This window comes from Streptomyces sp. NPDC103540, from assembly GCF_055584445.1.
Genome location: NZ_JBVJMA010000007.1, coordinates 54939 through 112177 on the forward strand (window position 1 = coordinate 54939; position 57239 = coordinate 112177).

Below are 57239 nucleotides of genomic sequence, written 5' to 3' on the forward strand. Positions count from 1 at the left end.
CGGGGGTCAGCGCGTGAGGACCTCCTCGGGGCTCCTCACGGGCCGTCTGGCCGGTACCCGGTGGGCGGGGTCGCGGACCTCGCCGACCAGCATCTCCAGGACGTCCTCCAGGGCGACCAGCCCCAGCACCCGCCCGGCCGGGTCGGCGACCTGGGCCAGGTGGGTGGCGTCGCGCCGCATGACGCTCAGCGCGTCGTCCAGCGGGAGCGTGGAGCACAGGGTGGTCATGCGGCGCCAGACCCGCTGCGGGACGGCCCGTTCGCGGTCGTCCAGGTCGAGGACGTCCTTGACGTGGAGGTAGCCCATGAAGGCGCCTCCGTCGGAGCGGACGGGGAAGCGCGAGTAGCCGGTGCGCACCGTCAGCTGCTCGATCTGGCGGGGGGTGACGGCGGGGCCGACGGTGACCAGTCGCCCCGGGGACAGCAGGACGTCGGTGACGGGGCGGCTGCCCAGTTCGAGGGCGTCCTCCAGGCGTTCCTGCTCCACCGGTTCGAGGAGTCCGGCCTGCCGGGAGTCCTCGACGAGCCGGCCGAGCTGGGCGCTGGTGTAGACGGCCTCGACCTCGTCCTTGGGCTCCACCTTGAACAGGCGCAGCACCAGGGCGGCGCAGGCGCCGAGCGCGGTCGTCACCGGCCCGCACACGCGGGCGAAGGCGACCAGTCCGGGGCTGAACCACAGGGCGGTCCGCTCGGGAGCGGCCATGGCGAGGTTCTTCGGGACCATCTCGCCGATGACCAGGTGCAGGAAGATCACCGCGGCGAGCGCGAGCGCGTAGCCGAGGGGGTGGATCAGGCCCTGCGGGACGTGGACGGCGTGGAAGACGGGCTCCAACAGCCGGGCCACGGTGGGCTCGGCGACCGCGCCCAGGGTGAGCGAGCAGACGGTGATGCCGAACTGGGCGGCGGCCATCATGCGGGGCAGGTTCTCCAGGCCGTACAGCACCTGGCGGGCCCGCTTGGACTCGGCGGCCAGCGGCTCGATCTGGCTGCGGCGTACGGAGACGAGGGCGAACTCGGCGCCGACGAAGAATCCGTTGGCCAGGACCAGGAGCAGGGCGAAGAGCAGTTGGAGGGCGTTCATCGGCCGGCGCCTTCCAGTTGGGCCGCGGCCGTCCGGTCCGTGGCCGCCGCCCGGTCCCTCGGGGCGCTCGGGTCGGCCTGCCGGCCGGGTCCGGTCGGTACGGGGAGGCCGGCGTCGACGCGGACGCCGGCGCGCGCGGCCCCGGCCGTCGCGGTCCCGGTCGCGGGGGTCCCCGCGGCGGGTACGGTCGTCAGCCGGACGAGCCGGACGCGTTCGGCGCGGTTGCGGCCGACGCGGCGGACGGAGACCCTCCAGCCGGGCAGTTCGGCCCGGTCGCCGGGGGCCGGGATGCGGCCCAGCAGGTCGGCGACGAGGCCCGCGACGGTCTCGTAGGGGCCCTCGGGCACCTCCAGGCCTATGCGCCGCAGGGTGTGCACGCGGCAGCTGCCGTCGGCCTCCCAGGAGGGGCGGCCGTCCTCGGCGGGCACGGCGGTCAGTTCGGGGCTGTCGTCCTCGGCGAGGTCGTGCTCGTCGCGGACCTCGCCAACGAGTTCCTCCACGATGTCCTCCAGGGTGACCACGCCGGCGGTGCCGCCGTACTCGTCGACCACCACCGCCATGGGCTGCTCGCTGCGCAACCGTTCCAGCAGCGGCTGCACCGGCAGGGAGCCGGGCACCAGCAGGGGGGCGACGCAGATCCGGCCGACGGTGGTGCGGGAGCGCTCGGGCTCGGGCACGGCGAGGGCGTCCTTGAGGTGGACGACGCCGGTGACCTCGTCGATGCGCTCGCGGTAGACCGGGAAGCGGGACAGGCCCGTGGCGCGGGTCAGGTTCAGCACGTCGGCCGCGGTGGCGGTGTGCTGGAGGGCGCTGACCTTCACCCGGGGGGTCATCACGTGCTGGGCGGTGAGTTCGCCGAGCGACAGGGTCCGTACGAAGAGGTCGGCGGTGTCCTGTTCGAGGGCTCCGGCCTGGGCCGAATGGCGGACCAGGGAGACCAGTTCGCCGGGGGTGCGGGCGGAGGCCATCTCCTCGGTGGGCTCGACGCCGAGCGCCCGTACGAGCCGGTTCGCGACGGAGTTGAGGCCGGCGATCACGGGCCGCAGGGCCCGCGAGAAGAGGGTCTGCGGGCCGGCGACGAAGCGGGCCACCTGGAGCGGCCGGGAGATCGCCCAGTTCTTCGGGACGAGCTCGCCGACGACCATCTGGACGGCGGAGGCGAGCAGCATGCCGATGACGACGGCCACGCCGGGGACGGCGCCCCGGGGCAGGCCGGTCGCGGTGAGCGGCCCGGACAGCAGGGCGGCGAGGGCCGGTTCGGCCAGCATGCCGACGACGAGTGAGGTGATGGTGATGCCGAGCTGGGTTCCGGACAGCTGGAACGACAGCTCGCGCAGGGCCTTGACGACCGTACGGGCGCGGCGGTCGCCTTCGGCGGCCGCGCGTTCGGCCTCGGGTCTCTCCACCGTGACGAGGCCGAACTCGGCCGCCACGAAGAAACCGTTGGCGAGGATCAGGGCGAAGGCCGCCAGGAGCAGGAGTAGCGGGATGGTCATGCCGCCGCCTCCGCGGGGAGGGCGGCGCGGGTACTACCGGACGATCCGTCCATTGCTGGAGGGAGTCACTCCTCTGGTCGCAGGTGCCCACGGGCCACGGGAACCCGGGGCGGGTGGGAGGGCGCGCTGTTGCGCCCCGCCACCAGGGTAGTCATTGAGGTCGCGGCCGCAATGGGACGCAGCCACGAGGTCGACGGCGCTCAGTCGTCGGCGCCGGTCCCCCGGGTCTCGGCCAGGGCGCGCAGGGCGCGGGCGTCGCCGATGGCCTGGGCCCGGGCCACGCCCGGCTGGATGCCGAGGACGGGCAGGCTGGTGCCGTCGCTGAGGTCGAGGAAGACCCAGGGGTCGCCGGGGCGGAGGTTGACGCGCAGGATCTGAGCCCACGCCAGACGACGGGTGGTGGTGAGGTTGACCACGGTGACCCCGGCCTCGTCCGCGACCACCTTGGGGCGGCTGAGCAGGACGAGGACGGAGCTCATCAGGGCGGCGGTGAAGACGAAGCTGATCCGCTCGCCGGTGCTGAGCCGCTCCAGCATCAGGGCGACGGCCGTGATGGTGGCGAACATGGCGAACCCGACGCTCAGCAGCACCGCCCGCGTGCGGGTCGGCCGGAAGGTGACCGGCAGGGCGGGGGGCGCGGGCTGTGCGACGGGCTGGCTCATGGTGCTGGTGATGCCTTCTGCGGGTGGGCTGGGCGTACGGGGCGGGGGCCGCGTACCGGTCAGAGGCGGCAGGCGTGGATCGAGGTGGTGAGGATCGCGCGCGCGCCGAGCTCGTACAGGTCGTCCATGATCCGCTGGGCGTCCTTGGCGGGGACCATGGCACGGACGGCGACCCAACCCTCGTTGTGGAGCGGGGAGACCGTCGGCGACTCCAGGCCCGGGGTGAGGGCGACCGCGCGCTCCAGGTGCTCGGCGCGGCAGTCGTAGTCCATCATCACGTAGCTCCGGGCGACCAGGACGCCCTGGAGGCGGCGCAGGAACTGCCCGACCTTGGGGTCGTCGGTGTCGGCGCCGACGCGGCGGATGACGGTGGCCTCGGACTTGAGGATGGGCTCGCCGATGACCTCCAGGCCGGCGTTGCGCAGGCTGGTGCCGGTCTCGACGACGTCGGCGATGATCTGCGCGACGCCGAGTTCGATGGCGGTCTCGACGGCGCCGTCCAGGTGGACGACGGAGGCGTCGACGCCGAGGTCGGCGAGGTGCTTGGCGACGATTCCCTCGTACGAGGTCGCGATCGTCATCCCGCCGAAGTCCTCGGGGCCCTTCGCGGTGCCGGGCTTGGTGGCGTAGCGGAAGGTGGACCGGCCGAAGTTCAGCGGCAGGATCTCCTCGGCGTTGGCCCCGGAGTCCAGCAGCAGGTCGCGGCCGGTGATGCCGATGTCGAGCTTGCCCGAGGCGACGTAGATCGCGATGTCCTTCGGGCGGAGGTAGAAGAACTCGACCTCGTTGTCCGGGTCGACGGTGACGAGTTCCTTGGATTCCTTGCGCTGGCGGTACCCGGCCTCATGGAGCATCGCCGACGCCGGTCCGGAGAGTGAACCCTTGTTGGGGACGGCGATGCGCAGCATGGATCTTCCTCGGGTGCGTAGGGAAAAGACGGGTGGACGGGCGGGGGGCCCGCGGTGGGTGCTCCGGCCTAGAGGTGCGCGTAGACGTCGTCGAGGGAGATCCCGCGCGCCACCATCATCACCTGGACGTGGTAGAGCAGCTGGGAGATCTCCTCGGCGGCGGCTTCCTTGCCCTCGTACTCGGCGGCCATCCAGACCTCGGCGGCCTCCTCGACGACCTTCTTGCCGATGGCATGGACGCCCTTGGAGACGAGCTCGGCGGTGCGGGACGTGCTGGGGTCGCCGTTGGCGGCCTTGAGCTGGAGCTCGGTGAAGAGTTCTTCGAAGCTCTTGGAGGGTTTGTTCGCCATGATGGTCCTCAGAATAAGGGGTCCCCCGTCGCCACTCAGCGCCAGGGTTCGCTGACGGTACGCAGGGTCATGGCGGTGGAGACGGCGGCGGTGACCGCTTCGTGCCCCTTGTCCTCGTTCGACCCCTCGAGGCCGGCGCGGTCCAGCGCCTGCTCGTCGTTGTCGCAGGTCAGTACTCCGAAGCCGACGGGGACTCCGGTGTCGATCGACACCTGTACCAGGCCCTGGGTGACGCCCTGGCAGACGTAGTCGAAGTGCGGGGTGCCGCCGCGGATGACCACTCCGAGGGCGACGATGGCATCGTAACCGCGACCGGCGAGTACCTTCGCCACCACCGGCAGCTCGAAGCTGCCCGGGACGCGCAGGACGGTGGGTTCGTCGATGCCCAGTTCGTGCAGGGCCCGCAGGGCGCCGTCGACCAGACCGTCCATGACCTTCTCGTGCCACTGGGCCGCGATGACGGCGACCCGGAGGTCGCCACAGTTCTTCACGCTCAGTTCGGGTGCGCCCTTGCCGCTCACAGCTCTGCTCCTCGGTGCGTTGCGTACTTCTCGTGGTTCGTTCGGGTGGTGCGGGTGTTACTGGTTGCCGCAGGCGGACGTGGGCACGGCCGCGTCCAGCCAGGGCAGCTCGTGGCCCATGCGGTCGCGCTTGGTGCGCAGGTACCGCAGGTTGTGCTCGCCGGCCTCGACGGGCATGGCCTCGCGTCCGGTGACGGCGATGCCGTGGCGGACGAGGGCCGCGGTCTTGTCGGGGTTGTTGGTCAGCAGGCGGACGCTGTGGACCCCGAGGTCGGTGAGGATCCGCGCGCCGGCGCCGTAGTCGCGGGCGTCGGCGGGCAGGCCCAGCTCCAGGTTGGCGTCGAGGGTGTCGCGACCGCGCTCCTGGAGTTCGTAGGCGCGCAGCTTGGACAGCAGGCCGATGCCGCGGCCCTCGTGGCCGCGCAGGTAGACGACCACGCCGCGGCCCTCGTCCTGGATGCGGGCCATGGAGGCCTGGAGCTGGGGGCCGCAGTCGCAGCGCTGGGACTGGAAGATGTCCCCGGTCAGGCACTCGGAGTGCATCCGGACCAGGACGTCCTCCCCGTCGCCGATCTCGCCGTGGACGAGGGCGACGTGTTCGACGCCGTCGACGGTGGAGCGGAAGCCGTACGCCGTGAACTCGCCGGCGGCGGTGGGCAGGGTGACCTCGGCCTCGCGGCGCACGGTCGGCTCGGCGGAGCGGCGGTAGGCGATCAGGTCCTCGATGGAGATGATCGTCAGGCCGTGCTTGCGGGCGAAGGGGATCAGCTCGGGCAGGCGCAGCATGACGCCGTCCTCGCCCGCGATCTCCACGATGGCGCCGGCGGGGCGCAGGCCCGCGAGGCGGGCGAGGTCGACGGCGGCCTCGGTGTGACCGTTGCGGACCAGGACGCCGCCGGGCTTGGCGCGCAGCGGGAAGACGTGGCCGGGGCGCACGAAGTCGGAGGGCTCGCTGGCGGCCTGGGCCAGCAGGCGCAGGGTGGTGGCCCGGTCGGCGGCGGAGATGCCGGTGGTGACGCCGTGGGCGGCGCTCGCGTCCACGGAGACGGTGAAGGCGGTCTGCATCGACTCGGTGTTGTCGCCGACCATCTGGGGCAGTTCGAGCCGGTCCAGCTCGGGGCCCTCCATGGGGGCGCAGATCAGGCCGCGGCACTCGCTCATCATGAACGCGATGATCTCGGGCGTGGCCTTCTCGGCGGCGATCACGAGGTCTCCCTCGTTCTCGCGGTCCTCGTCGTCGACGACGACCACGGGGCGGCCGGCGGCGATGTCGCGGATGGCCTGCTCGACCGGGTCGAGGAGGAAGGCCTCGTGGAAATCGGTGTCGAGGACGTCGGGCACGGGCTTGAGGGTGGTCATGCCGTTGCTCCTTCGAGGGCCGGGGCGGGGGTGGTGCGCGAGCGCTGGTACCAGTCGTAGGCGCCCCACAGGACGAGGGCGAAGTAGACGACGTAGACGAGGCCGGAGAAGGCCAGGCCGCTCTGGAAGGCGAGGGGGACGCCGACGAGGTCGACGAGGAGCCAGGCGAACCAGAACTCGACGAGGCCGCGGGCCTGGGCCACCATCGCGACGATCGTGCCGACGAAGATGTAGGCGTCGGCCCAGGGGCTCCAGGAGAGCTGCGGGAAGAGGGTGAACAGCCCGCCGACGGCGAGGGTGCCGACCGCCGCTCCGGCGAGGAGCAGGCCGCGCTCCTTGTTGCTCGCGGTGCGGACGGCGATCGTGCCGTCCTGCGCCTTCTGCCGGCCGAGCTGCCAGGAGCGCCAGCCCCAGACGGCGACGGAGATGACGAGGAGCTGCTTGCCGACGCCGCCCGCGAGGTGGGCGGAGGCGTAGGCGGCGACGAGGATCACCCCGGACAGGAGCTGGGCGGGCCAGGTCCAGATGGAGCGGCGCCAGCCGAGGGCGAGGGCGGCGAGGCCCATCAGGTTCCCGATCATGTCGGACCAGATGACCTTCTGGCCGAGGACCGTGAAGGCCTCGGTGTTCAGCCAGGTCAGGGCGCTCACTGCGCTGCTCCTTCGGCGTGCGGCGGGGTGACGCCGGCGGCCAGGAGGCGTTCGACGTACTTGGCGAGGACGTCCACCTCCAGGTTGACCGGGTCACCGCTCGTCTTGAGGCCGAGGGTGGTCAGCGCCAGGGTGGTGGGGATCAGGCTCACGGAGAACCAGTCGGCGGCGGCCTCGACCACGGTGAGGCTGACGCCGTCCACAGTGATAGAGCCCTTCTCTACGACGTACCTTGCGAGGTTCTCCGGGAGGGCGATCCGGACGATCTCCCAGTGCTCGGAGGGGGTCCGGGAGAGGATCTCGCCGGTGCCGTCCACGTGTCCCTGGACGAGGTGGCCGCCGAGGCGCCCGCCGAGGGCCATGGGGCGTTCGAGGTTGACGCGGGAGCCCTGGACGAGGGCGCCGAGGCTGGAGCGGTTGAGGGTCTCCTGCATGACGTCGGCGGTGAACTCGCCGTCCGCGGTCTCCACCACGGTCAGGCAGACGCCGTTGACGGCGATCGAGTCGCCGTGCTTGGCGCCCTCGGTGACGACGGGGCCGCGCAGGCGGAAGCGGGAGGCTTCGGCGAGCTGCTCGACGGCGGTGACCTCGCCCAGCTCTTCGACGATTCCGGTGAACACTCAGTGCTCCTTGAGGACGGTGGGGCGGGCGGGGTCCGCGGCCGCGGTGGGCTCGGCGGGTGCTGCGGCTGCTTCGGGTACTGCGGTGATGCGGATGTCGGTGCCGACGGGCGCGCTGTCGGTGATCGTCAGGCGCAGCGCGTCGGTGATCGTGGTGATCCCGGCGTCGGCGAGGGCGGTGGGGCCCGCGCCGAGGAGGACGGGGGCGAGGTAGCCGACGACGCGGTCGACGGCGCCCGCGGCGACGAAGGCCCCGGCGAGGGTGGGGCCGCCTTCGAGGAGGACGGAGCGGATCCCGCGCCGGTGCAGTGCGGCCAGGAGGGCCTCGACGCTCAGCCCGCGGCCGGCGCGGGGCAGGCGCAGGAGGTCGACCCCGGGCAGGTGTCGGGTGTCGGCGTCCTCGGCGACGGCGATCAGGGTGGGCGCGGCGTCGTCGAGGACGCGGGCGCCCGGCTCGATCGTGGCGTGGGTGTCGAGGACCACGCGCAGCGGCTGGTCGACGCCGTCGACGCCGCGTACGGCGAGGTGCGGGTCGTCGGCGCGCAGGGTGCCGGAGCCGACGACGACGGCGTCGGCCTCGGCGCGCAGCCGGTGGACGTCGGCGCGGGAGGCGGCGGAGCTGATCCACCGGCTGGTGCCGTCGGCCGCGGCGATGCGGCCGTCGAGGGTCGCGGCGTACTTCCACAGGACGTACGGGCGGCCCTCGCGCACGGAGGTCAGCCAGGCGACGTTGCCCTCTTCGGCCTCCTCGCGCAGGAGGCCGGCCACGGCCTCGACCCCGGCGGCGCGCAGGGTGGCGCCACCCCCACTGGCCTGCGGGTTCGGGTCGGGGACGGCGTAGACGACCCGGCTGACGCCCGCCTCGATGAGAGCCTGGGCGCAGGGGCCGGTGCGGCCGGTGTGGTTGCAGGGTTCGAGGGTGACCCAGGCGGTGGCGCCGCGGGCGGCCCCGCCCGCCTCGCGCAGGGCGTGGACCTCGGCGTGGGGCCCGCCGGCCCGGTGGTGCCAGCCCTCGCCGACGACGTTGCCCGCGGGGTCGGTGATGACGCAGCCGACGACGGGGTTGGGGCTGGTGGATCCGAGGCCGCGTGCGGCGAGCTCGACGGCGCGGCGCATGGGGGCGCTCGGGTCGTGTGCTGTCTGCGCGGCGTGTGTCGCCACCGGGTCCTCCTGCCTCATCGGGCACGGACTCCGGGGCCTGTCGGGATACGACAGATGAAGCGGGTGAGCACACGCGGGGACGCCGAGGCCGGCGATACGGCCCGTTCGAGACGTCTCCCCGGGAGGAAAACGCCGACGGACCGCCGACGGCGGCGTACCGGTGACTTGCCCGCCGCGCACTGCCTCCCATCCGGACTTTAACCGTCGGTCCAGGAATTTCACCTGGTCAACCGGCCGCTGGCTGCGGACGGGTCGCGGACTATACCGCCGGTTCGGAATTACACCGACCCCGGAGTGCGCTGCTACTGGTACTAGAGCCAGTGTGCCACGGGCGATCGTCGGCCATGCGAGTGAATCGCTGTGGCCTGGGTCACAAGCGGCCGATTCTCGAGCGTCGCTGTCGCGCCGGCCGCGCGGGGGACGTTTCCCGCCGGCACTCACGAGCGAGCGTTGGTCCAGACCTATTGACGGGTTGGTCTAGTCCTCTTAACGTTCCCTTCATCTTCCCCGGGAGCCGACCCCGCCGACGTGCGCACGTCAGGGGTCAACCAGCGCCACGTTCAAGCCCGTTGCCGCAAGACGCCCGACCTCATCCCACGTCGTTCCGCCGCACCTCCGCAGTGGTTCCTGCTTCCGCGCTGCCGCTTCGCCCGCCGCCCGGCCGGCCTCGCCGCACGCCGTGTCCTGCCATCCTCCCCTCCCCAGGAGGCACCATGCTGTCCCCCACACGTACGAGAGCGATGCTCCTGGCATCCGGCGCCACGATCGCCGGCCTGCTGGTCGGCGGGCTCTCCGCGGGCGTCTCGCACGCCGCAGACAACGAGAGCTGTCGCCCCGACGGCCTGTACAAGACGGCCGGAGTGGACGTCCCGTACTGCTCCGTCTACGACTCCGAGGGTCGCGAGAAGATGGGCGCCGACCACCAGCGCCGCGTCATCGGCTACTTCACGGGCTGGCGCACCGGCAAGGACGGCACCCCCGCCTACCTCGCCAACAACATCCCGTGGTCCAAGGTCACCCACCTGAACTACGCCTTCGCGCACATCGGTTCCGACAACAAGATCTCCGTCGGCGCGGACAACGTGAACAACGCGGCCACCGGGATGACCTGGCCGGGCGTCGCGGGCGCCGAGATGGACCCGGCCCTTCCCTACAAGGGCCACTTCAACCTGCTGAACAAATTCAAGAAGCAGTACCCGAACGTCAAGACGCTCGTCTCGGTGGGCGGTTGGGCCGAGACCGGCGGCTACTTCGGCGACGACGGCAACCGCGTCGCGTCCGGCGGCTTCTACTCGATGGCCACCAACGCCGACGGCTCCGTCAACCAGGCCGGCATCGACACCTTCGCCGACTCCTCCGTCGAGTTCATCCGCAAGTACGGGTTCAACGGCGTCGACATCGACTACGAGTACGCGACCTCGATGAAGGACGCGGGCAACCCGCTGGACTGGCAGCTGTCCAACGCCCGCCGCGCGGGCCTGGTCAAGGGCTACGACGCCCTCATGAAGTCCCTGCGCGAGAAGCTCGACCGGGCCGGCGCCGCCGACGGCAAGCACTACCTGCTCACCGTCGCCGCGCCCTCCTCCGGCTACCTGCTGCGCGGCATGGAGACGTACCAGATGCAGAAGTACCTGGACTACGTCAACATCATGTCCTACGACCTGCACGGCGCCTGGAACGAGTACGTCGGCCCCAACGCCTCGCTCTTCGACGACGGCAAGGACGCCGAGCTGGCCGCCGCGAACGTCTACGGCAGCTCCCAGTACGGCAACATCGGTTACCTCAACACCGACTGGGCCTACCACTACTTCCGCGGCTCCATGCCGGCCGGCCGCATCAACATCGGCCTGCCGTACTACACCCGCGGCTTCAAGAACGTCCAGGGCGGCACCGACGGCCTGTGGGGCAAGGCGGCCGCGACCACCTGCCCGGCCGGCGCGGGTCTGACCAAGTGCGGCGACGGCGCCGTCGGCATCGACAACCTGTGGCACGACAAGGACACCAACGGTGTCGAGTCGCCCGCCGGCTCGAACCCGATGTGGCACGCCAAGAACCTGGAGAAGGGGATCGTCGGCGACTACGTCACCAAGTACGGCTTCCCCGCGAACACCACGCTCACCGGCACCTACGTCCGCAAGTACGACGCGAACCTGGTCGCCCCGTGGCTGTGGAACGCCCAGAAGAAGGTCTTCCTCTCCACCGAGGACGAGCAGTCCGTGGCGGCCAAGGCCGACTACGTGGTCGACCGCGGCATCGGCGGCACCATGGTCTGGGAGATGGCCGGCGACTACGCCTGGAACGCGACCAAGGGCCAGTACGAGGTCGGCGACACCCTGACCTCGGTGATGTACGAGAAGTTCAAGGCCGCCGCCCCGTACGGCGCGAAGAAGTCCAACACCGCGCTCCCGAACCAGGCCGTGGACATCAAGACGGAGTTCACCGAGTTCAAGCTCGGCGACTCCAACTACCCGATCACCCCGAAGATCAAGATCACCAACAACACGAAGACCGCGCTGCCCGGCGGCACCGAGTTCCAGTTCGACTACTCGACCTCCGCCCCGTCCAACGCCTCGGACCAGTCCGGCTTCGGCACCAAGGTCATCAAGAGCGACCACACGGGCGGCAATGTGGGCGGCCTGAAGGGCGACTTCCACCGGGTCTCCCTGAAGCTCCCGGCCTGGCAGTCGCTGGCCCCGGGCGCCTCGGTCGACCTGGCGTTCAACTACTACCTGCCGGTGTCCACGCCCTCCAACTGGACGGTGAACATCTCCGGCACCACCTACGCCCTCGCCGGCGACCTGGCGCGCGGCACGACGCTGGTGGAGCCGGGCGGCGGCAGCCAGCCCCCGACCACCCCGCCGACCACTCCTCCGACGACGCCTCCGGGCGGCACGTGCACCAACCCGGCGTACGTGGCGGGGAGCGTCTACAACAGCGGGAACGTGGTCTCGCACAAGGGCCACAACTGGAAGGCCCAGTGGTGGACGCAGAACCAGGAACCCGGCACCACCGGTGAGTGGGGCGTCTGGAAGGACCAGGGCGCCTGCTGACCCCCTCCCCTCCGGGTGGGGTGAGATGAGATGACGTGAGGACCCGGTGGCCCGGCGGCCACCGGGTCCTCGCACGTCCGGGGCCGGTTCCGCACACGTGCGGGGCCGGTTTGCCGCACGTCCGGGGCCGGTTTCCCGCACGTCCGGGGTGGATTTCCCGCACGTCCGGGGTGGATTTCCCGCACGTCCGGCCGCGTCCCGCGCACGCTGTCACGTTCCGGGGCCCCGTCCTGTCCCCTGGTCGACAGCACTCCCCCGCGGAAGGACACCCACCATGAGCACCATCCTCGTCACCGGCGGCACGGGCACCCTCGGGGTCCCGCTCGTCGAGCGGCTGCGCGCGCTCGGCCACGAGGTCCGGGTCCTGAGCCGGCGCTCCCCCACCCACCCCGTCGACCTGCGGGAGGGCACGGGGCTGGACGCGGCGATGGCGGGGGCGGAGGTGGTGGTGCACTGCGCCAGTGCCCCGCGCGGCGGCGACGACGCGGCCGCCGGACACCTGATCCGCGCGGCCCGCCGCAGCGGGACCGTCACCAACGTCGTCTACGTCTCGATCGTCGGCGTGGACGTCGTCCCCCTCGGGTACTACCGCACGAAGCTGGCCGTGGAGCGGGCGCTGGAGGCCTCCGGGCTCGGGTTCACGATCCTGCGCACCACCCAGTTCCACGACCTGCTCGCCCGGGTGGTGGGCGCGGCGGCGAAGCTGCCGGTGGTGCCGCTGCCGTCGGGCGTGCGGGTGCAGCCGATCGCCGTGGAGGAGGTCGCCGACCGGCTCGCGGAGCTGGCGGTGCCGACCCCGGCGGGCCGGGTCCCGGACCTGGGCGGCCCCGAGGTCCGCACCCTGGCGCAGTGGGGCCGGACGTACCTCGCGGCGACCGGCGGCCGGCGCCGCGTCGTCCCGCTGCCGCTCGCCGGGAAGGCCTACGCGGGCTTCCGGCGCGGCGGGAACCTGGCGCCCGGGAGGGCGGTGGGCCGGATCACGTTCGAGGAGTTCCTGGCCCGCCGGGACCGTACGGAAGCCTGAGCCGCGCCCCGCGCGGGGTCAGCCGCCGAACAGGACCGACTGGGCGGCCTCGCGGGCGGCCAGTCGGGCGCCCTCCAGCACCGCCGGGCCGCCCAGCGCGGTGGCCCGGACCGCGGTCGGGACGGGGGTCAGCGCCGCCAGGCGGCGGGCCACCCGGTCCGCGAGCCCGGGGCCGCCCGCCCGGCCGAGTTCCCCGCCGAGGACCACGCAGCCCGGGTCCAGGACCGCGGCGACGGCGGCGGCCCCGAGGGCGAGGCGCTCGGCCAGCGCCTCCAGGAAGGCCTCCCCGGCGGCGCCGGCGACGGCCTCCTCGGCCGGTCCGCGGAATCCGTGCTCCGCCGCGAGGGCCGTCACGGCCTCGCGGCCCGCCAGGGCGTGGAAGCCGCCGCCGCAGTCGGTGGCCGAGGGCAGGCCGGGGGTGCCGGGCACCGGGAGGAAGCCGATCTCCCCCGCTCCGCCGGAGGCGCCCCGGCGCAGTCGGCCGTCCAGCACGACGGCGGCGCCCACCCCCGCTCCGAGCCACAGCAGGACGAAGGAGTCCAGGTCGCGCGCCGCGCCGGCGCGCTGTTCGGCGAGGGCCGCGAGGTTGGTCTCGTTCTCCACCAGCACCGCGGCGGGCAGCCGGCGCTGGAGGGCGGCGACGAGGTCCCGGTGCCAGGCCGGCAGCCCGCTGGTGTCGCGCAGTTCGCCGGTGGCCGGGGCGACGAGGCCGGGCGCGCCGATCACCACGGTGTGCAGGTCCCGCGCGCCCGCCTCGCGGGTGAGTTCCGCGAGGCGGTCGACGGCCTCGTCGACGGCGTCCACGGGCAGCGCGGCCCGCGCCAGGGGGGTGCCGAGCAGGTCCGTGACCACGGCCGTGGCGCTGTCGGTGCGCACGTCGAGGGCGGCGAGGTGCGCCCGGCGGGCGACGATCCCGTGGAGGCGGGCGTTGGGGCCGCGCCGCCGGTCCCCGGACTCGCCGACGACCTCGATCAGCCCGGCGGCGGTCAGCCGCTCGACGAGGTCCGCGACGGAGGGTCGGGAGAGCCCGGTGAGCTGCTTGAGCTGGGTCGCCGTCAGGGGTCCCCGGTCCTGGAGGAGTTCCAGGGCGAGCCGGTCGTTGATGGCCCGTGCCGTACTGGGCGAGGCCGGTGAGGGCGGGGCCGGGTACGGGGCGCCGCGGTGGGGGGCGGCGGGCGGGGCGGCGGGGGTCGGTGCCTGGGCGGGGGTCACGCCGCTCATCCTAGGCGGGCCGACCCCCTAACCATCAGGCAGGGTCCCTGATAGTTTGCCGCCATGACCGGGGAAACCGACTTCAGCCCGGCGCGCCTGCGCCATGCCCGCTTCGCGATCGCCGCCGTGTTCTGCACCCACGGCGCCGTCACCGGCTCGTTCGCCACCCGCATCCCCTGGATCCAGGACCACGCGCAGCTCGGCGCGGGCACCCTGGGCGTCGCCCTCGCCTTCCCCGCCCTCGGCGCCGCGCTCGCGATGCCGCTCGCCGGGCGGATCAACCACCGCTTCGGGGCCCGCAACGCCCTGCGCGGCCTGCTGGCGCTGTGGACCCTGTCCCTGATCCTGCCGAGCCTGGCCCCGAACCTGGTGACCCTGTGCGGCACGCTCTTCGTCTACGGGGCCACGGCCGGCATGTCGGACGTGGCGATGAACGCCCTCGGGGTGGAGACCGAGAACCGGCTGGGCCGCTCCATCATGTCCTCGCTGCACGGCATGTGGAGCGTCGGCGCGCTGCTCGGCTCGGCCGCGGGCACGCTCGCCGCCCACACCGGGACGGACGCCCGGCTGCACCACCTGATCGCCGCCCTGGCCCTCACGGTGGCCGGACTGATCGCCGCCCAGGGGGTGCTCGACCTGCGCGGGGACCCGGACGGCGAGGCTCCGCCGCGTTTCGCGCTGCCGCCCCGCTCGGCCGTGCTGATCGGCGGCATCGGCTTCTGCGCGGTCTTCGCGGAGGGGGCGAGCCTGGACTGGTCGGCCGTGTACCTGCGCGACGTACTGGACGCGGGCGCGGGCCCGGCCGCCGCCTCCACCACCGCGTTCGCCCTGACCATGGCCGTGGCGCGACTGGTCGGGGACCGGGTCGTGGACCGGTTCGGGCCGGTGCGCACCGTCCGGGCGGGCGGCGTACTGGCCACCGCGGGCGGGGTGCTGGTGGTGACGGCCTCGCACCCGGCGGCGGCGATGGCCGGCTTCGGTCTGATCGGGCTGGGCATCGCGGTGGTGGTGCCGCTGGCCTTCGCGGCGGCGGGGCGCAGCGGGCCGGCTCCGGCGCAGGCGATCGCGGGGGTCGCGACGATCACCTACACCTCGGGGCTGATCGCCCCGTCGGCGATCGGCGCGGTCGCGGACGCCACGTCGCTGGTGGTGTCGTTCGGTTTGGTGACGGCGCTGTCCTGTGCGCTGGTCGTGGGCGCGGCCGTGCTGCGGCCGAGGACGGGTGCGGGGCCGACCGGTGCCGCCAACCAGGACGAACCTGCCCCTATACGGCCGTAATATGACCGCTGGCTCCGTGCGGCACCTCCGTGCGTGGCCAGGATGCTTGACGGGTCGTTCGAACGGAAGTGGTGGAACATGGGCTTCGGCGTTGGCTGGACCCTGCACGGAGACGGGCGGACCCCCGCTCCCGGCGCGGTGGTGCGGCCCGAGGAGCGGCTCTCGTGGCCGCGCACCGCCGGGCTCGGCGCACAGCACGTGGTCGCGATGTTCGGCGCGAGCTTCGTGGCTCCGGTCCTCATGGGCCTGGATCCGAACCTGGCGATCATGATGTCGGGCGTCGCGACCGCGATCTTCCTGCTGGCCACGCGCGGCCGGGTCCCCTCCTACCTGGGGTGCTCGCTGTCCTTCGTGGGCGTGGCCGCGGCGATCCGGGCCGGCGGCGGCGACAGCGCCGTGGTCACGGGCGCGGTGTTCGTCGTCGGCGCGGCGCTGTTCCTGGCGGGCCTGGCCGTCCGGCGGTTCGGCGCGCGGATCATCCACGCGGCGATGCCGCCGGTGGTCACCGGCGCCGTGGTGATGCTGATCGGCTTCAACCTGGCCCCGGTGACGGCGTCCACGTACTGGCCCCAGGACCAGTGGACCGCGCTGCTGACGATGGCGTTCACCGGGCTCGCGGTGGTGTGCCTGCGGGGCTTCTGGTCACGGATCGCGATCTTCCTGGGGCTGGTCTTCGGCTACGCGATCTCCTGGATCCTCGACCTGGTCTTCGGGAAGATCCACTCCCCCGTCGGCGGTCCCGAGGCGGTCGACCACTGGCGGTTGGACCTGTCGGGCGTCGGCAAGGCCGAATGGATCGGGCTGCCGTCCTTCCACGCCCCCGCCTTCGAGTGGTCGGCGATCCTGATCGCGCTCCCCGTGGTGATCGCGCTGATCGCCGAGAACGCGGGACACATCAAGGCCGTGGGCGAGATGACCGGGGACCCGCTCGACGACAAGCTCGGCACGGCCATCGCCGCCGACGGCGCCGCGTCGATGCTGTCCACGGCCGTGGGCGGCCCGCCGAACACCACGTACTCGGAGAACATCGGCGTCATGGCCGCCACCCGGGTCTACTCCACCGCCGCCTACTGGGCCGCCGCCGGCTTCGCCCTCCTCTTCGGGCTGTGCCCGAAGTTCGGCGCGGTCGTCGCCGCCATCCCGGGCGGGGTGCTCGGCGGCATCACCGTGATCCTCTACGGCATGATCGGCCTGCTCGGCGCCCAGATCTGGCTGAACGCCCGGGTGGACCTGCGCAACCCGCTCAACCTGGTACCGGCCGCGGCGGGCATCATCATCGGCGTCGGCGGCGTGAAGCTGCGGTTCACCGACAGCTTCGAGCTGGGCGGCATCGCGCTCGGCACCATCGTGGTGATCACCGGCTACCACGCGCTGCGCCACTTCGCCCCGGCCCACCTCAAGCAGCAGGAACCGCTGCTCGACTCGGGCACGTCCGCCTACGACGACTCCGGGGACAAGCGGGGTTGACGGGCCTTCACCCGAACCGGGGAAGCGTACGGCCAAGTTCCCCGGTATCGGGGGGCGGACTGCGACGCTGCCTCCCATGGAAGCGGTGCTCGCGCGGATGCGCGCCCTCGATGAGCGGCTCCCCGCGCAGGACGGCGTCGCCGTCTTCAACCGGGTCTACCTGACCGTGACGGAGACCCTGCACCGCCGGATCGCGTACGGGGAGTTCCCGGCGCCCCGGCGGGCGGAGACCCTCAGCGTGCGCTTCGCCCAGCGGTACCTGACGGCCGTCGAGGCGGACCGGGCCCCGGCCTGCTGGCGGCCGCTGCTCCAGTACCGCCGCCACCCGGGGGTCCGGCCGCTCCAGCACGCGCTGGCCGGGATCAACGCGCACATCGGCCACGACCTGGCGGTCGCGGTGGTGTCCACCTGCCGGGCGCTGGAATGCGAACCCGCGGCCCTCGAAGCCGACTTCGACCGGGTCGGCGACACCCTCGTGGCCCTGGAGGAGCACATCCGGGAGGACCTGATGCCGGGTCCCGACCTCCTGGAGATCGCCGACCCGCTGACCCACCTGATCGGTTCGTGGAGCCTGGAGCGCGCCCGCGCGGGCGCGTGGGCGGCGGCCCGGCTGATGTGGACCCTGCGCCGTTCCCCCGAACTGGCGGAGGAGTTCCGCGCGTCCCTCGACTCCGGTGTCGGCCTGGTGGGCCGCTGCCTGCTGACGCCGGTCCGCGTGGTGCGGCAGCGGGCGTGAGGACGAGGACACGGGGGCGCCGGTACGAGGGCGCGGACATGAGTACGGGCCGCCGCCGCGCTCGTGCGCGGGGGCGGCCCGTGTCAGGGGGACCCTGGGGACCCTGAGGATTCCGGGATCCGAGATCCGTAGATCCGGGGATCCGGGGGGATCCGGGGGGATCCGGGGATCCGGGGGGATCCGGGGATCCGGGGGGATCCGGGGATCCGGGGGGATCCGTAGATCCGGCGATCAGTCCTCGGGGAGCTCGACCGGGGCGATCTCGTCGTAGACGTCACCCGGGCCGGGGTTGGCGGCGTCCGTGGAACCGCCGAGGTGGTGCATGACGCCCCAGACGGCGTTCAGGGCGGTCTGGACCGCGCCCTCGGCCCAGCCGGCCGTCCAGGAGATGTCGTCGCCGGCGAGGAAGATGCCCCGCTTGTCCTCGGGGAGGCGGTCCTGCATGAAGTGGGTGAACAGGCGGCGCTGGTAGCGGTAGTGACCCGGCAGGTTGGCCTTGAACGCGCCCATGAAGTAGGGCTCGTCCTCCCAGGACACGGTGACCGGGTTGCCGATGATGTGACGGCGGATGTCGACCTTGGGGTAGATCTCGCCGAGGGACTTCAGCATGACCTCCATCCGCTCGTTCGCGGACAGCGGCAGCCACTTGAGGCTGTCGTCGCACCAGGTGTACGAGAGGCAGATGACGGCCGGCTTGTCGGGGCCGTTGTCCAGCAGGTAGGTGCCGCGGGTCATGCGGTCGGTCAGCGTCATCGACATGACGTCGCGGCCGGTCTCCTCGTCCTTGTCCAGCCAGAACGGCCGGTCGACGGGGACGAACAGCTTGGACGACTCCATGTAGTGGGTGCGCTCGATCGCCGTCCAGTGGTCGATCGGGAACAGCGTGTCGTCGCACTCGATCTTCGACAGGAGCATCCAGGACTGGGCCGTGAAGATCGCGGCGCGGTACGTGCGGATGTCGCCGGAGGCGTCGGTGACCGTGATGCGGTTGCCGGCGGTGCGGTGCAGGCGGGTGACCGCCGGGCGCGGGGCGCCCTCGTGCAGGGAGGACAGGGAGGTGCCCTGGGCCCAGTGCAGGATCTTCTCGGGCTCGCGCTCCCACAGGCGCAGCGGCAGCTGCTGGGAGCCGCCGACGATGCCGCGGTGGTGGTCGTCCGCCTCGGTGTAGACGACGCGCAGGATCTCCAGGATGGAGTTCGGGAAGTCGGTGTCCCAGCCGCCGGTGCCGAAGCCGACCTGGCCGAAGATCTCGCGCTTGCGGAAGGACTTGAAGGCCTCGGACTTGCACAGGAAGCCGTAGAAGGTCTCGTCGTCGAGCTTCTCGACGAGCTTGGCCCAGATCTCGCGGATGCGCGGGACGTCCCGCTCGCGCATCGCGGTGTTCATGTCGGAGAAGTCGGCGCCCTCGTCGAGGCAGGCGTTCCACGCGGCCGACACGTCGCGGTAGATCTGCGGCAGGTCGGCGATGGTCTCGGCGTAGTGCGACTCGCCCTTGAGGTCGACGACCGTCGAGGGGGTGGACTCGGCGAGCGGGTTCGGGAAGGGCTCCGTGACCAGGCCGACGAGGTCGATGTAGTGCTGGAGGGCGGTGGAGGACGGCGGGAAGCGCATGGCGCCCATCTCCGCGGTCAGGCCCTCGGTCTCGGCGCCCTCGAAGCCGACGGTGCGCAGCCGGCCGCCGATCTGGTCGGCCTCGTAGACGACGGGCTTGAGGCCCATCTTCATCAGCTCGTACGCGGAGATGATGCCGGACAGGCCACCGCCGATGACGGCGACCTCCGTGCCGTGCTCGGTCGCCGGTATCTGACCCAGACCCGCCGGGTGGGCGAGGAAGTCGTCGTAGGCGTACGGGAAGTCCGGCCCGAACATGGTGATCGGGGGCTGACCGTCGCTGTGCGGGACGGCGGTGGTGGGCACCGTGGACGTCATGGGGGTACGTCTCCTTGCGGCAGAGCAGGCAGGGCGGGGGGGGAAGGGGCGGCGTCGGACTCAGACGAGCGAGGCGTAGAGCCCCGGGCGGCGGTCGCGCAGGTAGGGGTTGTTCTCGCGCGAGGCCGCGAGGAGCTCGGGGTCGACCTCGCCGAAGACCGTCTCCTCGCCGCGACCGGCGCGGGTGCGGGTGACGCCGTCGGGGCTCGCGAGGCAGCTGAGGCCGACGAACTCGAACTCGCCCTCGGGGCCGGTCCGGTTGACGTACGCGATGTACATCTGGTTCTCGAAGGCCCGGACGGGGACCAGCTGCTCGGCGACGAACTGGAACGGGTGCATCTGCGCGGTCGGGACCAGGAGGAGGTCGGTCCCGGCGAGCGCGTGCGCCCGTACGTTCTCGGGGAACTCCACGTCGTAGCAGATCATGATGCCGACGCGGAGGCCGTGCAGGTCCGCCTGGACGACGGGGGTGTCGCCGGGGGTGAAGGCGTCCTGCTCGAAGCAGCCGAAGAGGTGGGTCTTGCGGTAGTTGGCGAGCGCGGTCCCGTCGGGGCCGATGAGCTGCGCCGAGTTGTAGACCGCCTCGCCCGACCGCTCGGGGTAGCCGTACAGGACGGCGATGTCGTGGCGGCGCGCGATCTCCCCGATGGCGACGGCGGACGGGCCGTCGGCCGGTTCGGCGATGCCGGGGACGTCCTGGAGGTCCAGCGCGTAGCCGGTCAGGAACATCTCCGAGGTCACGAGGAGCCCGGCCCCGCCCTGTGCGGCGCGCGCCGCGGCCTCGTCGAGCCGCTTCAGGTTCTCGGCGGTGTCGCCGAGCCGTCCGGAGCTCTGGAGGAGGGCGGTGCGCAGCGGGGGCATGGGCGAACCTCTGTGACTGGTGGGGTGGGGGTCGTAAAACGGTACGTTCGCGCGTTCGACCGCGACAAGCCGTCACCGTTGCGCTGGACGCATCGATTCGTTGCGCGTTCGGGGGGCTCGGCGGCGATTCGTTGCGTGGGGCCGTTCCGGCCGGTGGGGCGGGTTCCCGGGCGTGTCGTACGGCCCTGCGGAGGACCCTGCGCGCGGCCCTTCCCGCCGCCTCCCCGCGCCCCGTCCCGGCGCCCTCCCGGGGCGGCCCCGGCGGCACGGAAAAGGGCCTGCTCCGGGGTGGTCCCGGAGCATAACCTGCGGGTGGCGGGCCCCCTCGGCCGCGGCCACGGCCGCCGCCGCCCGGGAGCCGGCTCCCCCACCCTACGGAAGGATCCGCGCAGCCATGTCACCCGAGTCACGCCAGGACGGCGCCGTGCTGGACAACCCGGTGTGGGCGGCCCTCAGCGGCCCGCACCGCGCCTTCGCCCAGTCCGTCGGGCGCGCCGCCCGCTACCTGCCGGACGCCAACCCGTTCGCCGCCGTCGCCGATCCGCGGGACCCCCGCGCCTGGGCGGACCTGGCCGAGCTGACGGGTCCCGGTCGGGAGGTGTGGCTGACGGGCCTGCCGACGCCGCCGCCCGGCTGGCGGACGCTGCGCACCATCCCCGGCGTACAGCTGGACGGACGGGCGGTCCGGGCCGAGGCGGACCCCGAGGCGGTCCGGCTCGGGGCGGCCGACGTGCCGGAGATGCTGGAGCTGGTGGCGCTGACCGAGCCGGGCCCGTTCCTGCCCCGGACCGTCGAGCTGGGCACGTACCTGGGGATACGCCACGAGGGGCGGCTCGTGGCCATGGCCGGGGAGCGGATGCGGCCCACCGGCTGGACGGAGATCAGCGCGGTGTGCACGCATCCGGACCACCGGGGGCGGGGTCTGGCGCAGCGGCTGGTCCGCGCGGTGGCGGCCGGGGTGCGCGAGCGCGGGGACCTCCCCTTCCTGCACGCGGCGGCCGACAACACGAACGCCGTCCGGCTCTACGGGGCGATGGGCTTCGTCCTGCGCCGCGAACCGGTCTTCATCGGCCTGCTCACCCCGGGGGAACCGGAGGACGGGGAGGCCGTGCGGAGGAACCCCGCGGGGGCCCGCACGAGGCCGTAACACGGTTTAACACGCGGTTCATTGAGTGCGGCCGGGGATGGCCGTAGCGTCGTCGGCACGGGAGCGCGGGCGAGGCGCTCGGGTGTCCGTAGCGGTGAACACGTGGCAGATCAGCGGCCACCTCCGGCCCGCCCCGCTCCCGTACTCTCCCGGCTTCCCGGGCTCTCCCGGTTTCCCGGGTTTCGTCGCCGGCCTCGCGGTCACACGCGGGGTGAGGGACGCAATCCACGGAAGGGAACCGCCATGACCGACGTCTCGCGCCTGCCCGGCGCCGCCCTCCACCACTGGCAGTGGCAGTCCTCGGCGGCCTGCCGGGGCCTGGGGCCCGGCCGCTTCTTCCACCCCGCCGGCGAGCGGGGCGACGACCGCGAGGACCGGGACCGGGCCGCGAAGCGGGTCTGCGGGGGTTGCCCGGTCCGGGAGGCCTGCCTGCGGCACGCCCTGCGCACCCGCGAGCCCTTCGGCGTGTGGGGCGGGCTGACCGAGGAGGAACGCCGCCCCCTGCTGCACGGCGCCGCCGCCCGGCCCGTGTCGGCGTAGGGCCGCGCGCACCGGGCGCGGCCACACGCACCGCGCGGCCGGGATCCGGGGTACGGGAACGCCCCCGGTGCGGCCTCGCGGGGCCGCGCCGGGGGCGTTCTCGTGGTGCGGGCCGGACGGCCTACGCAGGGGCGCCCGAGGTGAAGCGGCGCAGGAGCGGGGAGAGGACCAGGACCGACTTGGTGCGCTCCACGAAGGGCTCGCCCGCGATCCGTTCCAGGACCCGCTCGAAGTGGCGCATGTCGGAGGCGAAGACCTGGACGAGGGCGTCCGCGTCGCCGGTGACGGTCGACGCGGACACCACCTCGGGGTAGCGCTCCAGTCCTCGGCGGATGTCGTCCGGCGAGGTGTTGTGGCGACAGTAGATCTCGATGAAGCCCTCGGTCTCCCAGCCCATCGCGGCGGGGTCGACGCGGACCGTGAAGCCGGTGATGGCTCCTTCGGCCCGCAGCCGGTCGACGCGCCGTTTGACGGCGGGGGCGGAGAGTCCGACCTCGGAGCCGATGTCCGCGTAGGAGCGGCGGGCGTCCTCGGCGAGGGCGTGCACGATGCGTTCGTCGAGATCGTTCAGTCGCACTGCGGGTGGATCACTTCTCTGCTGTGGCCAATGCTGAGCGGCGGATGCCGTACAGGAAGTAGACCACGAGGCCGACGGCCATCCAGACACCGAACGCGACCCAGGTGGCCACGGGCAGGCTGTACATCATGTAGCCGCAGGCGATGAAGCCGAGGATCGGGGTGACGGGGAAGAGCGCCACCTTGAAGGTGCGGGGCATGTCGGGCTTGGTGCGGCGCAGGATGACGACGGCGATGTTGACCAGGGCGAAGGCGAAGAGCGTGCCGATGCTGGTGGCGTTGGCCAGCTCACCCAGGGGGATGAAGGCCGCGAGGGCGCCGCAGAAGATCGAGACGATCAGCACGTTGGCGCGGGGGGCGCCGGTCTTCTCGTCGACCTTGGCGAAGACCTTGGGAACGAGGCCGTCGCGCGACATCGCGAAGAGGATGCGGGTCTGGCCGTAGAGGACGGCGAAGACGACGGAGGCGATGGCGACGACGGCGCCGGCGGCGAGGACGACGCCCCAGACGCTGGTGCCGGTGACGTCGGTCATGATCTGGGCGAGCGCGGCCTCGGTGCCCTCGAAGTCCTGCCACGGCATGGCGCCGACGGCGACGAAGGCGACGAGAACGTACAGGACGGTGACGATGCCCAGCGAGAGCATGATCGCGCGGGGCAGGTCCTTCTTCGGGTTCTTGGCTTCCTCACCGGCGGTGGAGGCGGCGTCGAAGCCGATGTAGGAGAAGAAGAGCGTGGAGGCGGCGGCGCTGATGCCGGTGATGCCGAGCGGGGCCAGCGGGGCGTAGTTGCCGGCCTTGATGCCGAGGACGCCGATGCCGATGAAGAGCACCAGGGTGACGATCTTGACGACGACCATGATCGTGTTGATGCGGGCGCTCTCCTTGGCGCCGCGCATCAGGAAGACCATGGCGAGCAGGACGACGACCAGGGAGGGGAGGTTGATCCAACCGCCGTCGCCCAGCGGGGCGGCGGAGAGCTTCTCGGGGAGCGTGATGCCTATGGTGCCTTCGAGCAGCTCGTTGAGGTACTGGCCCCAACCGACGGCCACGGCCGAGACGGAGACGGCGTACTCCAGGACCAGGCACCAGCCGCAGATCCAGGCGATGAACTCGCCCATGGTCGCGTACGAGTACGAGTACGAGGAGCCGGAGACCGGCACGGAGCCGGCCAGCTCGGCGTAGGACAGGGCCGAGAACAGGGCGGTGAGGCCCGCGATGACGAACGAGATCGTCACGGCCGGACCGGCCTTGGGAGCCGCCTCGCCGAGGACGACGAAGATGCCGGTGCCCAGGGTGGCGCCGATGCTGATCATCGTCAGCTGCCACATGGTGAGCGAGCGGCGCAGCGAGCCGCCCTCGCCCTGGCCGCCCTCGGAGACCAGTCGCTCGACCGACTTGCGGCGCAGCAGCGGGTTGACGGGCTTGCGGGGCTCGGACGTGAGCGGTGGCGCCTGGCCGTGATCGAGCACGAGGGACTCCTTTGACACTGCGGATGGGGACGTTCAGGCGTCGACCGCAGCGGTCCGGAGCAGTTGACAGACAGGGCCGGGCCCTGTCTGGGCATGGGGGGACCGCCGAGCAGGCGGTCCGCGCCACTCCACGTACAGCGAGTGAGCCTACGAGCTGAGTGATACCGCCCGTAATGCACCATCCTTGCACATTGTCGAACAATCATTGCGCGGATCCGCCCGCGATGGTCGTTTGTTGCGCACAGACGATCGATCACTGCGCAACCCCTCCGCGAACCCCTCCCGGAGGTTCCACTTGACGCGTCGTCAGATCCCGTGGCCGGTGCGGCGGTGGAAGTGACCCCTCCACGGGTACGGGTCACCCGTGCGGCCCCTGCGGAAGTGACGGGTTCCACACCCGCCGGCGGACCCCGGGGCCGCCGACCCACCGGCACCACCCGTACCTGTACCCGTACCCGAGCAACGGAGGCGAAGAGTGAGCGGACCCGGCCCCCGGGCGCACTGGCTGGACCCCGAACCGTTCCTGCGCGGGGTCGCCTGGCTGGACAAGGGCCGCCCCGTGCGCGCCGACCCGGCCGACACGATGCGGCTGCCCTGGGACACCGGCGAACGGGCCACGCTCCCCATAGGGGTCCGCCTGGAGTTCACCACCGACACCGCGCACGCCGTGGAGATCCACTACCGGGCCGCCGTTCCGGGCCCCACCGACGCGCTGCGCGACCTCGCGCACGGCTTCGCCCTGTGGAACCGGCACGGGCTGATCACCGAGGTGTTCACCGAGCCGGCCGGCGAGTCCGTCGTACGCCTGGACCTGCCCGCCCGCCACGGCCCCTTCGTCCTGCACCCGCCGGAGGGCCAGTCCCCGGTGATCCTGGGCCTGCGCGGGATCGGCGGCGACCTCGCGCCCGCGCCCACCGCCCCCCGCTGGGTGGTGCACGGCGACTCCATCACGGAGGGCTGGTGGTCCACCCGCCCCGCCCACGGCTGGCCCGCCGTCGCGGGCCGGGCCCTCGGCTGGGACACGGTCAACATCGGCTACGCCGGAGCCGCGCGCGGGGAACTGGCCACCGCCGAGCAACTGGCCGCCCTCCCCGCCGACGTCCTCACCCTCGCCTTCGGCACCAACTGCTGGAGCCGCGTCCCCTTCTCGGCGGCCCTCCTCTACGAGACCACCCGCGTCTTCCTCGACCTGATCCGCCAGGGCCACCCGAGCACCCCGCTGCTGCTCGTCTCCCCCGTGCTGCGCCCCGACGCCGAACGCACCCCGAACCGGCTGGGCGCCACCCTGGGGGCCCTGCGCGACGCCATGGAACGGGCCACCCGGGACCGGATCGCCGCCGGTGACGGCCGGCTCGCCCTGCTGCCCGGCCGCGACGTGCTGGGCCCCGAGCACCTCGCGGACGGACTCCACCCCAACGACGCCGGACACCGCACGCTCGGCCTCGCTGTGGTCACGGCCGTCAGGAGGGCCGGGTTCGACGCCGGCTGAGTGAAACAGGTCATACCGGCCGCGTTGAACAGGACGCTCCCGCCGGCGCGTGTCCTGCACACGTCGCCGGGCTCCCGGCGGCGCGAACAGGCGCACACCACACGGGAGAGATCATCATGGGCATCAAGCGCGGAACGTCCCTGGCCGCCGTCGCCGTCGCCGTCGTCCTCACGGCGACGGCCTGCGGAGGCACCGACAAGGCGGCGGACGCGGTCAAGCCCGCCGGAGCCGCCGCCGAGGCACCCGCCGCGGACCCCTACGCCCAGGACGCCGGGGCCCCGGCCGGCGCCGACGCGCCGGCGGGCGCCAAGCCCGCCGGTCAGCTGGTCGCCTCCACCACCGACCGGCTCGGCCCGGTCCTCACCGACAGCGCCGGCTTCACCCTGTACCGCTTCGACAAGGACACCGCGAAGCCCCCGACCTCCAACTGCGACGGCGACTGCGCGAAGGCCTGGCCCGTGGTCCCCGCCGGCGACGTGACGGCCCCCGCCGGCACCGACCCCGCCCTGCTGGGCGAGGTGGTCCGCAAGGACGGCACCAAGCAGCTGACGGTCGCCGGCTGGCCCGCGTACCGCTTCGCGAAGGACGCCAAGGCGGGCGACCTGAACGGGCAGGGCGTCGGCGGCACCTGGTTCGCCCTCGCCCCCGACGGCAAGAAGGCCGCGGCCGGCGGGGCCGCCGGCGCGGCGCCGGAGGCCCCGGCCGCGGCCCCGGCCACGGGCAAGCTGTCCGTGGCCAAGGACCCGAAGCTGGGCGAGCACATCGTCGACGCGAACGGCATGACCGTCTACCGCTTCAAGCCGGACACCGCCTGGCCGATGGTGTCCAAGTGCGTCGGCGACTGCCTCGCCAAGTGGCCGGTGGTCCCGCCGACGGAGCGGGCGGCCGACAAGGGCATCGTCGAGAAGAACTACACGGTCCTGGACCGGCCGGACGGCAAGAAGCAGCAGTCGGTCAACTGCTGGCCCGTCTACACCTTCGCCGGTGACAAGAAGCCCGGCGACACCAACGGGCAGGGCGTCGGCGGCACCTGGTACGCCGTCTCCCCCGCCGGCGACATGATCACCAAGTAGCCCTCCCGGCGGCGCACCCGCCCCCTCCGGTCCGCGCGGCCCCCGCCCCCCTCCCCCCGGGCGGGGGCCGCGCACCCGTTGGCCCCCGGGTACCCCGTGCCTAGACTCGGCCCATGCTGCGCGTACTGGCCGTCGACGACGAGGAACCCCTGCTGGAGGAACTCCTCTACCTGCTGCGCTCCGACCCCCGGGTGAGCAGCGCGCAGGGCGCCGGCGACGCCACCGAGGCGCTGCGACGGATCACGCGGGCGCTGGAGGGCGGCCCGGACGGGCCCGACGGCATCGACGTGGTCTTCCTGGACATCCAGATGGCCGGGCTGACCGGCCTGGACATCGCCCGCCTGCTGTCCGGCTTCGCCCGGCCCCCGCTCATCGTGTTCGTCACCGCCCACGAGGGTTTCGCCGTCCAGGCGTTCGACCTCAAGGCGGTGGACTACGTCCTCAAGCCGGTCCGCCCCGAGCGGCTGGCCGAGGCCGTCCGGCGCGCCCGCGACCTGCTGGGCCGGCCCCCGCACGCGCCCGGGACGGCGGAGTCGGACCGGGCCGCGCCGGACACCGCGGCGCCGCGCGGGGGCGCCCCGGCGTTCGCCGCCGTCGCCGACCGCGCCCCGGAGCAGATCGCCGTCGAACTGGGCGGTGTCACCCGGTTCGTGGCCATCGCGGACATCGCCTACGTGGAGGCCCAGGGCGACTACGCCCGCCTGCACACCGACGAGGGCAGCCACCTGGTGCGCATCCCCCTGTCCACGCTGGAGGAACGCTGGTCCGCCCGCGGGTTCGTCCGCATCCACCGCCGGCACCTGGTGGCGCTCGGCCGGATCGACGAGCTGCGGGTGGACGCGGGCACGACCACCGTCCGCGTCGGGTCGGCCGAACTCCAGGTCAGCAGGCGGCACGCGCGCGAACTGCGCGACCTGTTGATGCGCCACGCGACCGGCTGACCGGGCCGACGCCCTTCCCGCGCCGCACCCAGGCCCCCGCGAGCACCCCCGCGCCGCACGACCCCGCCGCACGACCGTCCGGCGTACCGCGGAGCCGTTCGTCGCACCGCGACGGACGTACGGCGATCCACCGGGCCCGCCGACCGCAGCGGGCCCCGATCCTCGCACCCGGCCCCCGGGGCGCGCGTATCGTGGCCCCCACGGCCCGGAGGGAGCGAGATGTCCGAGATCCAGGCGCTGTTGGACGCGCTGGCCGGACTTCCCCGGACCCGGCCCGCCGGACCCGCCGAGGCGGAGCGGTTGCTCGCCCGGCTGCGCAGCGCCGCCGCCCACTGGTCCGATGTACTCCACGCGGCGCACCAGGGCGCCCGTGACCAGTTGCCGCCCCGCTCGGAGGCCGCGCTGCGGCTGGCGTTCCGGCACGCGGAGGACTCCTGGGTGGAGTTGGAGATCGCCCTGCGCGACTGCGCGGAGGACCGCGACCCGGCCCGGTGAGCGGAGCGAGCCTGTCGCCGCGCCGTCGCGCTGCGTAGACTCCGGCGGACCCCCTCCCCTGCCGAAGGACCCCGCGGTGAACCGGACGTACGCGCTGACCGCGGTCGCCGTCGTCGTCCTCGTCACCGTGCTCGTCGGCGCGCTCGGCCTGCGCATATCCCGGACCACGTCCGACTTCTACGTCGCCTCCCGCACGGTGGGCCCCCGCCTCAACGCGGCCGCCATCAGCGGCGAGTACCTCTCCGCCGCCTCCTTCCTCGGGGTGGCGGGGCTGGTGCTGCTCCAGGGCCCGGAGATGCTCTGGTACCCCGTCGGCTACACGGCCGGGTACCTGGTGCTGCTGGTGCTGGTCGCCGCCCCGCTGCGGCGTTCGGGGGCGTACACCCTGCCCGACTTCGCGGAGGCGCGGCTGCGGTCCCGGGCGGTCCGACGGATCGCGGTGCTGTTCGTCCTCGGGGTGGGCTGGCTGTACCTGCTGCCCCAGTTGCAGGGGGCCGGGCTCACCCTGGAGGTGCTGACCGGCGCTCCCCGGTGGGCGGGCGGCGTGGTCGTCGCCTGCGTGGTCGCCGCGGCCGTGGCGGCCGGCGGGATGCGCAGCATCACCTTCGTGCAGGCCTTCCAGTACTGGCTCAAGCTCACCGCCCTGCTGGTGCCCGCCTTCTTCCTGATCGCCGCCTGGGCCGGGGACGGAGCGCCGCGCGCCTCCTTCGACGCCCCGGCCGTCTTCCGCGAGCACACCGTGGTCACCCTGGGCGAGGACGTGCGCCTGTCGCTGCGCGACCCGCTGACCGTGACGGTGACCGGGTACCTCGACGGCCGGGAGGTGCGGGAGGCCCCCCTGACGCTGCCCGCCGGGCAGCACACCGTACGGGCCGGCACCCGGCTGGAGTTCGCCCCCGGCGGCGTGGTGCCCGCCGCCCGCGCCGGGGAGTCGGGGGACGTGCCGGGCTGGTCGCGGTCGCTGTCCGGGGAGCGGGGCGAGCACCGGCTCTACGCCACGTACGGGCTGATCCTGGCCACCTTCCTCGGCACGATGGGCCTGCCGCACGTCGCCGTGCGCTTCTACACCAGCCCCGACGGGCGGGCCGCGCGCCGCACCACCCTCGTGGTCCTCGGACTCCTGGGCGCCTTCTACCTGTTGCCGCAGGTCTACGGGGCCCTCGGACGGATCTACGCGCCGGAGCTGGCGCTCACCGGAGACGCCGACGCGGCGGTGCTGCTGTTGCCCGAACGGATGCTGGGCGGAGTGCTCGGCGAGCTGCTGGGCGCCCTGCTGGCCGGGGGCGCCTTCGCCGCGTTCCTCTCGACGGCCTCGGGGCTGACCATGGCGGTGGCCGGGGTGCTCCACCAGGACGTGCTGCCCCGGCGCGGGCTCGGCAGCTTCCGGCTCGCGGTGGTGGTCGCGCTGGCGGTGCCGCTGGCGGGCGGCGTGGTGGCCCGTGACGTGCCGGTCGCCGACGCGGTGGGTCTGGCGTTCGCGGTGTCGGCGTCCTCCTTCTGCCCGCTGCTGGTGCTCGGCATCTGGTGGTCGCGCCTGACCCCGCCGGGCGCGGTGGCCGGTCTGCTGACCGGCGGCGGGGCGGCGCTGGGCGCCGTGGTGGTGACCCGGTGGGGCCTGGCGCCCGGGGGCTGGACGCACGCCCTGCTGGCGTGGCCGGCGGTGTGGTCCGTGCCGCTCGGGTTCCTGACGATGGTGCTGGTGTCCCTGGCGACCCGGTCGCGGATCCCGGCCGGGACGGCCGGCGCGCTGGCCCGGCTGCACCTGCCCGAGGACGTGGTGGCCGACCGGCGCCCGGGGCGGGTGCGGTGAGCGGGGCACTGCCGGCGGCGCTGGCGGTGCTGGTCGCGGCCCTGCTGTTCGCCGCGGGGTGGGTGGCGGGGCGGCGCCGGTCGTGGCCGGGCGGGCGCGCGGCGGGGGCGGACCTGGGCACGCCGGTCGAGCGGGCGACCTTCCACACGCTGCACACCGCCTCGCTGGCCGCTCCCCCGCTGCGGGCCGGGCTCACCGAGGACGCGGCGCGCAAGGCCGCCCGGCGCCTGCGCTCGCTGCTGGGGACCGAGGCACTGTGCCTGACGGACCGGGACACGGTGCTCGCCTGGGACGGTCCGGGCGCCGACCACCACCAGCGGCGGGCGATGGCCCGGGTGCGGACCATGCTGGAGTCGGGGCGCGGCCAGAGCGTGCGGACGGAGTGCCGCCGTCCCGACTGCCCGCTCCGGTGGGCCGTGTTCGCGCCGCTGACCGGCGAGGACGGGGTGCTGGGGGCGCTGGTGGCGTACGGCTCTCGGGAGTCGGCGGTCCTGGTGCGGGCGGCGACGGAGGTCGCGCGGTGGGTCTCCGTACAGCTGGAGCTGTCGGAACTGGACCGGGCCCGGACGCGACTGATGGAAGCGGAGATCAAGGCGCTGCGGGCGCAGATCTCCCCGCACTTCATCTTCAACTCCCTCGCCGCCATCGCCTCGTTCGTGCGGACGGATCCCGAGCGGGCGCGGGACCTGCTGTTGGAGTTCGCGGACTTCACGCGCTACTCCTTCCGGCGGCACGGGGAGTTCACGACGCTCGCCGAGGAGCTGCGCTCGATCGAGCAGTACCTGGCGCTGGCCGGGGCCCGGTTCGGGGACCGGTTGAAGGTGACCCTCCAGGTCGCGCCGGAGGTGCTGCCGGTCGCGGTGCCGTTCCTGTGCCTGCAACCGCTGGTGGAGAACGCGGTGAAGCACGGGCTGGAGGACTCCACGCGGGAGTGCCGGATCACCATCGCGGCCCGGGACGCCGGCGCGGAGGCGGTGCTCAGCATCGATGACAACGGCGTCGGGATGGACCCGGCGCTGCTGCGGCGGATCCTGGCCGGGGAGGTCGGCGGTTCCTCCTCCGGGATCGGGCTGACGAACGTGGACGAGCGGATGCGGCAGGTCTACGGGGACGACTACGGGCTCGTCGTCGAGACGGGTGTCGGCGCCGGCATGAAGGTCACCGTACGGATCCCCAAGTACCGCGCGGGTGTGCACAGTTCCGAGCCGGGCCGGGGCCGGACCCGGGTGGAGCGGCCCGCGCCCCGACGCCCCGTCGACGGCGCGCCCTGACCCGAGCGGCCGCGCGCGCACCGGCCCGGAAACCGCGGGGCGGGTCCGGGAGACGCCCGTGGCCCCGGAACCGCCCCGCGGGGGGAGGGTCCGGGGCCACGGGTGGCGTGCCGTGCGGGGTACTAGCTCCAGCTGGCGTGCAGCGGCTTGCCCTCGGCGTAGCCCGCGGCGGACTGGATGCCGACGACCGCGCGCTCCTCGAACTCGGCGAGGGAGCCGGCGCCCGCGTAGGTGCAGGAGGACCGCACGCCCGCGATGATCGAGTCGATCAGGTCCTCGACGCCCGGGCGGGCCGGGTCGAGGAACATGCGCGAGGTGGAGATGCCCTCCTCGAACAGCGCCTTGCGGGCGCGGTCGTAGGCGGACTCCTCGGAGGTGCGGTTGCGGACCGCGCGCGCGGAGGCCATGCCGAAGGACTCCTTGTACAGGCGGCCGTCGGCCGCCTGCTGGAGGTCGCCCGGGGACTCGTAGGTGCCGGCGAACCAGGAGCCGATCATGACGTTGGAGGCGCCGGCGGCCAGCGCCATCGCCACGTCACGGGGGTGGCGGACGCCGCCGTCGGCCCACACGTGCTTGCCGTACTTCTTGGCCTCGGCCGCGCACTCCAGGACCGCGGAGAACTGCGGGCGGCCCACGCCGGTCATCATGCGGGTGGTGCACATGGCGCCGGGGCCCACACCGACCTTGATGATGTCGGCGCCGGCGTCGATGAGGTCCTTGACGCCCTCGGCGGCGACGATGTTGCCGGCGACGATCGGGACCTTCGGGTCCAGCGCGCGGACGGCCTTGATCGCGTTGATCATCGACTCCTGGTGGCCGTGGGCCGTGTCGATGACGAGGGTGTCGACGCCCGCGTCGAGCAGCTGCTTGGCCTTCTGCACGAAGTCGCCGTTGATGCCGACGGCGGCGGCGATGCGCAGCTTGCCCTCGGCGTCGGTGGCGGGGGTGTAGAGGGTCGCGCGCAGGGCGCCCTTGCGGGTCAGGATGCCGACGAGGCGGCCGTCCTTGTCGACGGCGGGGGCCAGCTTGCGGTGGCCCGCGTCGAGCTGGTTGAACGCGTCGCGGGGGTCGATGTCGGCGTCGATGAGCAGCAGCTCCTTCGACATGACCTCGGAGAGCTGGGTGAAGCGGTCCACGCCGGTCAGGTCGTGGTCGGTGACCACGCCGATCGGACGGTTGTCCGCGTCCACGACCACACCGGCGCCGTGGGCCCGCTTGGGCAGCAGGGACAGCGCGTCGGCGACGGTCTGGGTGGGCGCCAGCGTGATCGGGGTGTCGAGCACGTGGTGGCGGGTCTTGACCCAGGAGATGACGTCGGTGACGACCTCGATCGGAATGTCCTGGGGGATGACGACGATGCCGCCGCGGCGGGCGACCGTCTCGGCCATCCGGCGGCCGGCGATGGCCGTCATGTTCGCCACGACGAGCGGAATGGTGGTGCCGGTTCCGTCGGGCGAGGAGAGGTCGACGCCCTGGCGGGAACCGACCGCGGAGCGGCTCGGCACCATGAACACATCGTCGTACGTCAGGTCGTACGGCGGCTTCAGGTCATTGAGGAAACGCACGTGCTGAACATCCCAGTCGATCGAAGGATCCTGCTACGGCCTCGACAGGTAGGACAGCCGAGGAAACGCACGTACTTCATTCTCCCATGCCCCGGGGTTCACGCCGCCCGGGCCGATCGTCCAGGACATTCCGGGCCCGCTGGTCGTTTCCTACGGGACCTTGGTCCCGGCCCCCGCACGGCGGGGGGCGCCGAACCGGCCGAGACTAGGGTGGGGGGCCATGGGAGTGAACCCCGCGCACCTGGAGGCGTCATGTCGGCAGCGCTCGTACGGGAGCAGACCCCCGTCGCCCTCGCGGGCGGCGGGGTGGAACTGCGGATGGAGGAGATCGGCGGTGACCTGACGGCGGCGTTCGTGCACCTGCCCGAGGGCACGGACCTCACCGCGGCGGTCAAGGGGCAGCCGGACGACATGTGCCAGTGCCCGCACTGGGGCTACCTCGTGTCCGGGCGGTTGATGATGCGGACCAAGGACGGCGACGAGGTGTACGAGGCGGGCCAGGCCTTCTACTGGTCGCCCGGCCACGTCCCGGTGGCCCTGACCGACGTCGACTACGTGGACTTCTCCCCCACCCGCGCCTTCCGCGAGGTCATCGACCACGTGAAGGCGAACATGGGCTGAAGGCGGGCCGGCGGGTCCGGCGGGTCCGGCCCTCAGGGCCGTTCGGGGGCGGCGAGGAGCACCGTCAGCGCGGGTTCGCCCTCGGCGTCGCGCCAGAAGTCGACGGCCTCCTCCAGGATCTCCCGCAGGACGTCCCAGTCGTGCGGCCGTTCGGCGGCGTAGGGCCGCCAGGCGGTGACGGCGAGCAGCCGGCCGGGGGCGGCCGGCAGCCAGGACAGGTCGCGCGCGGCGTCGGCGAGGGCGTCCCAGTTCCCGCCGAACCAGTCGGGCGCCTCCAGGGCCCGCCCGCAGCGCCGCAGCACCGCGTCCTTGCTCCGTACGCCGTCCAGGTCCAGCCGGAGCACGGTCCAGCCGGCTTCCCGGGCGGCCGTGAGGGCGGGGGCGAGCGGTCGCGGGTCCAGGCTCATCGGAGCACCGCCTTGAAGCTCTGGTAGTGGTCGTCCGTGTAGTAGAACTCGCCGCCGCGCCCGGTCACGATCCGGCGGGCGCCGCGGTCGCGGGACCCCGGGGTGCGCACGGTGAACTCGTGGTAGTAGCCGCGCTCCCGCTTGGGCAGGGCCCGCTCGAAGTTCCCGAAGACGGTCCCGTCCTGCCGGTACGCGTAGGGGCCGCCCTTGTCGATCAGGGCGAGCACCTCGCGCGCCTGCGGCGGCAACGCGTCGGCCCGCACGGTGGCCATGCCCTTGGCCCACGCGGGTGGGGAGGTCCCGCCCGAGGGCCGTGCGGGGGGCGCGTCGGAGTCGCCCCCGGAGGCACGGGCGGAGGCGCTCGTGGCGGGACGGTCGGGGGCGGAGGTGCCGGCGCAGGCGACGGCGCCCGTCAGGACGACGAGGCAGAGGAACAGGGCCCTCAGGGCACGCCACGGCGACCGGGGCACGTTCCGAAGGATCATGCCCCGATCGTGCCAAAGATCCGATTCGCTCGCGAATCGCCCGTTGGCGCGGGTTCGCCCGACGGTGTGCCCGCCGGCTCGCCCGGTGGCGTCAGAGGACGGACATCTTGGAGTAGGGGCTCAGGATTCGTTTCTGGACCGATCCGAAGTCCACGAGGACGGCGATCCCCTCCTCGACACCGACGACACGGCCGAGGCCGTGCTCGTCGTGACTCACCCGGTCGCCGACGTCGAAGTGCCGCAGGGGCGCTTCCACGGGGGCCTTGAACGGGCTGGACGGCAAATGACGGCGAGGTACTGCTGACTTGGTCATCGGGTTCAGTATGCGCCCCCCGGGGCCCCCGGCGGCCCGCTGTTCGGGTTTCGATCGGGACACCTTCCGCACCACCCGCCGCGCGGGCGGCGCGATCAGTCGTCCGGGTCGGCCCGATCCAGCGCCGGCCGCAGCCCCGGAGCGGACTCCGTCAGCAGGTAGTCCGCGACCGCCGTGTCGGTGACGAGGCTGGTCACGAGCCCGGAGCGGAGCACCGCGCCGATGGCGGCGGCCTTGCGCAGACCGCCCGCGATCGCCACGACCTCGGGGATCCGGCGCAGCCGGTCGGCCTCCACCGTGATGCACCGCTCACCGAGGTCCCTGCCGACCCGACGCCCCTCGGCGTCGAACAGATGGGCGGACATCTCGGCCGCGACGCCGAGGGAGGCGTAGTGGGCCCGCTCCTCGTCGGTCAGCATGTCGTGGACGGTCGAGATGCCCGGCTCCCAGGAGCCGATCGACACGGCGGCGACGGTGACCTTGTCGAAGTACTCGAAGGCCCGGGCGATGCCCGTCTGGTTGCGCAGCGCCGCGGCCGTCGCCGGGTCGGGCAGCAGCATCGGCGCGTAGATCGGGTGCGCGTCCCCGCCGGAGACCTGCGCGGCCCTGCGGACGGCCTCCACGGAGCCGCGCTCGGCGGTCCCCGCGTCGTACACGCCGGTCAGCTGGACGACCGTGCAGGGGGGCAGCCGGTGCAGCGAGGCGGCCATGTGGATGGTCGAGCGGCCCCACGCCAGGCCGAGCACGTCGCCCTCGTTGACGAGCTCGCCCAGCAGGTCGGCCGCGACCGCGCCGAGGTTCTCCGGATCGGGCGCGTCCTCGGTGGTGTCGGCCGGGGACTCGACCACGACGGCGTGCCGCAGCCCGTACCGGGCCCGGAGCGCGTCGGAGCGCTCCGCGTCCAGTTCGGCCGGCACGCGGATCTCGATGCGTACGAGGTCGCGTTCGAGGGCGGTCTCCAGGACCCGGGCCACCTTGAAGCGGCTGACGCCGAACTCCTCGGCGATCTGGATCTTGGACTTGCCCTCCAGGTAGAAGCGGCGGGCCATGGCCGCCGCCTGCACCAGCTCCGCGGGTCCCATCCGCAGGGCTGACCGTCCCGCCGACATAGCAGACACCGCGTTCTCCTCACTGCTGTTCACACTGTCGTGTTCACACTCTCGACTCGCCGTTCATCCTGTCAGATCCGACGGCCGTTGATCAGCCCGGACGGCTTCCGTTCACCGAGCCGTTCACCAACGCTTGTCTCAGTGGTCACAGGCCCAGGGCGCGGCGGCGATCGCCGCGCCCGCCTGATCGCGCAGCGTGCGCACCGCGGCGGCCGGGTCGACCGCCCCGTATACGGCGCTGCCCGCCACGAACACGTCCGCTCCGGCCTCCGCGACCCGCTCGATCGTCGAGGCCGAGACCCCGCCGTCGACCTGGAGCCAGAGGTCCAGCCCGTGCTTGGCGATCAGCTCCCGGGTGCGGCGGACCTTGGGCAGCATGATGTCGAGGAAGGACTGGCCGCCGAAGCCCGGCTCGACCGTCATGATCAGCACCATGTCGAGCTCGGGGAGGAGGTCCTCGTACTGCTCGATCGGCGTGCCCGGCTTGAGCGCCATGGCCGCCCGGGCCCCCTTGGCCCGGATCTCGCGCGCCAGGCGCACCGGCGCGGCGGCGGCCTCGGCGTGGAAGGTGACCGAACCGGCACCCGCCTCGACGTACTGCGGCGCCCACCGGTCGGGGTCCTCGATCATCAGGTGGAGGTCCAGCGGGATGTCCGTGGCGCGGCTCAGGGACTCCACGATCGGCATGCCGAGGGTGAGGTTCGGGACGAAATGGTTGTCCATGACGTCGACGTGCAGCCAGTCGGCCCCCTCGACGGCCTTGGCCTCCTCGGCGAGGCGGGCGAAGTCGGCGGACAGGATGCTGGGATTGATCTGAACGGCCATGCCCCAAGCCTGCCATGCCGTCGACCGGTTCCGGCCACGACCCCGGAACCCGGCCCGGGACCCTCGCGGCGCTCCGGAACATCGGCGATATAGGTCGCACCCGCATCATTCGGGCCGAGGCGATCAGCCGACGGACAGAACGGGGTGACCAGGCCGTGTACCGGAACGACCGGAACGACCGGATCCAGCAGGACGGGCAGCAGGACGGGCGGCAGCGTGCGCTCACGGCGGGACAGCTGGCCGTCTGGTACGGCCAGCGGCTGGACCCCGAGGGCTCCGCCTACCAGACGGGCGAGTACCTGGAGATCACGGGCGACCTGGACCTCGACCTGTTCGCCCGCGCGCTGCGCCGGGCCGTGGGCGAGTCCGAGTGCATGCACCTGGTCTTCCACGGGGACCCGGACGGCCCGGTGACCCAGAGCGTCGAGGTCACCGAGGACTGGCCGCTGCACCGGGTGGACGTGAGCGGGGAGGCGGACCCGCGCGCCGCCGCCCTGCGGTGGATGCGCGAGGACCTGGCCGGGCCCGGCGGCCTGGCCCGCCCCCTGTTCACCGAGGCGCTGTTCACCGAGGCCGAGGACCGTCACCTGTGGTACCACCGCATCCACCACATCGCCGTGGACGGACTGGGCGGCTCGGTCATCGCCGACCGGGTGGCACGGGTCTACAACGCCCTGTCGGCGGGCGAGGACGTCGAGGAGGGCGCCCTGGCGCCGCACGATGTCCTGCTCGACGCCGACGCCGCCTACCGGGCCGGCGACGAGCGCCGGACCGACGCGGAGTACTGGCACGCGGTGCTCGCCGACCGCCCGGAGGCGCCCTCGCTGAGCGAGCGCCGCCCCGGGCGCAACCTCCGTCCGCCCCTGCGCCGGCTCGAAACCGTCGGGGCGGGGGAGGTCACGGCCCTGAAGGCGGCCGCGCGCGGCTTCCGCACCAGCCTGTCGGGCCTGGTCATCGCGGCCACGGCGACCTACGTGCACCGGATGACGGGCGCCGGGGACATCGTCCTCGGCATGCCGGCCCCGGGCCGTACGGGCGCCGCCGCGAAGGCGGTCCCGGGCATGACCTCCAACATCCTGCCGATCCGCCTCTCGCTCACCCCCACCACCACCCTCGACGAGCTGTTCCGGCAGGTCGCCACGGCCGTCCGGGGCGCCCTGCGCCACCAGCGCCACCGCTACGAGGACCTCGCGCGGGACCTGCGGACCGCCGAGACCGGGGCCCTGTTCGGGCCGGTGGTGAACGTGGTCTCGTACGACTACGGCACGGGCTTCGGCGACTGCGTGGTGATCCCCCACGGCGTGGCCACGGGACCGGTCGACGACCTGAGCGTCAACGTCTACGACCGCGCGCACGACGGCAGCGTGGAGATCGCCTTCGACGCCAACCCGGCCTCCTACACGCGGGAGGCCACGGCGACGCACGCCCGACGGTTCCTCTCGCTGCTGCACTGGTTCACCGGGGCCCGCCGCGAGGACCGGGTCCAGGACGCGGAGCTGCTCCTCCCGCCGGAGCGGGCGGCCCTGGACGCCGAGCTCGCGGCGGTGGCCCTGCGGCCCCGGGGCGCCACCCGCACCCTGGTGGAGCTGTTCGAGGCGCGGGTGGCCGCCGGTCCCGGGGCCGTCGCGGTGGTCTTCGGCGGGGAACGCCTGACCTACGCGGAGCTGAACGCCCGCGCCAACCGCCTCGCCCGCGCCCTCGTCGCACGCGGCGTCGGCCCCGAGGACCGCGTCGGCGTCGCGCTGGGCCGCTCCGCGGAACTGGTCGTGGCCCTGCTGGCCGTGGTGAAGGCGGGCGCCGCCTACGTCCCCCTGGACCCGGCGTATCCCGCCGACCGGCTCGGCTACCTCCTCGACGACGCCGCCCCCGCCGTCCTCCTCACCACCACCGCCCTCACCGACTCCGTCCCCGAACACGGCGTCCCCCGCCTCCTCCTCGACACCACCGCACTCACCGCGGAACTCGGCCGGCACTCCCCCCACGACCTCACCGACCCCGAACGCACCACCCCCCTCCACCCCGAACACCCCGCCTACGTCATCCACACCTCCGGCTCCACCGGACGCCCCAAGGGCACCGTGATCCCGCACGGCAACGTGGTGCGCCTCTTCGACGAGACCGACGAGTGGTTCCGCTTCGGCCCCCGGGACGTGTGGACCTGGTTCCACTCCTTCGCCTTCGACTTCTCCGTCTGGGAGTTGTGGGGCGCGCTGCTCCACGGTGGCCGGCTCGTCGTCGTCCCCTTCGAGGTGAGCCGTACGCCCGCGGAGTTCCTCGCGCTGCTGGTCCGCGAGGAGGTCACCGTGCTCAACCAGACCCCTTCCGCTTTCCTTCAGCTGATGCGGGCGGACGAGGAGGATCCGGAGCTGGGTCGGCGCCTCGCGCTGCGCACCGTCGTCTTCGGCGGGGAGGCCCTCGACCCGGCACGGCTGGCCCCCTGGTACGCCCGGCACGCGGACGACGCGCCGACGCTGGTCAACATGTACGGGATCACCGAGACGACCGTGCACGTCACCCACCGCCCGCTCACCGCGGCCGACGCCCGCGCGGCGACGGCCGGTTCCGGGGCGCACGGCCCCGCCGCCGGCGCGGGCGTCGGCGTCGGCGGCCCGATCGGCCGGGGCATACCCGACCTGGGCGTCCTCGTCCTCGACGGCGGCCTGCGGCCGGTGCCGAACGGGGTGACGGGCGAGCTGTACGTCACCGGCCCCGGCCTGGCCCGGGGCTACCTGAACCGCCCCGACCTGACGGCGGAGCGGTTCCTGCCCTCGCCCTTCGGGGCGCCGGGCGAACGCATGTACCGCACCGGCGACCTGGCCCGCCGGAGCGCCGACGGCGAGCTGGAGTTCCTGGGCCGCGCCGACGACCAGGTCAAGATCCGCGGGTTCCGCGTCGAACCCGGCGAGGTCGAGGCGGTCCTCGCCGGTCACCCGGAGGTGGCCGAGGCCGCCGTGCTCGTCCGCGAGGACCGCCCCGGCGACCCCCGGCTCGTGGCCTACGTGGTCCCCGACGGCCGGAGCGGGACGCCCGGGGCCGACCGCGCCCCGACCCTGCGGGCGTTCCTCCTGGAGTTCCTGCCCGACCACATGGTCCCCTCGGCGTACGTCGAGCTGGACGCCCTGCCGCTGACCGTCAACGGGAAGCTGGACCGTCGCGCCCTGCCGGCCCCGGACGCCGACCGGGTCGAGGCGGGCGGTCGCGGCCCGCGCGACGCCCGGGAGGAGGCCCTGTGCGCCGCCTTCGCCGAGGTGCTGGGCGTGCAGCGGGTCGGCATCGACGACTCCTTCTTCGCGCTGGGCGGGCACTCGCTGTCGGCGGTCTCCCTGGTGGAGCGCCTGCGCGGGCGGGGCGTCACGATCGACGTGCGGACGCTGTTCACCGCGCCGACGCCGGCGAGCCTCGCCGCCGCGGCCGGTCGCGCCGCCGTCACCGTCCCGCCCAACGGCATCCCGGCCGGGGGCACGGACGCGATCACCCCCGAGATGGTGCCCCTGGTGGACCTGGACGCCGAGCGGCTCGCGCGGGTGGCGGCCTCGGTCCCCGGCGGCGCGCGCAACGTGGCGGACGTGTACCCGCTCGCGCCGCTCCAGGAGGGGATCCTCTTCCACCACCTGCTGGGCGCCGAGGGGGCCGGCGGCGCCCACGGGGACCCGTACGTCATCTCGGCGGTCTTCGGCATCCGCTCGCGCGCCGGGCTGGACGGCTTCGTGACGGCGCTGCGCGAGGTGGTGCGGCGCCACGACGTCTTCCGGACGGCCGTGGTGTGGGAGGGTCTGCCGGAGCCGGTCCAGGTGGTGCTGCGGGAGGCGCCGCTGCGCGTCACGGAGGTGCCGCTGTCCGGTACGGGCGAGGCGGCCGTCGAGGAGCTGCGGACCCGCTGGAACGGGCCCATGGACCTCGGGCGCGCCCCGCTGCTCGACCTGCACGTCGCCCGGGACGAGGGCGCGGACCGTTGGCTGGTGCTGTACCGCTTCCACCACCTGATCGGCGACCACACCTCCCTCGACGTGGTGGCCCACGAGGTCGGGCTCCTGCGCTCCGGACGCGGGGCGGAACTCGCCGCGCCGCTGCCCTTCCGGGACTTCGTGGCCCAGGCCCGGCTGCGGGTCTCCCGCGACGAGCACGAGGCCCACTTCCGGGCGCTGCTCGGGGACGTCACCGAGCCGACCGCACCGTACGGGGTGCTGGACGTCCAGGGCGACGGCAGCGCGGTGGCCGAGGTGTCCGTCCCCGTGGATCCCGAACTGGGCGCGCGGGTGCGGGAGGTGGCGCGCGGACTGGGCGTGAGCCCGGCCACGGTGTTCCACGTCGCGTGGGCGCGGGTCGTCGCGGCGCTGTCGGGCCGCGACGACGTGGTGTTCGGCACCGTGGTGTTCGGCCGGCTCCAGGCCGGGGCGGGCGCGGACCGGGTGCCGGGGCTGTTCATCAACACCCTGCCGGTACGGGCGGCCGTCGCCGGGGTGTCGGTGGCGCGGGCCGCGCACGCGATGCGCCGCGCGCTGGCCGACGTACTGGTCCACGAGCACGCGCCGCTGACGCTGGCCCAGCGGGCCGGTGGCGTCGACCGGCGGTCGCCGCTGTTCACGACCCTGTTCAACTACCGCTACAGCACCGCCTCGACCGGCACGGAGCCGGCCGCCCCGGCCATCGAGGGCGTCGAGTGGCTGTACGCGGCGGAACGCACCAACTACCCCCTCACGGCGGCGGTGGACGACCTCGGTTCGGCCTTCCACCTGATGGTGCAGGCGACCCCGCCGATCGACCCGGCGGTGGTCTGCGGCCATCTGCACTCCACCCTGGAGCGGCTCGTCGAGGCGCTCGCGTCGGCTCCCGACTCACCGCTCGGGGAGGTGGACGTGGTGTCGCCGGGCGAGCTCGCGGCCCTCACGGCCGGCGGGGGCGCGGACGGCTTCGTACCGGACCCCCGCACCCTCGTGGAGCTGTTCGAGGCGCGGGTGGCCGCCGGTCCCGGGGCCGTCGCGGTGGTCTTCGGCGGGGAACGCCTGACCTACGCAGAGCTGAACGCCCGCGCCAACCGCCTCGCCCGCGCCCTCGTCGCACGCGGCGTCGGCCCCGAGGACCGCGTCGGGATCGCCCTCCCCCGGGGCCCCCGACAGGTCGTCGCCCTGCTCGCCACCCTCAAGGCCGGCGCCGCCTACGTCCCCCTGGACCCGGCGTATCCCGCCGACCGGCTCGGCTATCTCCTCGACGACGCCGCCCCCGCCGTCCTCCTCACCACCACCGCCCTCACCGACTCCGTCCCCGAACACGGCGTCCCCCGCCTCCTCCTCGACACCACCGCACTCACCGCGGAACTCGGCCGGCACTCCCCCCACGACCTCACCGACCCCGAACGCACCACCCCCCTCCACCCCGAACACCCCGCCTACGTCATCCACACCTCCGGCTCCACCGGACGCCCCAAGGGGGTGATCGTCCAGCACCGCAGCCTCGTGAACACGGTCCACGCGGCCATCGGGGCCAACCGGATCACGCCGGACGGGCGGGTGCTCCAGTTCGCCTCCCCGAGCTTCGACGTCGCCGCCATGGAGGTGTGGATGACGCTGCTGGCCGGGGCCCGACTGGTCCTGGCCCCGGCCGCCGACCTGCTGCCGGGCGAGGGTCTGGTGACCCTGCTGAAGCGGTACGCGATCACCCACGCGGGCATTCCGCCCGTGGTCCTCGCGGCCCTGCCGGCCGACGCCCTGCCCGCCGGCATGACCCTGGTCGTGGGCGGCGAGTCCTGCACCCCCGCGCTGGTGGAGCAGTGGTCGGCGGGCCGCCGCATGATCAACCAGTACGGTCCGACCGAGACCACCATCTGCGCCACCATGAGCGCCCCCCTGTCCGGGGCTGTCTCGCCCCCGATCGGCCGCCCCATCCCCGGCACGCGGGTGTTCGTCCTGGACGCCGCCCTGCGGCCGGTGCCGAACGGGGTGACGGGCGAGCTGTACATCGCCGGCGTGGGGCTGGCCCGGGGCTACCTGAACCGCCCGGACCTGACGGCGGAGCGGTTCCTGCCCTGCCCGTTCGGGGCGCCGGGCGAGCGCATGTACCGCAGCGGCGACCTGGGACGGTGGAACGCCGAGGGCGAGCTGGAGTTCCTGGGCCGCGCCGACAACCAGGTCAAGATCCGCGGGTTCCGCGTCGAACTCGGCGAGATCGACGCCGTCCTGGCCGGCCACCCGGGCGTGGACCGGGCGGCCACGGTGGTCCGCGAGGACCGCCCCGGCGACCGCCGGCTCGTCGCCTACGTCGTCCGCGCCGAGGGCCCGACCCCCTACCGGGACCCGGGCCCCGACACGGACCCGGGCCCCGACACGGACGCCGCCTCGCTGCGCCGCTTCCTGGAGGGCGTCCTGCCGGCCCACATGGTCCCGTCGGCCTTCGTCCTCCTCGACGAGCTGCCGGTGACCGTCAACGGAAAGCTCGACCACAAGGCCCTCCCCGCCCCCGACCACACCCCGGCCGCCACGGGCCGCGCACCCGTCACGGAGCTGGAGAGCCGGCTGTGCGCGGTCTTCGCCGAGGTGCTCGCGGTGTCCGGGGTCGCGGCGGACGAGGACTTCTTCGCGCTGGGCGGGCATTCCCTGCTGGTGGTCCGGCTGCTGGCGAGGGTCGCCTCGGAGCTGGACGTCCGCGTCGGGGTCCGCGAGTTCCTCGCGGCGCCCACGGCGGGCGACCTCGCCGCCCTGGTGGAGGCCCTCCGGGCGGGCCGCACGACGGGCCCGGTCGCGGTGGCCACGGACGCGGACGCCCGGCTCGACCCCGCGATGCGCTTCCCCGCTCCCCTCGGGGCCGCCGGGCGGGACCCGCGTCGGATCCTGCTCACCGGGGCCACCGGCTTCGTCGGCGTCTTCCTGCTGCGGGAGTTGCTGGCGCGGACGGCGGACGGCGGCGCCGAGCTGCTCTGCCTGGTCCGGGGGCGGTCCCTGGAGCGGGCCCGCGCCCGGCTGAACGAGGTCGCGCTCTCCTACGGGCTGGGCCCGCTCGCGGACGACCCGCGCGTCGAGGTGCTCCCCGGCGACCTCGCCCTGCCGGGGCTCGGCCTCGACGCGCTGTCGTGGCGGCGGCTGACGCACGGCGCGGGGGCGGTGGACTCGATCGTCCACTCCGGCGCCCACGTCCACCACCTCTCCCCGTACGAGCGGCTGAGGCCGGCGAACGTCGACGGGACGAGGGAACTGTTGCGGCTCGCCGCCGAGGGCCGCCCGACGCGCTTCCACCACCTGTCGACCCTGGGCCTCTTCCGCCCCGGCGCGGCGCCCCGGCTGATCACCGAGGAGTCCGACACGGCGGGCGAGGCGCACCCGTTGGCGGACGGCTACGCGGCCGGCAAGTGGGTGGCCGACCGGATGGTGGGCCACGCCGTCGCCCGGGGGGCCGACGCCCGCGTCTACCGGCTCGGCCGGGTCTGGGCCGACTCCCGGGAGGGGGCCGTCAACCCGGACGACCTGTACTGCCGGCTGCTGTCCACCTGCGCCGCGCTGGGCGCCTACCCGCGCGACGCGGTGGCGTGGGCGGACCTGGTGCCGGCGGACGTCGCGGCGCGCGCCCTGGCCGCCCTGGTCCTCGACCAGGAGCCGGACGCCGCCGGGACCGCCGCGGCCGGCGTCCGCCACCTCCACCACCCCCGCCCCGTCCACGCGGGGACCTTCCTCGGCGTGTACGACTCCCTCCACGGGACGCACACCCGGGAGGTCCCGCTCGGGGAGTGGCTGCGCCGGCTCAGGCAGGCCGCCGAGGCGGGTCGGGAGCTGCCCTTCCTGCCGTACCTGGACGCGTTCGAGGAGTACGCGCGCGCCCTCGCGACGGGGCCCGCGCCGGCCGTGGACACCTTCCGCAGCCGACGGACGGTCGAGCGGCTGGAGGCCCTCGGGGTGGACCTCCCGGACATCGACACGGCGATGATCACCGCCTTCTGGCGGCGGCTGTCCGGCCCGACCCCGTAGTACGGCGGAGGGCCGCCCCGGAACCCACCGGTGCGGCCCTCCGCGCGTACGCGCGCGCCTACGCCGTGCGGCGCAGCAGGGCGAGGTACATCGCGTCCGTGCCGTGCAGGTGCGGCCACAGCTGGACGTCGGGGCCCTCGCCCAGGGCCGGGACGCCCTCCATGTACGGGCGGGCGTCGATCAGCTCCGCCGAGACCGGGGCGAAGCCGGCGCCGCGGCCCTTGAGGACGTCGTCCACGACGACCCGGGTCTCCGCCAGGTGCGGGGAGCAGGTCGCGTAGCCGACGACGCCGCCCACGCGGACCGCGGAGAGGGCCTCGCGCAGCAGCGCGCGCTGGAGCGGGGCGAAGCCCTCCAGGTCCTCCGGGCGGCGCCGCCAGCGGGCCTCGGGACGGCGCCGCAGCGCGCCCAGGCCGGAGCAGGGCACGTCCATCAGGACCCGGTCGAAGGAGCCGGGCCGCCACGGCGGACGGGTGCCGTCGGCGGCGATGACCTGGTACGGGCCGGGGTTGCCGGCCAGCGAGCGCTCCACGAGCCGGGCGCGGTGCGGCTGCTTCTCGGAGGCCAGCAGGACGGCGCCGCGCCGCGCGGCGAGGGCGCCGAGCAGGGCCGCCTTGCCGCCCGGTCCGGCGCACCCGTCGAGCCAGCGCGCGTCGCGGCCCTCGACGGGGGCCGCCGCGAGGGCCATCGCCACGAGCTGGCTGCCCTCGTCCTGGACGCCGGCGCGCCCCTCGCGCACCGCTTCCAGCGCGCCCGGCTCACCGCCCTCCGCCATGCGCACGGCGTAGGGGGACCAGCGTCCGGGGAGCGCCGAGTCCTCGCCGAGGGCCTCGAACAGCTCCTCGGTGGTGGCCCGGCCCGGCCGGGCCACGAGGGTGACCTCGGGGCGCTCGTTGTCGGCCTCCAGGAGGTCCTCGATGCCGGCCCGGCCGCCGCCCAGGGAGTCCCACAGGGCGCTGACGACCCAGCGCGGGTGCGAGTGGTGGACGGCGAGGTGCTCCTCGGCGTCGTCCTCGTAGGGCGGGGCGACCCGCTCCAGCCAGGCGTCGAGGTCGTGCGCGGCGATCTTGCGCAGGACGGCGTTGACGAACTTGGCGCGACCGTCGCCGAGGACCACGCGGGCCAGCTCGACGCTGGCGGAGACGGCGGCGTGCGTGGGGATGCGGGTGCCCAGGAGCTGGTGGGCGCCCAGCGAGAGCACGTCGAGGACCGGCGGGTCCACCTCGCGCAGCGGCCGGTCGATGCAGGCCTTGATCACGGCGTCGTAGGTGCCCTGGCGGCGCAGGGTGCCGTAGACCAGCTCGGTGGCCAGGGCGGCGTCGCGCGCCTCGAAGCCCTCGTTCTGGCGGGCCTTCTTCAGCAGCGGGGGCAGGACGAGGTTGGCGTACGCGTCCCGCTCGTCCACCGCCCTCAGCGCCTCGAAGGCCAGCATCCGGACGGGGTCCTTCTGCGGCCGGCGGTAGGGCTTGGCCGGACGGTCGGACCGGTTGCCGGCCGGCTTGCCGCCGCCGGCGGGACGACGGCCGGGCTGACGACCCGGCTGACGGGGCTGTTCGCTCACGTGAAAGGTGCTCCGGAGGTACGAGGTGCGAGAAGGTGCGGGGTGGCCCGGGTACGACGGCCCGGGACGTCGCGCGCGACGCTCCCGTCCGTCACCGCGGCCGGTATCAGCCTACGTCGGCCCCGCCCAGGCGCTCGCCGGGAGCGATGCGCACCCCGCGGGCCCAGTCGGCGCCCTTCATCGGCTTCTTGCCCTGCGGCTGCACCCACAGCAGCTCGACGGCGTGGGAGCCGGTGCCGACGTACACGTTGTTCTTGGCGGGGGCGAGGACGCCCGGCGCCAGGTCCGTCCGGTCGGGGACGGGGGCGACGGAGATCAGCTTGAGGCGCTCGCCGCGGAAGACGGTCCACGCGCCGGGCGCCGGGGTGCAGCCGCGCACCACGCGGTCGGCGCGCAGCGCGGGCGCGTTCCAGTCCACGCGGGCGTCCTCGACGGTGATCTTCGGCGCGAGGGAGATCCCGTCCGCGGCCTGCTCGACGGCGCGCAGGGTGCCGTCCTCGATCCCGTCCATGGTCGCGGACAGCAGGCCGGCCCCGGCGAACGCCAGGCGCGTCAGCAGGTCCCCGCTGGTGTCGGTCGGGCGGACCTCCTCCGTCAGGATCCCGTAGACCGGACCGGTGTCGAGCCCCTCCTCGATGCGGAAGGTGGAGGCGCCGGTGACCTCGTCGCCCGCCATGATCGAGTGCTGGACGGGCGCCGCGCCGCGCCAGGCGGGCAGCAGCGAGAAGTGCAGGTTGACCCATCCGTGGCGGGGGATGTCCAGGGCGCTCTTGGGGATGAGCGCCCCGTAGGCGACGACGGGGCAGCAGTCCGGGTCGATCTCGCGCAGTCGGGCCTGGAAGGCCTCGTCGCGCGGGCGGACGGGCTTGAGGACCTCGATGCCGGCTTCCTCGGCCCGCTGGGCGACGGGGCTGGCGACGAGGCGTCGTCCGCGTCCGGCCGGCGCGTCCGGCCGGGTCACCACGGCGGCGATCTCGTGTCGCCCGGAAGCGATCAGGGCGTCCAGGGCGGGCACGGCGACCTCGGGGGTGCCTGCGAAGACCAGCTTCACCGGTTCCTACCTCGCTATCTCGGCTGTCGGCGACGCACCAGTCTATGGGGCGCCGCCGGCACCGCCCACCTGCGGTGTCGGGGGGCGTACGCACACCCGCGCGCCTCTCGCATATGCCGACACGCCCCCGATGCGTGACCTGGGCGCCCGCTGGCGCGTTGGTCAAGAGAGATTGACCGAAACGGGCCGCGCACGAGAACGGTGTCTGCGGCCCATCCGCTCTTCAGCACCGGTTCGAGAGGCTTCTTCATGGCCGACCACGCCACCCACGACGCACAGGCACGGGCCAGTCTGCACCTCCTGGTGCGGGACATCGAGCGGGTTCGCCGTCAGGTGGACGCGCTGCGGACGCTCACCGCCCAGCTCGGCAACGTGTACCGCCCCCGCCGCTCCGGGCCCTCCACGGGCTTCGTCGTCTACGGCAGGGCCCCCGCCCCCACCGTCCGCCTCGCCCAGGAGCTGCGCGACAGCGTCGAGACCCTCGTCACCGCCGCGGTGGACTTCGACCGCTCGCTCGGCTTCTCCTGGGACGCCGTCGGTTCCGCCCTCGGCGTCACCAAGCAGGCCGTCCACCGGCGCTACGGGGCCCGCCGCGCGCAGGCCGCCGAGGCCGCGGAGGCACCCGCCGAGGGCACCACGACCCGCACCATGGGCCCGCTCCCCACGATCCCCGCGGCCCGCTCGGTGCCGCCGCAGCCGGTCCGCGAGGAGTCCCAGGCCGGGGCCTCCGCGGTGGTCTCGGCCCGGCCGCCCGCCTTCCCCGGCCCCCGCAACGGCTGACCCGCCGCACGCCCGCCACCGCCGGGTCGCCGACCCCCGACGGTGGGGCACGGCCAGCCGTCCCCGCCCCCGGCGCAGCGCCCCTCGGGGCCGCTCCGCCGGGGGCGGGGTCGTCGTCAGCCGATGTCGGGCGGGTCGATCCGGATCCGGACCGCCTCCCCCGCCGGAACCCCCCGGGCCAGGCGGGCGGCCTGCGCGGACTTCAGGGCCGCGGCCAGCGCCGCCCCGCTGCCGGGCGGCACCCGTACCAGCACCCGTTCCCCCGGTGAGGGCTCCCCGCGCCGCGCGGGCAGCGGTACGGGACCCAGCACCTCCGCGTCGGCCGGCAGCGCGGTGGCGGCGAGGAAGGCCTCCAGGGCCTCGCCCCGCCCCGCGACGGCGGCCATCCGCGACACCGGCGGGAAGCCCAGCTGGGCCCGCTCGGCCAGTTCGCGCACGGCGTGCCCCACCGGGTCCCAGCGCACCAGGGCCTGCACGGGCCGCAGCGTCGGCTCGGCGACCACCACCACCCGGCCCTCGGGCCGCACCAGCGAGGCCGCCCCGATCCAGCGGCGCAGGGCCTCCTCCCCCGCCCGCAGGTCGGGCCGGGACAGCATGGCCCACCCGTCCAGCAGCAGCGCGGCGGCGTACCCGGCGCCCGCCGCGACGGGTTCGGCGCCGGGGGTGGACACCACCAGCGCGGGCCGGTCCGGCACCTCGTCGAGGACGTGGTCGCGCCCGGAGGTCCGTACGGCGACGGCCGGGAAGGCCCGGCCCAGTTCCTCGGCGGTGCGGCGCGCGCCCACCACCTGGGCCCGCAGCCGGAAGGAGCCGCACTCCCCGCAGTGCCAGGCGCTCTCGGCCCGCCCGCACCACCCGCAGTGCAGGTCCCGCTCGTCGGGCGCCTCCAGCGGGCCCGCGCACACGGTGCAGCGGGCGGGGGTGCGGCAGCGTTCGCAGGCCAACCGGGGCACGTACCCCCGCCGGGGCACCTGGACCAGCACGGGCCCGCTCGTCAGGCCCTCCCGGACGGTCTCCCAGGCCAGGGTGGGCAGGCGGGCGGCGCGGGCGGCGCCGTCGCGGGCCAGCAGCTCGTCGCCGACGGTCCTGATGCGCGGCGCGTGGGCCCGTACGGTCTCCCGGTCGGCGACCAGCGGGCGGGCCCAGCCCGATTCGACGAGCTGGGCGGCCTCCACGGTGCAGCCGGTGGCACCGACCAGGAAGCCGCAGCCCTCGCTGACCGCGCGCAGCTCCAGGACCTCGCGCACGTGCGGGAACGGCGCGTGGTCGTCGGCGTGACTGGAGTCCCCGTCGTCCCAGATCGCGACCAGTCCGAGGTCGCGCACGGGGGCGAACATCGCGGCCCGGGTGCCGACGACGGCCCGCACGGAGCCGCGGCTGACCGCGAGCCACTGCCCGTAGCGCTTCTCGGGCCCGGACTCGGCGGTCAGCAGGGCGTGCCGGCCGGCGCCCAGCAGGGCGGTGAGGGCCGCGTCGACGCGGGAGGCGGCGCGCCCGTCGGGCACCACGGCCAGGGCGCCGCGCCCGGAGGCGAGGGTGGCGGCCATGGTCCGGGCCAGTTCGTCGGCCCAGCCGGGGCCGGGCAGGGCGGTCCACACCGCGCGGGGGGCGCCGCCCGCGGCGAGGGAGCGCAGGAAGGCGGACCCGGCCCCGTAGCGGGTCCAGCCGCCGGGTTCGGGGGCTGCGGGCGGCGGCAGCGGCTCGGGCGAGGGCCTGGCCTCGGCGCGGGCGTTGCGCGGGGGCAGGGCGAGCTGGAGGACGTCGGCGAGGCTGCCCGCGTACCGGTCGGCGACGGCCTGCGCGAGGGCCAGCATCCGGGGGCCGAGGACCACCTCGGGCGAGACGACCTGGGCGAGCGCGGCCAGCGCTCCGTCGTAGTCGGACTCGGCCCGCCGTTCGACGATGAACCCGTCGATGAGCCCGCCGCCCTCGCGGCGGCCCCCGTGCACCCGGTGGGAGCCCGCGCCGAAGCGGACCCGGACGCGGACGCCGGGTCGTGCGGTCTCGGACAGCTCGGCGGGGACGGCGTAGTCGAACAGTCGGTCGAGGTGCAGCATCCCCTTGTTGACGAGGACCCGCGCGACCGGCAGTTCCTCGGCGAGGGCGGCGCCGCGCCAGGTGCGCGGTTTGGCCTTGGGCGCCTTGGCCTTCGCCTCGGCGACCATCTCCCGGATCAGTGCGAGCTGTTCCGGCGGGGAATCGTTCGCGCTGCTCACACCAGCATTCTTACCAAATGCCACCGACAGCGAACGGCCCCGGACCGTCGAGGTCCGGGGCCGTCCGTCAGGCGGTGTCGCGCTGGTCCTACAGACCGGCGGCGGCGCGCAGGGCGTCGACGCGGTCGGTGCGCTCCCAGGTGAAGTCCGGCAGCTCACGGCCGAAGTGGCCGTAGGCGGCGGTCTGGGCGTAGATCGGCCGGAGCAGGTCCAGGTCGCGGATGATCGCGGCCGGGCGCAGGTCGAAGACCTCGCCGATCGCGTCCTCGATCTTCTGGACGTCGACCTTGGCCGTGCCGAAGGTCTCGACGAAGAGACCGACGGGCTCGGCCTTGCCGATCGCGTACGCGACCTGGACCTCGCAGCGCGCGGCCAGGCCGGCGGCGACGACGTTCTTGGCGACCCAGCGCATGGCGTAGGCGGCGGAACGGTCGACCTTCGACGGGTCCTTGCCGGAGAAGGCGCCGCCACCGTGACGGGCCATGCCGCCGTAGGTGTCGATGATGATCTTGCGGCCGGTCAGGCCGGCGTCGCCCATCGGGCCGCCGATCTCGAAGCGACCGGTCGGGTTGACCAGGAGGCGGTAGCCCTCGGTGTCGAGCTTGATGCCGTCCTCGACGAGCTGCGCGAGCACGTGCTCGACGACGAACTCGCGGATGTCGGGCGCGAGCAGCGAGTCGAGGTCGATGTCGGCCGCGTGCTGCGAGGACACGACGACGGTGTCGAGGCGGACGGCCTTGTCGCCGTCGTACTCGATGGTGACCTGGGTCTTGCCGTCGGGGCGCAGGTACGGGATGGTGCCGTTCTTGCGGACCTCGGACAGCCGGCGGGAGAGCCGGTGCGCGATGTGGATCGGGAGCGGCATCAGCTCGGGCGTCTCGTCGCAGGCGTAGCCGAACATCAGGCCCTGGTCGCCGGCGCCCTGCTTGTCGAGCTCGTCCTCGTCGCCCTCGACGCGCTTCTCGTACGCCGTGTCGACGCCCTGCGCGATGTCGGGGGACTGCGCGCCGATGGACACCGACACGCCGCAGGAGGCGCCGTCGAAGCCCTTCTTCGAGGAGTCGTAGCCGATTTCGAGGATCTTGTCGCGGACGAGCTGGGCGATCGGCGCGTACGCCTTGGTCGTCACCTCGCCGGCGATGTGCACGAGGCCGGTGGTGATGAGAGTCTCCACGGCCACACGCGAGGTCGGGTCCTCGGTGAGGAGGGCGTCGAGGATCGTGTCGCTGATCTGGTCAGCGATCTTGTCGGGGTGACCCTCGGTCACGGACTCGGAGGTGAACAGGCGACGGGACACAACGCTCCCTGGGGTTGCAGCGGCTGCTGGCTGATCATTTGGCGGAACCACACCGGGGGCTGCGCCCGATCACGTTCCGGGTGGCAGTTTATCGGTCGCCACCGTGGCGCGGACCACCGATCTCGCTTAGTGGGAACGATGTGACCTGCGACACTCCATTCTGGCCCATGGACTTCGTGTCGAGAAGAGCGACGCTCAGCGACTTGCCGGGCCCTCGGGGCGGGAGAGGAGCGGGGCCACCCGGTCCCAGATCACATCGGCGAGGGCTTCCTTCGGGCCGTGAGGCACGGGGGTCTCGCTACCGTCGGATGCCAGGACGACGGCTTCGTTCTCCTCGGAACCGAAGGTCTTGCTGACGCCGACCTCGTTGACCACGAGAAGGTCGCACCCCTTGCGGCGGAGCTTCGCGCGGCCGTTGGCGAGGACGTCGTCGGTCTCGGCGGCGAATCCGACGACGACCTGGCCCGCACGGGGGCGCTCGGCGGAGATCTCCGCGAGGACGTCGGGATTGCGCACGAGGGCCACCGGCTCGGGCTCCTGCCCGTCCTTCTTCTTGATCTTGCCGTCGGCGTAGTGGGCGGGCCGGAAGTCCGCGACGGCCGCCGCCATGACCACGGCGTCGGCGTCGGCGGCGGCCTTCAGGACCGCCTCGCGCAGCTGGAGGGCCGTGCCGACGCGGACGACGTCCACGCCCGCCGGGTCCGGCAGGGCGGTGTTGGCCGCGACCAGGGTGACGCGGGCGCCGCGGGCGGCGGCGGTGCGGGCGAGGGCGTAGCCCTGCTTGCCGGAGGAGCGGTTGCCGAGGAAGCGGACCGGGTCGAGGGGCTCGCGCGTGCCCCCGGCGCTGACGACCACGTGGCGGCCGGCGAGGTCGGGGGCGGCCGCGCCGCGGGCCAGGACCCGGCGGCAGACCTCGTAGATCTCCTCGGGGTCGGGCAGTCGTCCCTTGCCGGTGTCCTTGCCGGTGAGGCGGCCCACGGCCGGCTCGATGACGACGGCCCCGCGTCCGCGCAGCGTGGCCACGTTGGCCCGGGTGGCGGGGTGCTCCCACATCTCGGTGTGCATGGCGGGCGCGAAGACCACCGGGCAGCGGGCGGTGAGCAGGGTGTTCGTGAGGAGGTCGTCGGCCAGGCCGTGAGCGGCCTTGGCCAGCATGTCGGCGGTGGCGGGGGCCACGACCACGAGGTCGGCCGACTGCCCGATGCGCACGTGGGGCACCTCGTGGACGCTCTCCCAGACCCCGGTGGAGGCGGGATTGCCGGAGAGGGCGGCCCAGGTCGCCTCGCCGACGAAGTTCAGGGACGCGGCGGTCGGCACGACCCGTACGTCGTGTCCGGACTCGGTCAGCCGGCGCAGCAGCTCGCAGGCCTTGTAGGCGGCGATCCCGCCGCTGACCCCCAGCACGACCTTCGGCTTCGCCACCACGCACTCCCATCCGCGGATCCCTCCCGTTCGGGATCCGCATACGACATCACCTATGACACACCACAGGCCCGGCAGATGTTCTGCCGGGCCTGTGGTGAAAGGAATTCCCGCGTGCTACTGGGCCGGGGCCTCGATGGCCTCGGAGGTCAGCAGACCCGCGTTGATCTCGCGCAGCGCGATCGAAAGCGGCTTCTCGTGGACGTGGGTGTCCACCAGCGGGCCGACGTACTCGAGCAGGCCCTCACCGAGCTGCGAGTAGTACGCGTTGATCTGACGCGCGCGCTTGGCCGCGTAGATCACGAGGCTGTACTTCGAGTCCGTGGCCTCGAGCAGCTCGTCGATCGGCGGGTTGATGATGCCCTCGGGCGCGGTGATGGAAGAGGACACGCTCTACCTTCCGAAGATGGGTGAAAGATCGGTCCGATCGGTTGTCGACCGATCAGGAACATCGACCAACGATCAGACAACGTCCATCAAGGCTAGCAGCTCACGCGCCACGTCCTCGACGGAGGTGTTGACCAGGGTGGTGTCGAACTCGGGCTCGGCAGCGAGTTCGATCTTGGCGGCTTCCAGCCGGCGCTCGATGACCTCGGCCGATTCCGTGCCGCGGCCGGTGAGGCGGCGGACGAGCTCGTCCCAGCTCGGCGGGGCCAGGAAGACCAGCTGTGCGTCGGGCGAGGACTCGCGGACGAGTCGGGCGCCCTGGAGGTCGATCTCCAGCAGCACCGGTTCGCCGTTCTCCAGGCGTTCCGATACCGCGCCGCGGGGTGTGCCGTAGCGGTTGCCCGCGAACTCGGCCCACTCCAGCAGCTCGCCGTTGGCGATCAGCTTGTCGAACTCGTCGTCGTTGACGAAGAAGTAGTGGATGCCGTGTCGCTCACCGGGCCGCGGCTTGCGGGTGGTGGCCGACACCGAGAGCCATACCTCGGGGTGGACCTTGCGCATATGCGCGACGACCGTGCTCTTGCCGACCCCCGAAGGGCCGGAGAGCACGGTCAGCCGCGGACGAACCTCTGCTGCCATAGAGCGATTATCCAGGTTCTCGGGACTGCCTGAGAACGCCGGGAGAACTTCGGGGGGCGCCTCAGGCGGCCTTGCCGCCGAACTCACGCTCCAGAGAGGCGATCTGGTTGGAGCCGAGACCTCGGACACGCCGGGACTCGGAGATGCCGAGGCGCTCCATGATCTGCTTGGCACGGACCTTGCCGACGCCGGGCAGGGACTCGAGCAGGGCGGAGACCTTCATCTTTCCGATGACGTCGTTCTCCTGACCCAGCTTGATGACGTCGTGGAGGGAGGCACCGGAGTGCTTGAGTCGATTCTTCACCTCGGCCCGCTCCCGGCGAGCCGCGGCGGCCTTTTCGAGCGCTGCTGCGCGCTGTTCAGGGGTAAGGGGCGGAAGAGCCACGCCTACGTCACCTCGGATGTCGAACTGTCGGATACGGACCGGCGCAGCACTCAGGGCACCACGCCAGGCGAGCTCCCGAACAGCGGTGGAACTCGTTCGCTGCTCGTTCACTCTGCTCGGAGACTAGCGGCCAAGGCCGCTCCAGTCAGCGAGAACGGACGAAAAGTCCTGGTCAGCCTCGACTGAACCGTACATCACAGACAAAACACCCCGGTTTTGTCCGGGTAATTACGTTCGAATTTCGTCAAGCCGTGCCGCGCGGGCTTCCGACGGCACCCGCGAACGGCCCGAAATCGCGCCCGTCGGAGCTCCGCACCCCCTCCGATCCGCACCCCGTCGTGCCGGCGGGGCCGCCGATCGGACGGACAGGAGCGTTCCTGTACCCGTCCCCGAGCCGCCCCCGAGGGCGGACCCGGCCGGCGACCCCGCCCGACGCGGTGACGTACGCGGTGCGTACGCGGTGTCCTAGGCGGAGACCGCCTCCCGGATCTCCTCGGCGAACCGCTTGGCGCTGTCGCGCAGGGCGGTCGCGTCGGGGCCCTGCGCGAGGACGCCCCGGGAGACGTTCGGGACGACGTTGGCGACGGCCGCGCCGAAGACCGCCGGAAGGTCGGCGGCGGTCGCGCCCTGGGCGCCGATGCCGGGGGCCAGCAACGGGCCGTTGATGTCCAGGTCGAAGGAGGACAGGTCCCCCAGCGTGGCGCCGACCACCGCGCCGAAGGAACCCATGGGCTCCGCGCCGGCGTTCTCGGCGGCCAGGTGCGCCAGCATCGTCGCGCCGATGGTGCGGCCGTCCTCGCGCAGGGCCCGCTGGACCTCCGAGCCCTCCGGGTTGGAGGTGAGGGCCAGGACGAACAGGCCCGCGCCCGATTCCCGCGCCAGGTCGACGGCCGGCTTCAGGGAGCCGTAGCCCAGGTACGGGGAGACCGTCAGCGCGTCCGAGAACAGCGGGGAGGACGGGTCCAGGAAGGCGGAGGCGTACGCGGCCATGGTGGAGCCGATGTCACCGCGCTTGGCGTCCATCAGCACGAGCGTGCCCGCCGCCCGCGCGTCCGCGACGGTCCGCTCCAGCACGGCCACGCCGCGCGAGCCGAAGCGCTCGAAGAAGGCCGCCTGCGGCTTGAAGACGGCCACCTGGTCGGCGAGGGCCTCCACCACCGTGCGGGAGAAGCGCTCCAGGCCCGTGATGTCGTCCTCCAGGCCCCAGGAGGCCAGCAGGGAGGCGTGCGGATCGATCCCGACGCACAGGGGGCCCCGCGCGTCCATCGCGGCGCGCAGACGGGCACCGAAGGGGGTCACAGGGGTCTTCGCGGTCACGGCGTGGCCTTTCGGGTCTCGGCGCCCACGGCCTCGGCCAGGGTCGCGTACGGGCTGTTGGCCAGGCGCGCGGCCAGGCCCTTGTGGATGGCGCGGGCGTAGAAGGGGCCCTCGTAGATGAAGGCGCTGTAGCCCTGGATCAGGGTGGCGCCCGCCAGGATGCGCTGCCAGGCGTCCTCGGCGTTCTCGATGCCGCCGACGCCCACCAGGACCATCCGGTCGCCCACGCGCGCGTACAGGCGGCGCAGGACCTCCAGGGAGCGTTCCTTGACCGGGGCGCCGGACAGTCCGCCGGTCTCCTTGATCAGCGACGGGGAGGACTTCAGCCCGAGGCCCTCGCGGGCGATGGTCGTGTTGGTGGCGATGATGCCGTCCAGGCCCAGCTCCAGGGCGAGGTCGGCGACCGCGTCCACGTCCTCGTCGGCGAGGTCCGGGGCGATCTTGACGAGCAGCGGGACGCGCCGGTCGGTCACCACCCGGTCGGCGGCCTCGCGGACGGCGGTCAGCAGCGGGCGCAGCGACTCGGTGGCCTGGAGGTTGCGCAGGCCGGGGGTGTTCGGGGAGGAGACGTTGACCACGAGGTAGTCGGCGTGGCGGGCGAGGCGCTCGGTGGAGAGCACGTAGTCGGCGGCGGCCTCCTCCTCCGGGACCACCTTCGTCTTGCCGATGTTGACGCCGACGACGGTCTTGAAGACCGGGTTGCGGGCGGCCAGGCGGGCGGCGACGGCGGCCGAGCCCTCGTTGTTGAAGCCCATGCGGTTGATCAGCGCGCGGTCCGGCACGAGGCGGAAGAGGCGCTTCTTGGGGTTGCCGGGCTGCGCCTGGCCGGTGACCGTGCCGATCTCGACGTGGTCGAAGCCGAGCATCGACATGCCGTCGATGGCGACGGCGTTCTTGTCGAAGCCGGCCGCGAGGCCGAAGGGGCCGTGCATGCGCAGGCCCAGCGCCTCGGTGCGCAGCTCCTCGTGGCGGGGGGCGAGGGTCGCGGCCGCGAAGGTGCGCAGGACGGGCGTGCGGGCGGCGAGGCGGATCCACCGGAAGGCCGTGTAGTGGGCCCGCTCGGGGTCCATCCGCTTGAAGACCAGGTTGAAGAAGAGCTTGTACATCGTCGTGATCCCTCTGCGCTGGTGGGGTCCGGGGGGCGGTCCGGGACGGGCCGGCTCACGAAGAGGGGGACAGCCGGCGCGCGGTTCGCGCGCCGGTGTCCCCCTTCCCGTGGACGGGCGGTCAGTCGCGGGCGGCCGTCAGGTGCTCCGCGTGCTCCTGGAGGGAGCGCACGCCGACGTCGCCGCGGTTGAGCGCGTCGATGCCCTGGACGGCGGCGGCGAGCGCCTGGACCGTGGTCAGGCACGGGACGCTGCGGGCCACGGCCGCCGTACGGATCTCGTAGCCGTCGAGGCGGCCACCGGTGCCGTACGGGGTGTTGACGATCAGGTCGACCTGGCCGTCGTGGATGAGCTGGACGATGGTCTTCTCGCCGTCGGGGCCCTCGCCCTCGCTGAGCTTGCGCACCACGGTGGCGTTGAGGCCGTTGCGGCGCAGCACCTCGGCGGTGCCGGAGGTGGCGAGCAGCTCGAAGCCGTGGGCGACGAGCTCGCGCGCCGGGAAGATCATCGAGCGCTTGTCGCGGTTGGCGACGGAGATGAAGGCGCGTCCCTTGGTGGGCAGCGGGCCGTAGGCGCCGGCCTGCGACTTGGCGTACGCCGTGCCGAAGACGGAGTCGATGCCCATG

General features: G+C 73.6%; 48 protein-coding genes and 1 riboswitch (1 of these 49 only partly in view). Of the genes, 16 read left to right on the plus strand and 32 right to left on the minus strand.

The window, feature by feature from the left end:
• Window positions 1-6: 6 nt before the first annotated feature.
• The 10 genes from ACZ6ZI_RS18145 to ribD all read right to left on the minus strand — a co-directional run bounded on the left by ACZ6ZI_RS18145 (window position 7) and on the right by ribD (window position 8825).
• Window positions 7-1080 (minus strand): hemolysin family protein, encoded by a 1074-nt coding sequence (locus ACZ6ZI_RS18145; protein ID WP_469521792.1) that lies wholly within the window; start codon window positions 1078-1080, stop codon window positions 7-9.
• The gene (locus tag ACZ6ZI_RS18150; RefSeq protein ID WP_469521795.1) at window positions 1077-2576 is read right to left on the minus strand and encodes a hemolysin family protein; all 1500 of its coding nucleotides are present in this window, start codon (window positions 2574-2576) and stop codon (window positions 1077-1079) included. The genes ACZ6ZI_RS18145 and ACZ6ZI_RS18150 overlap by 4 nt, the downstream gene beginning before the upstream one ends.
• Before the next feature lie 200 nt (window positions 2577-2776).
• Window positions 2777-3238 (minus strand): PH domain-containing protein, encoded by a 462-nt coding sequence (locus tag ACZ6ZI_RS18155; protein WP_363056066.1) that lies wholly within the window; start codon window positions 3236-3238, stop codon window positions 2777-2779.
• Between the two features lie 59 nt (window positions 3239-3297).
• Complete coding sequence (gene hisG, locus ACZ6ZI_RS18160; RefSeq protein ID WP_363056067.1) at window positions 3298-4146, minus strand: ATP phosphoribosyltransferase; 849 nt, start codon at window positions 4144-4146, stop codon at window positions 3298-3300.
• 68 nt (window positions 4147-4214) lie between these two features.
• The gene (locus tag ACZ6ZI_RS18165; protein WP_266937995.1) at window positions 4215-4496 is read right to left on the minus strand and encodes a phosphoribosyl-ATP diphosphatase; all 282 of its coding nucleotides are present in this window, start codon (window positions 4494-4496) and stop codon (window positions 4215-4217) included.
• Window positions 4497-4531: 35 nt separating this feature from the next.
• Complete coding sequence (gene ribH / locus ACZ6ZI_RS18170) at window positions 4532-5017, minus strand: 6,7-dimethyl-8-ribityllumazine synthase (RefSeq protein WP_215031692.1); 486 nt, start codon at window positions 5015-5017, stop codon at window positions 4532-4534.
• Window positions 5018-5074: 57 nt separating this feature from the next.
• On the minus strand, window positions 5075-6376 hold the full coding sequence (locus ACZ6ZI_RS18175; RefSeq protein WP_363056068.1) for a bifunctional 3,4-dihydroxy-2-butanone-4-phosphate synthase/GTP cyclohydrolase II: 1302 nt from the start codon (window positions 6374-6376) through the stop codon (window positions 5075-5077).
• The gene (locus tag ACZ6ZI_RS18180) at window positions 6373-7026 is read right to left on the minus strand and encodes a nicotinamide mononucleotide transporter family protein (protein ID WP_363056069.1); all 654 of its coding nucleotides are present in this window, start codon (window positions 7024-7026) and stop codon (window positions 6373-6375) included. Before ACZ6ZI_RS18180 ends, ACZ6ZI_RS18175 begins: the two co-directional genes overlap by 4 nt.
• Window positions 7023-7646 carry a riboflavin synthase gene (locus ACZ6ZI_RS18185; RefSeq protein WP_363056070.1) on the minus strand — a complete coding sequence of 208 codons (624 nt, stop codon included), beginning with the start codon at window positions 7644-7646 and terminating at the stop codon, window positions 7023-7025. The genes ACZ6ZI_RS18180 and ACZ6ZI_RS18185 overlap by 4 nt, the downstream gene beginning before the upstream one ends.
• Window positions 7647-8825 carry a bifunctional diaminohydroxyphosphoribosylaminopyrimidine deaminase/5-amino-6-(5-phosphoribosylamino)uracil reductase RibD gene (gene ribD, locus ACZ6ZI_RS18190; RefSeq protein ID WP_469521801.1) on the minus strand — a complete coding sequence of 393 codons (1179 nt, stop codon included), beginning with the start codon at window positions 8823-8825 and terminating at the stop codon, window positions 7647-7649. It abuts the gene before it with no gap.
• Between the two features lie 154 nt (window positions 8826-8979).
• Window positions 8980-9109, minus strand: a riboswitch (FMN riboswitch).
• Window positions 9110-9520: 411 nt separating this feature from the next.
• Between ribD and ACZ6ZI_RS18195 the strand changes: the two genes are divergently transcribed.
• Both ACZ6ZI_RS18195 and ACZ6ZI_RS18200 read left to right on the plus strand, forming a co-directional pair.
• Window positions 9521-11857, plus strand: a complete 2337-nt coding sequence (locus ACZ6ZI_RS18195; RefSeq protein WP_469521804.1) for a chitinase C-terminal domain-containing protein — start codon at window positions 9521-9523, stop codon at window positions 11855-11857.
• 274 nt (window positions 11858-12131) lie between these two features.
• A complete protein-coding gene (locus tag ACZ6ZI_RS18200) occupies window positions 12132-12881 on the plus strand; it encodes an SDR family oxidoreductase (RefSeq protein ID WP_469521806.1) in 750 nt (249 codons plus the stop codon).
• Window positions 12882-12899: 18 nt separating this feature from the next.
• On the opposite strand, the gene ACZ6ZI_RS18205 is transcribed toward ACZ6ZI_RS18200, so the two are convergent.
• Window positions 12900-14102: an ROK family transcriptional regulator gene (locus ACZ6ZI_RS18205; RefSeq protein ID WP_469521808.1), complete on the minus strand. Its 1203-nt coding sequence runs from the start codon at window positions 14100-14102 to the stop codon at window positions 12900-12902.
• 54 nt (window positions 14103-14156) lie between these two features.
• On the opposite strand from ACZ6ZI_RS18205, the gene ACZ6ZI_RS18210 reads away from it, so the two are divergent.
• The 3 genes from ACZ6ZI_RS18210 to ACZ6ZI_RS18220 all read left to right on the plus strand — a co-directional run bounded on the left by ACZ6ZI_RS18210 (window position 14157) and on the right by ACZ6ZI_RS18220 (window position 17574).
• The gene (locus tag ACZ6ZI_RS18210; protein WP_469521810.1) at window positions 14157-15371 is read left to right on the plus strand and encodes an MFS transporter; all 1215 of its coding nucleotides are present in this window, start codon (window positions 14157-14159) and stop codon (window positions 15369-15371) included.
• Between the two features lie 78 nt (window positions 15372-15449).
• On the plus strand, window positions 15450-16838 hold the full coding sequence (locus tag ACZ6ZI_RS18215) for a uracil-xanthine permease family protein (RefSeq protein ID WP_469521812.1): 1389 nt from the start codon (window positions 15450-15452) through the stop codon (window positions 16836-16838).
• 76 nt (window positions 16839-16914) lie between these two features.
• Complete coding sequence (locus tag ACZ6ZI_RS18220; protein WP_469521813.1) at window positions 16915-17574, plus strand: DUF5995 family protein; 660 nt, start codon at window positions 16915-16917, stop codon at window positions 17572-17574.
• A 231-nt stretch (window positions 17575-17805) separates the two neighbouring features.
• On the opposite strand, the gene ACZ6ZI_RS18225 is transcribed toward ACZ6ZI_RS18220, so the two are convergent.
• Together ACZ6ZI_RS18225 and ACZ6ZI_RS18230 are read right to left on the minus strand one after the other, a co-directional pair.
• On the minus strand, window positions 17806-19503 hold the full coding sequence (locus tag ACZ6ZI_RS18225) for a flavin monoamine oxidase family protein (protein WP_469521815.1): 1698 nt from the start codon (window positions 19501-19503) through the stop codon (window positions 17806-17808).
• Window positions 19504-19563: 60 nt separating this feature from the next.
• Window positions 19564-20364 carry a carbon-nitrogen hydrolase family protein gene (locus ACZ6ZI_RS18230; protein WP_469521817.1) on the minus strand — a complete coding sequence of 267 codons (801 nt, stop codon included), beginning with the start codon at window positions 20362-20364 and terminating at the stop codon, window positions 19564-19566.
• A gap of 394 nt (window positions 20365-20758) precedes the next feature.
• On the opposite strand from ACZ6ZI_RS18230, the gene ACZ6ZI_RS18235 reads away from it, so the two are divergent.
• Window positions 20759-21511, plus strand: coding sequence for a GNAT family N-acetyltransferase (locus tag ACZ6ZI_RS18235; RefSeq protein WP_469521819.1), 753 nt, complete (start codon window positions 20759-20761; stop codon window positions 21509-21511).
• Window positions 21512-21754: 243 nt separating this feature from the next.
• Window positions 21755-22051, plus strand: a complete 297-nt coding sequence (locus ACZ6ZI_RS18240; protein ID WP_469521821.1) for a WhiB family transcriptional regulator — start codon at window positions 21755-21757, stop codon at window positions 22049-22051.
• A gap of 121 nt (window positions 22052-22172) precedes the next feature.
• Here the strand turns inward: ACZ6ZI_RS18240 and ACZ6ZI_RS18245 are convergent, their stop codons facing one another.
• Together ACZ6ZI_RS18245 and ACZ6ZI_RS18250 are read right to left on the minus strand one after the other, a co-directional pair.
• Entirely contained in the window at window positions 22173-22628 is a 456-nt protein-coding gene (locus ACZ6ZI_RS18245) for an Lrp/AsnC family transcriptional regulator (RefSeq protein ID WP_007262967.1), read from the minus strand.
• Window positions 22629-22638: 10 nt separating this feature from the next.
• Window positions 22639-24096: an amino acid transporter gene (locus ACZ6ZI_RS18250; protein WP_469521823.1), complete on the minus strand. Its 1458-nt coding sequence runs from the start codon at window positions 24094-24096 to the stop codon at window positions 22639-22641.
• Between the two features lie 475 nt (window positions 24097-24571).
• Between ACZ6ZI_RS18250 and ACZ6ZI_RS18255 the strand changes: the two genes are divergently transcribed.
• From ACZ6ZI_RS18255 to ACZ6ZI_RS18280, 6 genes are all read left to right on the plus strand, one after another.
• Entirely contained in the window at window positions 24572-25585 is a 1014-nt protein-coding gene (locus ACZ6ZI_RS18255) for a GDSL-type esterase/lipase family protein (RefSeq protein WP_469521825.1), read from the plus strand.
• A 116-nt stretch (window positions 25586-25701) separates the two neighbouring features.
• A complete protein-coding gene (locus tag ACZ6ZI_RS18260; RefSeq protein WP_469521827.1) occupies window positions 25702-26658 on the plus strand; it encodes an SCO0930 family lipoprotein in 957 nt (318 codons plus the stop codon).
• Between the two features lie 113 nt (window positions 26659-26771).
• Entirely contained in the window at window positions 26772-27599 is an 828-nt protein-coding gene (locus ACZ6ZI_RS18265) for a LytR/AlgR family response regulator transcription factor (protein ID WP_469521829.1), read from the plus strand.
• Between the two features lie 219 nt (window positions 27600-27818).
• Window positions 27819-28094, plus strand: coding sequence for a hypothetical protein (locus ACZ6ZI_RS18270; RefSeq protein ID WP_469521832.1), 276 nt, complete (start codon window positions 27819-27821; stop codon window positions 28092-28094).
• 76 nt (window positions 28095-28170) lie between these two features.
• Complete coding sequence (locus ACZ6ZI_RS18275; protein ID WP_469521833.1) at window positions 28171-29904, plus strand: sodium/solute symporter; 1734 nt, start codon at window positions 28171-28173, stop codon at window positions 29902-29904.
• Window positions 29901-31175: a histidine kinase gene (locus ACZ6ZI_RS18280; protein ID WP_469521834.1), complete on the plus strand. Its 1275-nt coding sequence runs from the start codon at window positions 29901-29903 to the stop codon at window positions 31173-31175. Before ACZ6ZI_RS18275 ends, ACZ6ZI_RS18280 begins: the two co-directional genes overlap by 4 nt.
• 122 nt (window positions 31176-31297) lie before the next feature.
• Here ACZ6ZI_RS18280 and ACZ6ZI_RS18285 read toward each other — a convergent pair whose 3' ends face one another.
• Window positions 31298-32740: a GuaB1 family IMP dehydrogenase-related protein gene (locus ACZ6ZI_RS18285; protein WP_363056103.1), complete on the minus strand. Its 1443-nt coding sequence runs from the start codon at window positions 32738-32740 to the stop codon at window positions 31298-31300.
• Between the two features lie 252 nt (window positions 32741-32992).
• Between ACZ6ZI_RS18285 and ACZ6ZI_RS18290 the strand changes: the two genes are divergently transcribed.
• Window positions 32993-33361, plus strand: a complete 369-nt coding sequence (locus ACZ6ZI_RS18290; protein ID WP_469521836.1) for a cupin domain-containing protein — start codon at window positions 32993-32995, stop codon at window positions 33359-33361.
• A 32-nt stretch (window positions 33362-33393) separates the two neighbouring features.
• On the opposite strand, the gene ACZ6ZI_RS18295 is transcribed toward ACZ6ZI_RS18290, so the two are convergent.
• From ACZ6ZI_RS18295 to rpe, 5 genes are all read right to left on the minus strand, one after another.
• Window positions 33394-33768: a barstar family protein gene (locus ACZ6ZI_RS18295; RefSeq protein ID WP_469521838.1), complete on the minus strand. Its 375-nt coding sequence runs from the start codon at window positions 33766-33768 to the stop codon at window positions 33394-33396.
• Window positions 33765-34253: a guanyl-specific ribonuclease gene (locus ACZ6ZI_RS18300; protein ID WP_469521840.1), complete on the minus strand. Its 489-nt coding sequence runs from the start codon at window positions 34251-34253 to the stop codon at window positions 33765-33767. Before ACZ6ZI_RS18300 ends, ACZ6ZI_RS18295 begins: the two co-directional genes overlap by 4 nt.
• A 91-nt stretch (window positions 34254-34344) precedes the next feature.
• Complete coding sequence (locus ACZ6ZI_RS18305) at window positions 34345-34566, minus strand: hypothetical protein (RefSeq protein WP_363056111.1); 222 nt, start codon at window positions 34564-34566, stop codon at window positions 34345-34347.
• A 95-nt stretch (window positions 34567-34661) separates the two neighbouring features.
• Window positions 34662-35675: a sugar-binding transcriptional regulator gene (locus tag ACZ6ZI_RS18310; RefSeq protein WP_363056247.1), complete on the minus strand. Its 1014-nt coding sequence runs from the start codon at window positions 35673-35675 to the stop codon at window positions 34662-34664.
• Window positions 35676-35813: 138 nt separating this feature from the next.
• Window positions 35814-36500, minus strand: coding sequence for a ribulose-phosphate 3-epimerase (gene rpe / locus ACZ6ZI_RS18315; protein ID WP_363056113.1), 687 nt, complete (start codon window positions 36498-36500; stop codon window positions 35814-35816).
• A gap of 155 nt (window positions 36501-36655) precedes the next feature.
• On the opposite strand from rpe, the gene ACZ6ZI_RS18320 reads away from it, so the two are divergent.
• Entirely contained in the window at window positions 36656-44452 is a 7797-nt protein-coding gene (locus ACZ6ZI_RS18320) for a non-ribosomal peptide synthetase (RefSeq protein WP_469521844.1), read from the plus strand.
• 58 nt (window positions 44453-44510) lie between these two features.
• On the opposite strand, the gene ACZ6ZI_RS18325 is transcribed toward ACZ6ZI_RS18320, so the two are convergent.
• Window positions 44511-46013: an RsmB/NOP family class I SAM-dependent RNA methyltransferase gene (locus ACZ6ZI_RS18325; protein ID WP_363056116.1), complete on the minus strand. Its 1503-nt coding sequence runs from the start codon at window positions 46011-46013 to the stop codon at window positions 44511-44513.
• A 106-nt stretch (window positions 46014-46119) separates the two neighbouring features.
• A complete protein-coding gene (gene fmt, locus ACZ6ZI_RS18330) occupies window positions 46120-47064 on the minus strand; it encodes a methionyl-tRNA formyltransferase (RefSeq protein WP_469521845.1) in 945 nt (314 codons plus the stop codon).
• 249 nt (window positions 47065-47313) lie between these two features.
• On the opposite strand from fmt, the gene ACZ6ZI_RS18335 reads away from it, so the two are divergent.
• Window positions 47314-47844: a hypothetical protein gene (locus ACZ6ZI_RS18335; RefSeq protein ID WP_469521846.1), complete on the plus strand. Its 531-nt coding sequence runs from the start codon at window positions 47314-47316 to the stop codon at window positions 47842-47844.
• Between the two features lie 116 nt (window positions 47845-47960).
• Here ACZ6ZI_RS18335 and ACZ6ZI_RS18340 read toward each other — a convergent pair whose 3' ends face one another.
• The 9 genes from ACZ6ZI_RS18340 to carB form a co-directional block, all read right to left on the minus strand.
• Entirely contained in the window at window positions 47961-50060 is a 2100-nt protein-coding gene (locus ACZ6ZI_RS18340) for a primosomal protein N' (RefSeq protein WP_469521848.1), read from the minus strand.
• 88 nt (window positions 50061-50148) lie between these two features.
• Complete coding sequence (gene metK / locus ACZ6ZI_RS18345) at window positions 50149-51357, minus strand: methionine adenosyltransferase (protein WP_363056124.1); 1209 nt, start codon at window positions 51355-51357, stop codon at window positions 50149-50151.
• Between the two features lie 195 nt (window positions 51358-51552).
• Complete coding sequence (gene coaBC / locus ACZ6ZI_RS18350; protein ID WP_469521850.1) at window positions 51553-52779, minus strand: bifunctional phosphopantothenoylcysteine decarboxylase/phosphopantothenate--cysteine ligase CoaBC; 1227 nt, start codon at window positions 52777-52779, stop codon at window positions 51553-51555.
• A gap of 117 nt (window positions 52780-52896) precedes the next feature.
• Window positions 52897-53169, minus strand: coding sequence for a DNA-directed RNA polymerase subunit omega (gene rpoZ, locus ACZ6ZI_RS18355; RefSeq protein WP_004948662.1), 273 nt, complete (start codon window positions 53167-53169; stop codon window positions 52897-52899).
• A 72-nt stretch (window positions 53170-53241) separates the two neighbouring features.
• Window positions 53242-53805: a guanylate kinase gene (gene gmk / locus ACZ6ZI_RS18360; RefSeq protein ID WP_363056128.1), complete on the minus strand. Its 564-nt coding sequence runs from the start codon at window positions 53803-53805 to the stop codon at window positions 53242-53244.
• 61 nt (window positions 53806-53866) lie between these two features.
• Window positions 53867-54190, minus strand: a complete 324-nt coding sequence (locus tag ACZ6ZI_RS18365; RefSeq protein WP_249765158.1) for an integration host factor — start codon at window positions 54188-54190, stop codon at window positions 53867-53869.
• Window positions 54191-54655: 465 nt separating this feature from the next.
• On the minus strand, window positions 54656-55507 hold the full coding sequence (pyrF, locus tag ACZ6ZI_RS18370; RefSeq protein ID WP_363056130.1) for an orotidine-5'-phosphate decarboxylase: 852 nt from the start codon (window positions 55505-55507) through the stop codon (window positions 54656-54658).
• Window positions 55504-56613, minus strand: coding sequence for a quinone-dependent dihydroorotate dehydrogenase (locus tag ACZ6ZI_RS18375; protein WP_469521852.1), 1110 nt, complete (start codon window positions 56611-56613; stop codon window positions 55504-55506). The genes pyrF and ACZ6ZI_RS18375 overlap by 4 nt, the downstream gene beginning before the upstream one ends.
• A 121-nt stretch (window positions 56614-56734) precedes the next feature.
• Window positions 56735-57239: the 3' portion of a carbamoyl-phosphate synthase large subunit gene (gene carB / locus ACZ6ZI_RS18380; protein ID WP_363056134.1), read on the minus strand. It continues 2804 nt past the right edge of the window; the window shows 505 of its 3309 coding nt (coding positions 2805-3309); its start codon lies off the right edge, out of view — the gene reads right to left on this strand; it ends in the stop codon at window positions 56735-56737.

Bases quoted from the DNA above. Each gene is read 5' to 3' on its own strand.
- ACZ6ZI_RS18145 (WP_469521792.1), bottom strand. From the start codon at position 1,080: ATGAACGCCCTCCAACTGCTCTTCGCCCTGCTCCTGGTCCTGGCCAAC.
- ACZ6ZI_RS18150 (WP_469521795.1), bottom strand. From the start codon at position 2,576: ATGACCATCCCGCTACTCCTGCTCCTGGCGGCCTTCGCCCTGATCCTC.
- ACZ6ZI_RS18155 (WP_363056066.1), bottom strand. From the start codon at position 3,238: ATGAGCCAGCCCGTCGCACAGCCCGCGCCCCCCGCCCTGCCGGTCACC.
- hisG (WP_363056067.1), bottom strand. From the start codon at position 4,146: ATGCTGCGCATCGCCGTCCCCAACAAGGGTTCACTCTCCGGACCGGCG.
- ACZ6ZI_RS18165 (WP_266937995.1), bottom strand. From the start codon at position 4,496: ATGGCGAACAAACCCTCCAAGAGCTTCGAAGAACTCTTCACCGAGCTC.
- ACZ6ZI_RS18175 (WP_363056068.1), bottom strand. From the start codon at position 6,376: ATGACCACCCTCAAGCCCGTGCCCGACGTCCTCGACACCGATTTCCAC.
- ribD (WP_469521801.1), bottom strand. From the start codon at position 8,825: ATGAGGCAGGAGGACCCGGTGGCGACACACGCCGCGCAGACAGCACAC.
- ACZ6ZI_RS18195 (WP_469521804.1), top strand. From the start codon at position 9,521: ATGCTGTCCCCCACACGTACGAGAGCGATGCTCCTGGCATCCGGCGCC.
- ACZ6ZI_RS18200 (WP_469521806.1), top strand. From the start codon at position 12,132: ATGAGCACCATCCTCGTCACCGGCGGCACGGGCACCCTCGGGGTCCCG.
- ACZ6ZI_RS18205 (WP_469521808.1), bottom strand. From the start codon at position 14,102: ATGAGCGGCGTGACCCCCGCCCAGGCACCGACCCCCGCCGCCCCGCCC.
- ACZ6ZI_RS18210 (WP_469521810.1), top strand. From the start codon at position 14,157: ATGACCGGGGAAACCGACTTCAGCCCGGCGCGCCTGCGCCATGCCCGC.
- ACZ6ZI_RS18215 (WP_469521812.1), top strand. From the start codon at position 15,450: ATGGGCTTCGGCGTTGGCTGGACCCTGCACGGAGACGGGCGGACCCCC.
- ACZ6ZI_RS18220 (WP_469521813.1), top strand. From the start codon at position 16,915: ATGGAAGCGGTGCTCGCGCGGATGCGCGCCCTCGATGAGCGGCTCCCC.
- ACZ6ZI_RS18225 (WP_469521815.1), bottom strand. From the start codon at position 19,503: ATGACGTCCACGGTGCCCACCACCGCCGTCCCGCACAGCGACGGTCAG.
- ACZ6ZI_RS18230 (WP_469521817.1), bottom strand. From the start codon at position 20,364: ATGCCCCCGCTGCGCACCGCCCTCCTCCAGAGCTCCGGACGGCTCGGC.
- ACZ6ZI_RS18235 (WP_469521819.1), top strand. From the start codon at position 20,759: ATGTCACCCGAGTCACGCCAGGACGGCGCCGTGCTGGACAACCCGGTG.
- ACZ6ZI_RS18240 (WP_469521821.1), top strand. From the start codon at position 21,755: ATGACCGACGTCTCGCGCCTGCCCGGCGCCGCCCTCCACCACTGGCAG.
- ACZ6ZI_RS18260 (WP_469521827.1), top strand. From the start codon at position 25,702: ATGGGCATCAAGCGCGGAACGTCCCTGGCCGCCGTCGCCGTCGCCGTC.
- ACZ6ZI_RS18265 (WP_469521829.1), top strand. From the start codon at position 26,772: ATGCTGCGCGTACTGGCCGTCGACGACGAGGAACCCCTGCTGGAGGAA.
- ACZ6ZI_RS18270 (WP_469521832.1), top strand. From the start codon at position 27,819: ATGTCCGAGATCCAGGCGCTGTTGGACGCGCTGGCCGGACTTCCCCGG.
- ACZ6ZI_RS18290 (WP_469521836.1), top strand. From the start codon at position 32,993: ATGTCGGCAGCGCTCGTACGGGAGCAGACCCCCGTCGCCCTCGCGGGC.
- ACZ6ZI_RS18295 (WP_469521838.1), bottom strand. From the start codon at position 33,768: ATGAGCCTGGACCCGCGACCGCTCGCCCCCGCCCTCACGGCCGCCCGG.
- ACZ6ZI_RS18300 (WP_469521840.1), bottom strand. From the start codon at position 34,253: ATGATCCTTCGGAACGTGCCCCGGTCGCCGTGGCGTGCCCTGAGGGCC.
- ACZ6ZI_RS18305 (WP_363056111.1), bottom strand. From the start codon at position 34,566: ATGACCAAGTCAGCAGTACCTCGCCGTCATTTGCCGTCCAGCCCGTTC.
- ACZ6ZI_RS18310 (WP_363056247.1), bottom strand. From the start codon at position 35,675: ATGTCGGCGGGACGGTCAGCCCTGCGGATGGGACCCGCGGAGCTGGTG.
- rpe (WP_363056113.1), bottom strand. From the start codon at position 36,500: ATGGCCGTTCAGATCAATCCCAGCATCCTGTCCGCCGACTTCGCCCGC.
- ACZ6ZI_RS18335 (WP_469521846.1), top strand. From the start codon at position 47,314: ATGGCCGACCACGCCACCCACGACGCACAGGCACGGGCCAGTCTGCAC.
- gmk (WP_363056128.1), bottom strand. From the start codon at position 53,805: ATGGCAGCAGAGGTTCGTCCGCGGCTGACCGTGCTCTCCGGCCCTTCG.
- ACZ6ZI_RS18375 (WP_469521852.1), bottom strand. From the start codon at position 56,613: ATGTACAAGCTCTTCTTCAACCTGGTCTTCAAGCGGATGGACCCCGAG.